This window comes from Cupriavidus consociatus (assembly GCF_017814975.1).
Classification (GTDB): domain Bacteria; phylum Pseudomonadota; class Gammaproteobacteria; order Burkholderiales; family Burkholderiaceae; genus Cupriavidus; species Cupriavidus consociatus.
Genome location: NZ_JAGIQA010000011.1, coordinates 1 through 56,101 on the forward strand (window position 1 = coordinate 1; position 56,101 = coordinate 56,101).

The window sequence follows — 56,101 nt, forward strand, 5'->3', positions numbered from 1 at the left end:
GCCGCGGCCCTTGGGTTTCAGGTCAATCCAGTAGAAGCCGCATGAACACAACCACCTTCACTTCTGTTTCTTGAGAGGATAAGGCGGTCGAGCAGCGCGATCGCGGGCAGCCGGCTTTCTATATGCGGCCGGATGTTGGCATCGAAGGCCGCCGCATCGATGCCGGCCTGCGACAGCACGTTACGCAGTGCGGTGTACGCGAGGTTGGCATAGGTGCCGGCCGCCTTGGCCGCGGCCAGGTCGCTTTCCAGCGCGCTGGCAATGGCCGATCGGAGCGATGACAGCGCGCTGTTGGCCTGCACCAGCGCCCGCGCGATCAGGTCAGCGACGGCCTTGGTGACGTCGATCTGCATGCGCAGCAGCGAGAGCTGGTTGCCCCACAGCTTCCACGTGGTATTGGCGCCGCCCACACGATCCTGCCACCAGGCGCGCTGCGTGTCGCCGAGCATCGATACCGGCGTCAGCGCATTGCCGGCGGCGCTGATCTTCTGCGCCTCGGTGGCGGCGAGCGTCGCGGCGGGAACGAAGTACAGGCTGCCCACGGTGCGCCCGATGGTTTCCTCCGGCATGACGTGGTCGGCGCGGTACAGGCGCTCGTCGGTCATCAGCAGCGTGGCCAGGTTGCCGAAGGTGAAGGCGCGGTAGATCTGGATGTTCTGGAACGACGGGTTGTTGAGGTCGAGGCTGACGTCGGCGGGCAGGTATTCGAACCACGCCTGGCTGGCGGCGCGCCGGCGCGCCGTGCGCGGCGTCTGGTCGTCGTCCGAGTCGTAGACCTGGCGATCCTGCCAGCAGTTGTCCGAGAACTCGTGGTCGTCCCAGATCGCGATCATCGGGAAGGCCGCGTGCAGCGCCTGCAGGCGCGTGTCGCTGCGGTAGCTGCGGTACAGGTAGCGGTAGTCGTCAAGCGTGGTGGCGTAGACGCTGGCATCCGGCAGCACCGTGCCGTTGGGCAGCTGCAGCGCGGCGTGGCGGTCTTCCACCAGGCCGGCGCGCGAGCCGCCGGGCACGGCCTCGTAGATGTAGTCGCCGACGTGGACGATAAAGTCCAGGTCCTGCTGCACCAGTTCTTCCATGCCTGCCCAGTGGTTGGCATTCCAGTCCTGGCAGCTGACAAAGGCAAAGCGCAGCTGCGACAGCGGCGTGCCGGCCGCGGCGGCGGTGCGCGTGCGGCCCACGGTGCTGGCGCGGTTGCCGAGCAGGAAGCGGTAGAAATAGCGCGTGCCGGCGGTGAGTCCCGTGACCTTGTTGCGAATGGTGTAGTCCCATTCCGGACGGGCCATCAGCGGCTCGTTGACCAGCAGCGATTGCGGCGGGAAATCCTGCTGCGTCGAGACTTGCAGGCGCACCACCACGGGCCGCTTGCCGTTGTTGCCTTCGACGCGGGTCCACAGCACCACGCTGTCAGGCTTGGGATCTCCCGAGGCGACCCCGTGTACGAAATTGAAGTTTTCCGGATTGCCCGTATCGGGCTCATCGTCGTCACCGCCCCCGCAGGCAGTCAGGCCGCCGGTGGCGATCGTGACGGTCATGAAACTTCCCCACTTCAAGAACTGGCGTCGATCCATGATCGTTCTCCTTCTCTCGGGTTGCGAAGCGCAGTCGCGCCCCGGACGCCGGAGAGGGCATCAGTTTTTTGTGGGAGGCGTGACTGCTTGATGCATGGATACTAGTGGTCGCCCTCCGTCTTCGCCGTCGGTGAAGCGCCGACATCGATATAGGAAAAGGATGACTGGTGCCACGATTCGTTGTGCACGGCCTTGCCAGTCTTGCATGGCAACGAGACGCACGTGTCTCGCGGCGATGCAATGATTCATCAACGACTGGCTAGGGCACGTCGCGCTGCGGCGCGCCGTCATAGATCCACAGGAACTGGCGCGCCCGACTCCGCAACGGTAGGCACGGCGGACAGCAACGGCAGCCGCTTGGCCGACGTCACTGCCAGCGCGCGGATCTTGCCGGCCTTGATCATCGGCATGGCAGTGCCGAAATGCGGCGAAACTAATTCGGCTAATACCCGTTGATTTCAAAAAATGTGGGACTTGTGTTCTACTAGGCAGAACTTTGGCCGCCTCACACCATGGAAGACAAACAACCCGCACAACCCCCGTCCGGCGCCCCGGAGACCTCCAGCGGCGTCGCCGTGCTGGACCGCGCCTTCGCCATCCTCGGCGCCTTCGAACCGGCCGACGAGCGCCTGTCGCTGACTGAACTGTCACGCCGCACGGGCCTTTACAAGAGCACCGTGCTGCGACTGCTGGCGGCGCTGGAGCATGGCGGCTATATCCGCAAGCTCGACGACGGCCAGTATGCGATCGGACCGGAGCCGTTGCGGCTGGCGGCGATCTACCAGCGCTCGTTCCGCGTCGGTCCGGTGATCGAGCCGCTGCTCGAGCAGGTCAGCCGCGAGCTGGGTGAAACCTCATCGTTCTACGTGCGCCAGGGCGACCAGCGCCTCGTGCTCTATCGCGTCGAACCGGCGCGTGCGGTGCGCGTCTCGATCGGCGTCGGCGATGCCTTCCCGATCGACCGCGGCGCCTCGGGCAAATTGCTGCGAGCCTTCACCGAACCCGGCGACGAGCGCTGGGGCGAGGTGCGGGCGCGGCTATGGGCGGCGTCGTACGGCGAGCGCGACGCCGAGACCGCCTCGGCCTCGGTGCCGGTGTTCGGCGCCACCGGCGCGCTGGTGGGCGCGCTGACCTTGTCGGGCCCGAAGCAGCGGCTTGCCGCGGCGCCGACGATGTACGCGGCAGTGGCGACCTTGCTCAAGGTCGCGCGGCAGGCCACCGCTGTGCTGGGCGGCAATGGCGCCCGCTACGATCAAAGCATCGCGCAGCTGAGCATGGAGCAGGTCATGGCCAGCGGTGCGATCGGCGCCGGGGACGCAGACTAGCGGGCGTAGCGAGGGCCTCGCTCACGCTGGTGCCTGCGCGGCCTTCCGCGCCTCCGTTCCCTCCTCCTTTCACACATCTTCCTCGCCGCAGCATCGTGTCTCACGGCTGCGGCCCGTATGCGTCTCCATGTCTTCATTGTCTCGGCGCAATGGCGATCGCTGACGTGTAGCAAGCGACTGCCGCGCTGCCGGATTTCTAAGGAATAACCCTTGGACGCCGGAAAATATATCACGACATGATGTATTGTTCGGGCTCCAGAAGCCGGCGCCACCCCGTTGGCGCCTTCTGTCGCCCCCCAGCTTCAAGGATCCTGCATGCGCATACGCAAACAAACCGACTTCCTGTCCGGCCTGATGTTCATCGTCGTCGGCCTGAGTTTTTCCTTCGTCGCCCGTGGCTACTCCATGGGCACTGCCGCCCGGATGGGCCCCGGATATTTCCCGTTCTGGCTCGGCATCGTGCTGGCGCTGCTCGGCGCCGTGGTGGCGTTCGGCGCCATGTCGAAAGAAGGCGATGCCGATCGCATGGCCCGCTGGGACATCAAGACGCTGCTGTGGATCCTCGGCTCGGTCGTGCTGTTCGGCCTCGTGCTCAAGCCGCTGGGCATGGTGCTGTCGGTGCTTGCGCTGGTGCTGGTGTCGTCGATGGCCAGCCATGAGTTCACCTGGAAGGGTGCCATCCTGAACGCGGTGGTGCTGGTGGCGATCAGCACGGTTGCCTTCGTCTACGGCATCAACCTGCAGATGCCGGTGTGGCCGGCGATCTTCACCAACTAGGAGACACCCGATGGAACTGCTCAGTCATCTCGCACTCGGATTCTCCACCGCGCTGTCGCTGCAGAACCTGGCCTATGCCTTCCTCGGCTGCGTGCTCGGCACGCTGATCGGCGTGCTGCCGGGCCTGGGGCCGCTGGCCACCATCGCCATGCTGCTGCCGATCACCTACACGCTGCCGCCGGTGGCCGCGCTGATCATGCTGGCCGGCATCTACTACGGCGCCCAGTACGGCGGCTCGACCACTGCCATCCTGGTCAACCTGCCGGGCGAGTCGTCGGCGGTGGTGACCACGCTCGACGGCTACCAGATGGCGCGGCGCGGCCGGGCCGGCGTGGCGCTTGCCACCGCGGGCATCGGCTCGTTCTTCGCCGGCAGCGTGGCCACGCTGATCCTGGCCGCATTCGCCACGCCGCTGTCGGAGCTGGCATTCAAGTTCGGTCCCGCCGAGTATTTCTCGCTGATGGTGCTCGGGCTGATCGGTGCCGTGGTGCTGGCGTCGGGATCGCTGGTCAAGGCGGTGGCGATGATCGTGCTGGGCCTGCTGCTCGGGCTGGTTGGCACCGACGTGAACTCGGGCGCGGCGCGCTTCTCGTTCGACGTGCCGGAGCTGACCGACGGCATCAGCATCACGGCGCTCGCGATGGGTTTGTTCGGCTTCGCCGAGATCATCGCCAACCTGGAGCAGAAGGAGCACCGCGAGACCTTTACCGACCGCGTCACCGGCCTGTTCCCGAACAAGGAGGACTTCAAACGCATGATCCCGGCCGTGCTGCGCGGCACCGTGCTGGGCTCGTCGCTGGGCATCCTGCCGGGCGGCGGCGCGTCGCTGGCATCCTTCGCCGCGTATTCGCTGGAGAAGAAGACGTCGAAGCATCCGCATGAATTCGGCAAGGGCGCGATCGAGGGCGTCGCAGGGCCTGAGTCGGCCAACAATGCCGCGGCGCAGACCTCGTTCATCCCGCTGCTGACGCTGGGCATCCCGCCCAATGCGGTGATGGCGCTGATGGTGGGCGCGATGACCATCCACAACATCCAGCCCGGTCCGCAGGTGATGACCAGCAACCCGGCGCTGTTCTGGGGCCTGATCGCCTCGATGTGGATCGGCAACCTGATGCTGGTGGTGCTGAACCTGCCGCTGATCGGCATCTGGGTCAAGCTGCTGACCGTGCCATACCGCTTCCTCTACCCGGCGATCCTGGTGTTCTGCAGCATCGGTGTCTATTCGGTCAACAACACGGTCTTCGATGTGTTCGCCGCGGCCGCGTGCGGCCTGATCGGCTACATCTTCCACAAGCTGCGCTGCGAACCCGCGCCGCTGCTGCTGGGCTTTGTGCTGGGGCCGATGATGGAGGAGAACTTCCGCCGCACCTTGCTGCTGTCGCGCGGGGATTTTTCGGTGTTCACCACGCGCCCGCTGTCGCTGGGCTTGCTGGTGGCCGCCGCGGCGCTGGTGGCGGTCGTGGCGCTGCCGTCGATCAAGGCGAAGCGGGAGGAGGCTTTTCAGGAGGAGTAGGACAACGGTCCAGCCTTTCCTCACGCCGGCACGCGGGCATTGCGCCTCCGTGCCGGTTTTTTTTGCCTGTTCAGAAGGCTGACGGGAAGCACATACGGCATCCTTGGGTTTGCAGCCAGGCCTTCCATATCGGCAGGCCCGGCAATTGCTGGCAGTTGGATGGCCCTGTTATCGGCGTAAGGCACTCAATAGATATCAACTATCTAGCCGATAGCAAGCCCCATCGCGAAGGTTCCCATTCCTCCCGTCCTCCAACTACCAGCGCAAGGAGATCGATATGGCCGACAAACAGGCAAAGCCCAAGGCAAACAACGCTGCAGGCCAGGCGGCAGCAGGCACGCCAGCGGGCTACGGCGACGCCCGGCGCGGCACCGGCGGTGAACTGCACCAGACCGCCGGCGGCAGCCATTCGCCGCTCACCACCGCGCAAGGTATTCCTGTTCCGGACAACCAGAACTCGCTGCGGGCAAATCCGCGCGGCCCGACCCTGCTCGAAGATTTCATCCTGCGGGAAAAAATTACACACTTCGACCATGAGCGCATCCCGGAGCGGATCGTCCACGCGCGCGGCTCGGCCGCGCATGGCTACTTCGAGCTGACCGAGTCGCTCGCGGCTTACACCACGGCAAGGATGCTGACGGAAGTCGGCGAGAAGACGCCGGTCTTTACGCGCTTCTCCACCGTGGCCGGCGGTGCCGGCTCGGTCGACACGCCGCGCGATGTGCGCGGTTTCGCGGTCAAGTTCTATACCAAGGAAGGCAACTGGGACCTGGTCGGCAACAACATCCCGGTGTTCTTTATCCAGGACGCGATGAAATTTCCCGACGTGGTCCACTCGGTCAAGATGGAGCCGGACCGGGGGTTCCCGCAATCGGCCAGCGCGCACGACACGTTCTGGGATTTCATCTCGCTCACGCCCGAGTCGATGCACATGGTGATGTGGATCATGTCGGACCGCACCATCCCGCGCTCGCTGCGCATGATCGAAGGCTTTGGCGTGCACAGCTTCCGGCTGCTCGACGGGCAGGGCAACTCCACCTTCGTCAAGTTCCACTGGCGGCCCAGGCTGGGGCTGCAGTCGACGGTTTGGGACGAGGCGGTCAAGATTGCCGGCGCCGATCCCGACTTCCATCGCCGCGACCTGTTCAACGCCATCCAGTCAGGCAACTTCCCGGAGTGGGAACTGGGCGTGCAGCTCTTTACCGAGGACGATGCGGCGAAGTTTCCGTTCGACCATCTCGATCCCACCAAGATCATCCCGGAAGAGACGGTGCCGCTGAAGATCATCGGCCGCATGGTGCTCGACCGCTGGCCCGACAACTTCTTTGCGGAGACCGAGCAGGTGGCGTTCTGCCCGGCCAATATCGTGCCGGGTGTGGATTTCTCCAACGACCCGCTGCTGCAGGGACGGCTGTTTTCCTACCTCGACACGCAGCTGCTGCGGCTGGGCTCGCCAAACTTCCACCAGATCCCGGTCAACGCGCCCAAGTGCCCGTTCGCCCACCATCAGCGCGATGGCCATATGCAGATGGAGGTGCCGCGCGGACGCGTGGCCTATGATCCCAGCTCGCTCGACGACGCATCCCCGCGCGAGGCGCCGGACCTTGGCTTCCCGAGCGCGCGCGTGCCCGAGCAGGGCGACAAGGGCCGCATCCGCGCCGAGAGCTTTGCCGACCACTACAGCCAGGCGCGCATGTTCTTCCGCAGCCAGACCCGCGCAGAGCAGGCGCATATCGCCTCGGCGCTGGTGTTCGAGCTGTCCAAGGTCGAGCATGTGCACGTGCGCGCGCGCATGGTGGCGCACCTGCGCAATATCGACGACGGACTGGGCCGTCGCGTCGCCGACGGCCTGGCGCTGGACCAGGTGCCCGATCCGCTGCCCACCGCCGCACCGGTGCAGGACCTGCCGCCGTCGCCGGCGCTGCAGATCATCGGCCGCATGAAAGACACGCTGCAGGGGCGCGAGGTTGGCATCCTGGTTGCCGATGGCTCCGATGGCGCCACCGTCGAGGCAATCCGGCAGGCGGCGACCACCGCGGGCGCCACGGTCAAGATCGTCGCGCCCAGGGTCGGCGGCGCGGTGCTGGCCGATGGCACCAGGCTGGCCGCCGACGGCCAGCTTGCCGGCACCCCGTCCGTGATGTTCGATGCGGTGGCGGTGGTGCTGTCCGCCGACGGCGCGGCGCAGCTGTCGCAGGAAAGCGCGGCGCTGGACTTCGTCTGCTTTGCCTACGCGCACCTGAAGGCCATCGCGGCCGATGACGGTGGCGACGCGCTGCTGGCGCGAGCCAACCTCAAGCCCGATAACGGGGTGGTGCCGGCCAGCGATACCACGCGCTTCATCGCGGCAGCCAGGACGAGGCAGTGGGACCGCGAGCCGCAGGTGCGGATGCTGGCCTGAAGGCGTGCGGGCCAGGAATGCAGCGCCGGCCGTCGCCGGCCGGCGCGGTCCTGGGCGCGTCCTGTGCACACAACGGGCATCAATGAATACGCAGGGCGCGGTAGAATCACGCCATCCCCGTCCTCCGCAGCCTCCGCAGTCCATGCCCGAAGAAAAGAAAAGCCTGTCCGACACCATCCGCGCCGCGATCGAGCAGGAGATTCTTTCGGGGAAACTGCCCAGCGGCACGCAACTGGAAGAACAGCAGCTGCTGGCGCGCTTCGGCGTGTCGCGCACGCCGGTGCGCGAGGCGCTGATCCAGCTGGAGTCGGCCGGCCTGGTCGACCTCGTGCCGCGCCAGGGCGCGATCGTGTCGTCAATCACGCTGCGCGAGTACGTCGCCATGAACGAGATCCTGGTGCAGCTCGAGGCGCTGGCGGCCCGGCTGGCGGCGCGCCGCATCACGCCGGCGCAGCGCAGCGCCATGCAGGAGGCACTCGCGGCCTGTCGCGCCGCGGCCGGGCAGGCCGATTCCCAGCGCTACCGCGAAACCAACGACGCGTTCCACGACGTCATCTACGAGGCCTGCTGCAACGACATCCTGTCGCGGCAGATCCGCACCATGCGCGCACGGATGCGCGGCATGCGGGACCTGCGCTTCGAAAAGCCGGCGCGCATCCTGGCCTCGCTTGAAGAGCACGAGGCTGTGATGGCGGCGATCGAGCGCGGCAGCGAGGAAGAAGCGGCCGCTGCGATGGTGCGCCATATCGCCACCGGCGGCGACGTCTATGCCGACATGATTGCCTCGATGCCCGGCGACGAAGCCGGCAGCAAGCGAGCGCGCCGCTAGGGCCGCTGGCTCAGTCCAGTTTCACGCCGGCCTGGGCGATCCGCTCCAGCGCCGACTTGCCATCCACGCCGGCCCATTTGCCGAATTCCGCCGGCGACGCCGAAGTCGACACCTCGCTGCCGTTCGATGCCAGCTTGGCACGCAGTTGCGGATCGGCCATCACCTTGGACGCTGCCGCGAACAGTTTGTCGCGGATTTCCGCCGGCAGGCCCGCGGGCCCGTACAGCCCGAACCAGAACGTGAACTCGAATCCGGGCAGGCCGGCCTGCGCCAGCGCCGGCAGCCCCGGCGCCACCGCCGAGGGCTGGGAGGTGGTCACGCCGATCATCTTCACGATCCCCTGGGTACCCATCGGCAGCACCGACGACGCGGTGCCGAACGACAGCTCCACCTCGCCCGCAGCTACCGCCTGCAGCGCCGGCGCGCCGCCCTTGTACGGTACGTGCGTCATGTGCACGCCGGTGGCCTTCTCGAACTGCAGTCCCGCGATATGCGGCGAGCCGCCGATGCCGGACGACGAGTAGTTGAATTTGCCAGGCTGCGCCTTCGCCCTGGCCACCAGCCCCTTGACGTCGGCGATGTTCAGGTTCTTGTTGACCGCGAGGATCAGCGGCGACACGGTCAGCCGCGTGATAGGCGTGAAGTCGGTTGCCTTGTAGCGTGCCTTGTACAGCTGCTGGTCAATGCCGTACAGCGTCGCCGTGGCCAGTCCCAGCGTATAGCCGTCCGGTGCGGCCTGCGCCAGCGCGGCCGAAGCCAGCGTGCTGCCGGCGCCGGGTTTGTTGTCGACCAGCACGGTCTGGCCCAGCTCCTTCGACAGGGCTTCGCCGAACATGCGCGCGACATAGTCGGCGGCCCCGGCCGGGGTGTAGCCGACCAGCAGACGGATCGGGCGGCTGGGGTAGTCCTGCGCCGTGGCTATGCCGGGCAAGGCGGCCAGCGCGGCGACTGCTGCGGTCGCGGCAACGCGCCCCGCCTGAGCGAAAAGGTATTTCATCGTTGTCTCCTTTTTATTGTGGGCAGCGGTCTGCCATTCAGGCGGCCACGCTGGCCGCGCGCAGCGCCGCCACCGCGGCGGCGTCGTAGCCCAGGCCGCGCAGGATCTCGTCCGTGTGCTCGCCGGGATCGGGCGCGGCGCGGGCAAAGCGCTCGGGGTGCGGCGCCGCCGACAGGTTGATCGGCGAGCGCAGCAGATCCAGCTGGCCCAGCACCGGGTGCTCGGCCGGGCGGGTCATGCGCAGGTGGCGCACCTGCGCGTCTTCAAAGGCCTGGCCGATATCGAACACCGGGCCGCACGGCACGCCGGCGGCGTTCAGCCGCGTGGTCAGTTCCGCCGCGCTGAAGCCGGCGGTGCAGCGGTTGATGGCTTCGTCCAGCCGGTGCCGCTCGGCGGCACGGCCCGCGGCGGTCTGGAAGGCGGGATCGTCCAGCAGCCAGCCGGCTTCGAGTGCGCGGCAGAAGTTGCTCCACATGCGGTCGGTGCTGGCGGCGATATTGACCACGCCATCGCGGCAGCGGTAGGTGCCCATCGGCACCAGCGTCGGATGCGCGTTGCCTTGCGGCGTGGGCACTTCACCGTCGACGGTGTAGCGCGCGCCCTGGAAATCCAGCTTGTTGAGCATGCCTTCGATCAGCGAGGTGTGGACCCACTGACCCCGGCCGCTGCGCTGGCGCTGCAACAGCGCCAGCAAGATGCCCTGTCCCAGGAACATGCCCGCGGTGGTGTCGGAGATGGCGATGCCCACGCGCAGCGGTCCCTGGCCCGGTACGCCGGTGACCGAACTCAGGCCGGACATGCCCTGCACGATCTGGTCGAGTCCCGGCCGCTCGCAATACGGGCCGTCCTGGCCGAAACCTGAGATGCTCGCCAGGATCACGCGCGGATTGATCGCGCTGAGGCGCTCGTAGGTCAGGCCGAGCCGCTCCTTGACCGCGGCGCGGAAGTTCTCCACCACCACGTCAGCGTGCCGCACCAGCCGCGCCAGCACCTCGGTGCCCTGCGGCGTCTTCAGGTCCAGGCACAGGCTACGCTTGTTGCGGTGCAGGTTCTGCTCGTCCGAGCCGCGGCGGCGCCCGGTGACCGAGCCGCGGTCCTGCGGCGGCGGCGGTTCGACGCGGATCACGTCGGCGCCCCAGTCGGACAGCAGGCGTACCGCCGCCGGGCCGGCGCGGGCGATGGAGAGGTCAAGCACGGTCATGCCGGACAGCGGCAGGTCTGCGGCGGAGCCGGGGGAGGGTGGCGTCATGGCAAGTCCTTGGTGGGATCCGTGTATGAGTATACAAAGATGATAATAAAAAATACGTATACGGAGTTTCCATGATGCGCAGGTGTATGGATTGCGCTAGCCTGCGAAGGCGCTGCACGCCACTAAGTGTATTAAGTAACACTTTTCGTGTAATGATGACGACGCCATGCCATTGGCTCTTACGTGGTGCTACCCCTTTTCTTCCAGGACTTTTGTATGCTGACAGACATCGTTTGTATAAATGAACATGGCGGGCCTGAAGTGCTGGCGTTTTGCCAGATTGGTGTCGCGCCGCCCGGCCCCGGCGAAGTCCAGTTGCGCCAGTCCGCCATCGGTGTGAATTTCGCCGACATCTACCAGCGCAAGGGTGCGCATGGCCCGCATGCGCCGGCGCCGTTTCCAGTGACGCTGGGCTCGGTCGGCGCCGGCAAGGTGACCGCCGTCGGTGCCGGCGTGGAAGGCATCAGCGTGGGCCAGCGCGTGGCGTGCATGCACCCCGGCGCCTACCAGGTGACGCGCAACGTCCCCGCCGGCCGCATCGTGCCGCTGCCGGACGCCATGCCGGAAGACGTCGCCGGCGCCACGCTGCTGCGCGGCCTGACCGCCGAATACCTGCTGCGGCGCCTCTACGCTGTGCAGCCGGGCGATATCGTGCTGGTCCACGCCGCGGCTGGCGGCATGGGCGTGCTGCTGTCGCAATGGGCGCGCGCGCTCGGCGCCACGGTGATCGGCACCGTCGGCAGCGAGGCCAAGCGCGACGTGGCGCTGGCGCATGGTTGCCACCATGTCGTCAATTACCGCGAGACCGACTTCGTTGCGGCCGTGCTGGCGCTGACCGATGGCGCGGGCGTGGCCGTGGTCTACGACGCAGTCGGCAAGGACGTGTTCGTGCCGTCGCTGCAATGCCTGCGCCCCTGCGGCATGGCGATCAACTACGGCACCGCCTCGGGCGATGTCGAGGCCTTTGACCTGCAGTTGCTGCACGCGCGTTCGCTGCTCGTGTCGCGGCCCACGCTGCGCACGTACATCGCCACGCCTCAGGCATTGGCGGGCGCCGCGGCAACGCTGTTCAAGGCGGTCGAAGCCGGGCACCTGCGCCTGTCAGTCGACCGGCGCTACCCGCTCAGCGCGGTCCGCGACGCGCATCGCGACCTGGAAGGCCGCGCCACCACCGGCTCGGCCGTGCTGGTGCCATGACCGGCCCCGCGCGGATGAAGCTGTTCCACGGCTGGCTGTCGAGCGCTTCGCGCCGCGTGCGCCTGTGCCTGGCCGAAAAGGGCATCGACTATGACAGCGTCCCGGTCGACCTCGCGGCGCAGGAGCACCATACGCCCGCGTTCCTGGCGATGAACCCGAACGGCGTGGTGCCAGCACTCGTACTGGAAGACGGTCGTTTCCTGCATGAAAGCAGCACCATCTGCGAATACCTCGACGAAATCCGTCCGCAGCCGCCACTGCGGCCAGTCGACCCCTATCAGCGCGCCGTGATGCGCAACTTCGTGCGCTGGACCGACGAGAAGCTGCTGCCCCATCTGCTGGTGCTGAACTGGAGCCTGGCGCTGCAGCCGGTGGCCGCGCGGTGGAGCGATGCGGCGCTGGCTGAGCGCCTCGCGCGCATTCCCACCGCGGAGCGCCGTGAGGCGTGGCTGCGTATCGCGCGGCGTCCTTATACCGATGAAGAAAAGCGCGCGGCGCTGGACCAGTTGCTCGCGCTGGTGCCGCGCATGGAAGCCATGCTCGCTGACGGCGACTGGCTCCTGGGCGCGCAGTACACGCTCGCCGACATTGCTGCGGTCCCCTTTGCCGCGCGCATTGCCGAGCTGGCCCCGCAGGCCCTCGGCGCGCCCGCGGTGTCGGCATGGTGGCAGCGCGTGCAGGCGCGGCCCGCCTATGCCAGGGCGCGGCTGGAGCGCTTCGATGCCGCGCTGGCCGGCCGCGATGCCGGGCACGGAAACAACCATGGAAACAACCACGGAGCTTGAACGATGCACACCGACGATTCCCTTCCCGCGCTCGACATGGCTGGCCATGTCGCCACTATCACCCTGCGCCGCCCCGACGTGGCCAACCGGCTCGGCCCCGATGACCTCGCCGCGCTGATGCGGCATATCGAGACGGTCAACGGCAGCGAGGCGCGCGTGCTGCGGCTGCGCAGTACCGGCAAGTATTTCTGCAGCGGCTTCGATATCGGCAAGCTCGCCGCGGGCGAGCGCGGCGTCGGCTTCGAGCCGCTGGTCAATGCGCTGGAAGACTGCCGCGCCGTCACCATCGCCGAGATCCACGGCGGCGTCTATGGCGGCGGCACCGACCTGGCCCTGGCGTGCGACTTCCGGCTCGGCACCGAGGCCGCAGACATGTTCATGCCGGCCGCACGGCTTGGCCTGCATTTCTACCAGCGCGGCATGGAGCGCTATGTCAGCCGCCTGGGCCTTAACTACGCCAAGCGCCTGTTCCTGACCGCCGAGCGCCTCAATGCCGACGAGATGCTGCGCTGCGGCTTTCTTACCGAGTTGCTGTCGGCCGAGCGCCTGCGCGAGCGTGCCGAACAGCTGAGCGCCACGGTGGCCGGGCTGGCGCCGCTGGCGGTCCAGGGAATGAAGCGGCACCTGAATGCGATCGGCCGCGGCGCGCTGGATGCTTCGGCACTGGCCGAGGACATCCGCCGCGCTACCCAGTCGCAGGACATTCGAGAGGGCGCGCTGGCGTGGCAGGAGAAGCGCGAGCCTCGCTTTACCGGCACCTGAACACGGCTGTTGCTCCACGGGAAACCCATCGGAAGACCCCTTGATGTTCCCCGGGCGAAGTGCTGCGCGCATGTTGTGAAAACGAACGCACATTGCGGGCAGGGTCAGGGACTTTGCTACCTGTGTCCCCACTCCGGTAGGGATCAGTTCGGCATTAGGCGGCCGTTAGCCACCTGCAACACAGAGCACGGAAACGCGATGACGCCACGGGCAATACACCCGGCGCGCAGCGCGGATGCCGGCCGGACAGCAGGAACGGGTGCGCGCAGCGTTGCATGCGGCATGTGGCATGCAGTGGTGGCTTTCGCCATTTTCAAGTCAAGGTAAGCGCATCGTCTGACCGGACGGCAAAGGGGGAGTGATCATGGGTTTCAGGAATCTGTCTATCCGCACACGAATGCTGGCGGGATTCGGCACGCTGGCGGGCATGGTGCTCGTGGTTTCGGCGTATTCGCTGCATGCGCTGGGCGACGCGACCGAGGGCTTCAATGGCTATCTCAACGGGCTGAACGCGCGTGCCGAGATGGCCGCGCAGGTGCGCAGCGCGGTGGACCGGCGCGCCATCGCGGCACGCAACCTGGTGCTGGTGACAGATCCGGCCGACCTGGAGCGCGAGAAGGCCGAGGCGCTGCGCGCGCACCAGGACGTGCAGGTGCGGCTGGCGCAGCTCAACGATATGGTGCGGCAGGCTGGTGCCAGCGACGAAGCGCGCAAGCTGGTCGAGGACGTGGCCAAGGTTGAAGCGCAGTACGGACCGGTGGCGACCACCATTGTCGGCCTGGCGGTGGAGCGCAAGGTCGAGGAAGCGGTATCGCGCATCGACAAGCAATGCCGGCCGCTGCTGACGGCGCTGATCAAGGCGACCGACGCCTACGCGGACTTCACCAAGGCACGGCAGAAGGAGATGGAGCGCAAGCTGGAGGCCGACTACGAGAGCCAGCGCAACCTGCTGATCCTGATCTCGCTGGTGTCGGCGGCCATTGCCGCGGCGGGCGGAATCCTGATCACGCGTGCGATCACGCGGCCGATCGAACGCGCCGTCGACGTGGCTGACACCGTCGCCGCGGGCAACCTGGGTGCGCGCATCGAGGTGGACCGCAACGACGAAACCGGACGCCTGCTGGCGGCGCTGCGCGACATGAACGAGCGCCTGACCGCCACCGTCACACAGGTGCGCGCCAGCAGTGCCAATATCGCGCTGTCGACCAGCGAGATCGCCACCGGCAATGCCGACCTGAGCAGCCGCACCGAAGAGCAGGCCGCGTCGCTGGAACAGACCGCGGCCAGCATGGAGGAGCTGACCGAGACCGTGCGCCAGAACACCGACAACGCACGCCAGGCCAGCGAGCTGGCGCGCAATGCCGCCGAGGTGGCGCAGCGCGGCAGCGCCACCGTGCAGCGCGTGGTCGGCACCATGCAGGACATCAGCGCCAGTTCGGCCAAGATTGCCGAGATCACCGGCATCATCGAAGGCATTGCTTTCCAGACCAATATCCTGGCGCTCAATGCCGCGGTCGAGGCGGCGCGCGCGGGCGAGCAGGGGCGCGGCTTCGCGGTGGTGGCCAGCGAGGTGCGCGGGCTGGCGCAGCGGTCCTCGAGCGCGGCCAAGGAGATCAAGGAACTGATCGAGGCTTCGGGCCGCCAGGTGCAGGACGGCTCGTCGCTCGCCAGCGAAGCCGGCCAGACCATGGCCGAGGTGACGCAGGCGGTGGGGCGCGTGACCGGCATCGTGGAAGACATCGCCACAGCATCGGCCGAGCAGAGCCGCGGCATCGAGCAGGTCAACCAGGCCATCGTGCAGATCGACCAGGTGACGCAGCAGAATGCGTCGCTGGTGAACGAGGCCGCCATGGCATCGCGCGCGCTGGAAGAGCAGGGCCGCGAGCTGAACGAGGTGGTGGCGTTCTTCCGGCTGCCGGGTGAGGGTGGCGGACGCGCGGTGTCGGGCGGGGCAGTTGCGGCGCGCCGTCAGGCAGGCGCGCTGGCGACGGCATAGCGCTGCGGTGTTTCCTCTCCCGCATGCGGGAGAGGGCAAACGCGGGCGCCGGATGCATCGGGGGAGCGGGAAGCGTAGACTTGCCTGTCCCACTCCTTTCCTCGCCACCACCATGCCCAATCTGCCGATCTCCTTCGAAGACGTCGCCGCCGCCCACGACCGCATCCGCGCCGCAGCCCACCGCACGCCGGTGCTGACTTCCGCGACCGCGGACGCGGCCACGGGCGCGCAGCTGTTCTTCAAGTGCGAGAATTTCCAGCGCATCGGCGCCTTCAAGTTCCGCGGCGCCTATAACGCCATCGCCCAGTTCACGCCGCAGCAGAAGGCCGGCGGAGTGCTGGCGTTCTCCTCCGGCAATCACGCGCAGGCGATCGCGCTGTCGGCCCGGCTGCTTGGCGTACAGGCGGTGATCGTGATGCCGCAGGACGCGCCGGCGATCAAGATCGAGGCCACGCGCGGCTATGGCGCCGAGGTGGTGCTGTACGACCGCTACACCGAGGACCGCGAGGCGCTGGGCCGGCGCATCGCCGCCGAGCGCGGCATGACGCTGATCCCGCCGTACGACCATCCGCACGTGATGGCCGGCCAGGGCACCGCGGCCAAGGAACTGCTGGAGGAAACCGGCCCGCTGGACACGCTGGCGGTGTGCCTGGGCGGCGGCGGGCTGCTGTCGGGCTGTGCCGTGGCGGCGCACGCCATGTCGCCCGGCTGCGCGGTCTACGGCGTCGAGCCCGAAGCCGGCAACGACGGCCAGCGCAGCCTGCGCAGCGGCGAGATCGTCCGCATCGATACGCCGCGCACCATCGCTGACGGTGCCCAGACTCCCTTCCTGGGCCAGTACACCTTTGCCGTGATCCGCGAATTGGTAGCCGATATCGTGACCGTTTCGGACGCCGAACTGGTCGAGACCATGAAGTTCTTCGCCGGCCGCATGAAGATCGTGGTCGAGCCCACCGGCTGCCTGGCCGCCGCCGCCGTGCTGCACGGCAAGCTCGACGTGCGGGGCAAGCGTGTGGGCATCATCGTCTCGGGCGGCAATGTCGACCTGGGCAGCTTTGCCGGCTTCCTGCAGGGGCAGCCGGGCTGAGCCGCGGCTGCCTTGCGTTCTCCGGAATCCGTGCGCGGAATCCGTGCGGCACCCGGCCGTCTAACCTGCAACGCAAACAGAGCAGGACAGACCATGACCGCCAGGCAGCATTATGACGTTCTCGAGACCGGCGCCGGCAAGCCGGTAAAGATGTGGACCCGCGGCGTCCCCGTGGAAGACGCCGCGCGCCAGCAGCTGGTCAATACCGCGCAGATGCCGTTTATCTTCCGCCACCTGGCGGTGATGCCGGACGTGCACCTCGGCAAGGGCTCGACCATCGGCTCGGTGATTCCGACCGTGGGCGCGGTGATACCGGCCGCGGTGGGCGTGGATATCGGCTGCGGCATGATGGCGGTGAAGACCTCGCTGACCGCCTCGGACCTGCCCGACAATCTCGGCCCGCTGCGCAGCGCGATCGAGCACGCCGTGCCGCACGGCCGCACCGCGCAGGGCGGGCGCCGCGACGCGGGCGCCTGGGGCTCGGTGCCCACGCACGTCGACGCCGCCTGGGCGGGCATGGCAGCGGATTTCCGCCGCATTACCGACAAATACCCGCAACTGGCGCGCACCAACCACCGGAACCACCTGGGCACGCTCGGCACCGGCAACCACTTTATCGAGGTCTGCGTGGACGAGTCGCAAGCAGTCTGGTTCATGCTGCACTCCGGCTCGCGCGGGGTGGGCAACGCCATCGGCACCACCTTCATCACGCTGGCGCAGCAGGACATGCAGCGTCACCTGGCCAACCTGCCGGATCGCGACCTGGCCTACCTTGCCGAAGGCTCGCAGCACTACGAGGACTATGTGTTCGCGGTGTCGTGGGCGCAGGCGTTCGCGCGCCGCAACCGCGAGCTGATGATGGAAGCGGTGCTGGCCGCGGCGCAGCGCGTGCTGCGCAAGCCGTTCCAGTCACGGCTTGAAGCCGTCAACTGCCACCACAACTACGTGCAGAAGGAACATCACTTCGGCAAGGAGGTGCTGGTGACACGCAAGGGCGCGGTCAGTGCGCGCGCTGGCGAACTGGGGATCATTCCCGGCTCGATGGGCGCCCGCTCTTTCATCGTGCGCGGCAAGGGCAATCCGGAATCGTTCTGTTCATGCAGCCACGGCGCCGGCCGCACCATGAGCCGCAGCGAAGCCAAGCGCCGCTTCACCGTGGCCGACCAGAAGCACGCCACCGAAGGGGTGGAATGCCGCAAGGACGCCGCGGTGATCGACGAGATCCCGATGGCATACAAGGACATCGACGCGGTCATGGCGGCGCAGTCGGACCTGGTCGAGGTGGTGCATACGCTGCGGCAGGTGGTGTGCGTGAAGGGATAGGCAGGTCTGGCCGCCGTAGCCCGGCCGGTGCCCCGGATCGTCAGTCGACGAGCAGGTTGATCTTCGTCGTGAACTTCTGCCAGCGATCGATATCGGTGCTCACCAGCTTCTGGAACTCGGCAGGGGTGCTGGTGGTTGTGGCAAAGCCGAGCTGCGTCAGCGCAGCCTTGACCTCGGGCTTGGCGATAGCCCTGGCGATTTCCGCGTTCAGCTTCTGCACGATTTCGGGCGGCGTGTGGGCCGGCGCAAGGATCCCGAACCACTGGTCGACGTCGTAGCCGGCCACACCCAGTTCGCTCACGGTCGGCACGTCCGGCAGGAACGGCGAGCGCGCCTTCGACGTGACGGCCAGCGCGCGCAGCTTGTTGCTCTTCAGGTAGGGAATGGTGTTGGTGAGCGTATTGACGCTGACATCGGCCTGGTTGCCCAGCACGTCCGCGATGGCGGGCGCGCAGCCCTTGTACGGCACATGGAGCATGTCAATCTTCGCCGAGACCTTCAGCAGTTCGCCGGCCAGGTGTTGCGGCGTGCCGTTGCCGCATGACGCGTAGCTGGGCGGCGTGCCGCTCTTGCCCGCCGCCAGCAGGTCGTTGAATGTGCGCAGCTTCGAGTGCGAGGGCACGGCGATCACCGACGGCACCGAAGCGAAGGTGATGACTGCGCTGAAATCGGACTTCGGATTGAACTGCAGCTTCTTGAAGACGCTCGGGTTGATGGCGAAGCTGCTGTTGACGATCAGCAGCGTGTAGCCGTCGGCCGGGCTCTTGGCGACGAATTCAGCGCCGATGTTGCCGCTGGCGCCGGGCCGGTTGTCGATCACCACCGGCTGCCCCAGCGATTTGCTGATGTCGGCCCCGATCAGCCGCGCCAGCGAATCGGTCCCTCCTCCGGCCGGGAACGTCACCACCATGCGGATGGGCTTCTGCGGGAAGGTACCTGCAATGTTCGCCTCGGCGCGTCCTGGCAAGGTTGCCAGGCTGCCTGCGACAAAGAGCAGCGATGCCAGACTGCGGACGACGGATAGGGGTCTCATTGATGTGCCTCGTCGGTTAGGGTGAAGGAAGGGGGAAAGCCGGTCAATCGGGATCTATACGCACTGCCTCGCAGCACTCGCCGCCCGCGCGTGCCAGTGCCGCGGCTGCCTCAAGTGCTGCATCGCTGTCCGCGTGGATGCGGTACAGAGGTTGCCCTTGCGCCACCTTTGCACCGATGGTGCACAGAAGGTCGATGCCTGCACCGGCATCGCGGGGTGCTCCGGCGGCGCGCGCGACACCGGAGATCTGCAGTCCATCGATGGCCGCCACGCGGCCCGGCGTGGCAGCGCTCACCACGCGCACATGCCTGCCGGGCGCTACGGGATCGGGGCGGGCGCCCTGCGCCGCGGCAATGCGATCGAATGCTGCCTTTGCCTTGCCTTCGTTCAGCAGGGCGGTTGCAATTCGCATGCCCTGGTCGGACGATCCCACGCGCGGATCGAAGGCGATGATTTCGCCGGCGAAGCGCAATGCCTTCTCCCGCAGATCCGCGGGCGCACCGGGATCGTTGCCAAGCACCAGGCGCACGTCGCGCACTTCCAGGGCGGGCCCGATGCCGCGGCCGATCGGACGGCTGCCGTCCGTCACCAGCGCGCGCACGTGCAGGCCGAGTCCCTTGCCGACGTGCTCGAACATCGCGCCCAGCGCCTGCGCGTCGGCGCGCGTGGCAAGCTTGGTTTGCGGGCCATAAGGCAGGTCGACGATGACGTGGGTGGCGCCGGCGGTGTATTTCTTCGACAGGATCGACGCCACGGACCAGCGGCGCGAATCCAGGCGCAGAGGCCGCGTGATCGCGTTCATCACGTCGTCGACAACGGAGTGGTTCAGGCGGCCGTTCCATGCGATGCAGGCGCGTGCCTGGGCCACGCAGCGGCGCACGTCGTCGTGGGCCAGGTCGACGCGCGCCACGGTCTCCATGGCGTCGGCAGTGCCGGCGGCGGAGGTGATGGCGCGCGACGATGTCTTGGGCATCGCCAGCCCGTACGCCGCGACAATCGGCACCACGACCAGCGTGATGCGGCTGCCGGGCACGCCACCGATGGAATGCTTGTCGACGACGACCGGCTCATCCCAGGCGATGCGCGGCGTGAATGCCGTACGAGCACGCGCCAGGGCCACGACTTCGTCGTCGGTCAGCGTGCGGGTGGCGGCAACCAGGAACTCGGTCAGCTCGGCCTCGGTGTACCGTCCGGCAATGGCGTCCCGCAGCACGGCCACATAGGCGGCTTCGTCGAGCGGCTCGCCGCGCAGCTTGGCCATCAGGTTGGTGCGGCTGGCCGGCGATCCGTTGCCGGATGCCCCGGTGCCGTGCCGCAGCGCTTCGATGAAGCGGGCCATGCCCACCTCGAGCGTGCTGTCATTCGACACCGTGATGCAAGGGACGTCCGGCGGCAGCGCTGCCCCGGCCCGCGCCACGCGCCGGGCAACCTGGTCGCCCGATTCACGCCCGCGCGCTGCAATGCGCCGGGCCAGCACGTCGCGCGGCGCCGTCACCAGGACCACCACGAAACGCGGCAAGCGACCGGCAAGCTCCGCGATGACGGCGCGCGAGCCGTTGGCGACGACATTGCGCCCGCGTTCCAGTTCCGACATCAGCGACCGGGGCAAGCCGTAGCGCAGGTCGTGCGCATCCCAGGTCACCAGGAACTCGCCGCTGTGCTGGCGCCGCGCGAATTCGGTCTCGGAAACACCCTCATGCGCTTCGCCGCCTGAACCATCGGGTCGCGTGATGACGCGCCGCGCGAACACATAGTTGTCGTCGAGCACTGCGCGCGCACCGTCCATCAGCGAATCCTTGCCCGCGCCGCTGGGTCCCACAACAAAGAAGAATGTGCCGGTCGTGTTCATGACAAATACCTTAGATGTCGAAGATATGTGGCAATGCTAGCACCGGGCAGAGGGGTGTCAAGAAAAGTTCGATGTCTAAGGTAATGCAAAGAGCGCGCCACTGCCCGCAAATCCAGTGTGTACGCGGGATTCGTGTTCTCGTAGGGGAAAACACGGGTAAGCGGCGTGCGCGCTCGCGGTGCCTCATGCATCGGTTGCGCGCACGGCGCACTGATGAAGTGAACGCTGAATCCGGGAATGGGCGCCGGGACTCGGCGGCGCCGCACGCAAGGGCAGAGGCGCTATCATGTGCGCTGTTGCGGGCACCGCCTTGTCCGGTGCCGCATGGATGCGTTTCACTTCCCGTCACCACTATGGCCACAAGAAAGCCGGATGCCCCGGTCACCATCACCCCACCGGATGAAGCCGATGAAGAGCGGCTTGCTCACCTGGTAAAGGACGCCGCGCGCGCCTATATCCGGGCGCTGCAACTGCGCCTGGCGGAGCATTCAGTGTCGTACGGCCACTGGACCATCCTGCGCATCCTGTGGCGCCATGACGGCCTGTCGCAACGCGAGCTGAGCGAGCGCGCCGGCGTGACCGAGCCGACCACCTTTGCGGCGGTGAAGGCGCTGGAGGCGCTGGGCTACGTGGAACGCACCCACCTTCCCGGCAACAAGAAGAAGGTGCATGTGTTCCTGAGCAAGACCGGGCGCGCGCTGCGCCGCAAGCTCGAACCGCTGGCCACCGAGGTCAATGAACTCAGCGTGGAAGGGGTGAGCGAAGAAGATGTGCTGACCACGCGCCGCGTACTGATCACCATCGCCAAGCGCCTGGTCGCCGACGAGATCGCGTCGGCCGAGAACGGCCGGCGCGTGCCGTCCACGCAGGAGGTGGGACGGCTGCTGTCGGACCTGTAGCCATACTCGGCTGGCGCCAATGAAAAGGCCCTCGCGGGCCAGGCCGGCGAGGGTGAATGCCTTGGGTAGAAGGCGTGAAACCGCGCTAAGGATGGAGGCGCTTGAGCCGGCAGGCGTCAGGCTTCGTCCAGCCCGATATCCACGGCCGGTGCCGACTGCGTGATCTTGCTCGTCGAGATGTAGTCAACGCCGGTTTCCGCCACCGCCCGGATCGTTTCCAGGCGAATCCCCCCCGAGGCCTCGACCTTGGTCCGGCCATTGACGATCTGTACGGCTTCCTTCATGTCGGGCACCGGCATGTTGTCCAGCATGATCACGTCGACACCGGCAGCCAGTGCCTCATGCACCTGCTCCAGCCGGTCGCATTCCACTTCCAGCTTGGTCAGCACCGGCAGCTTGCGCCGCACGCGTTGCACCGCGGCGGCGATGCTGCCGCACACGGCGATGTGGTTGTCCTTGATCATCACGCCATTGTCCAGGCTTAGCCGGTGGTTCAGGCCGCCGCCGCAGGTCACGGCATGCTTTTCCAGCGCGCGCAGTCCAGGCGTGGTCTTGCGGCTGTCGATCAGGCGCGCCTTGGTATGCGCAATGGCCTGGGCATAGGTGGCCGTGTGATTGGCAATGCCGCACAGCCGCTGCATGATGTTGAGCGCGGTGCGCTCCGCCGTCAGCACGCTGCGCGCGTTGCCGCTCACGTTCAGCAGCACCGCGCCCTTGGCGACCTTGTCGCCATCCGCGACGCGCACATCGATCGACAGCGTGGGATCGTAGCGGGCGAAGATGCGAGCCGCCACGTCGATACCCGCAATGATCATCGGCTCGCGGGCGTTCATGCAGAAGGTGCCGGTCTCACCCGGTTCGATCATGGTCTGGACGGTCAAGTCGCAGATACCGATATCTTCGGTCAACCAGAGGTCGATCAGCTTGTCCGTGGCGTAGAGGTCGTACATGTAAGGGCTCCTGAACGGTGGTTGCGGTACCTCAATAATCTTAGAGATCGAAGTACATGGCGTAATACTAGCGCCTTGCCGCTTCGTGTCAAGAAATATTCGACATCTAAGATAAGATGCGCGGCAGCGTGCCGGCAGGAACCAGGGCTTGTTCGGCGCCGCAGCGCACCGTGGCGGCGCGCTAGCGCCCGAACTGCCCCAGCACCGTCCCGATCGATTCCAACCCTGCCTCGATCATGTGCTGCATGTAGGTGCCCATCTGCGGCATCACCAGCATCAGCACCAGGAAGCCGCCCGACAGCGTCACCGGGAAGCCCACCGCGAAGATCGACAGCTGCGGCGAGGCGCGGTTGAGGATGCCCATGGCGAGGTTCAACGTCAGCAGCGCGGCGATCATCGGCAGCGCCAGCAGCAGGCCCGATGCGAACACCATGCCGCCGGCGCGCGCCACCGCCATGGCGCCGCCCGCCGACAGCGGCGTGCCCCCGATAGGCAGTCCGTTAAAGCTGTCGACCAGCGCGCCCAGCATCATCAGGTGGCCGTCCAGCGCCAGGAACAGCAGCACCGCGACGACGTTGAGGAAGCGCGACAGCACCATGGTCTGGCCGCCGGCTGCACGGTCGAAGAAGGAGGCGAACGACAGGCCCATCTGCAGGCCGATGATTTCGCCGGCCTGCTGCACGGTGGCGAAGACCAGCCGCATGACAAAGCCGGTGGCCAGGCCGATGCCGACCTCGTTGAGGATGATCAGCAGGCCGTCGAAGGAGTACACCGGCGCCGCTGGCAGCTGCGCGATGGTGGGCGACACCACCATCGCGATCATCGCCGACAGCGCGATCTTGGCGCGCCGCGGAATGGTCGATTCACCGAACAGCGGTGCGGTGCCGATCAGCGCCAGGATGCGGAAAAAGGGCCACAGGAATGCCGCGAGCCAGCCGTAGAGCTGGGCAGAAGTGAATTCGACCACGGCAGTCTGTCGGCAGGCGGAATGCGGAAAGGAGGGGGCGTCAGTGGGCCAGCGCGGGAATGCTCTGGAACACCTCGCGCATGTAGTCGACCATGGTGTTGATCATCCACGGACCGGCCAGCACCATGGTGGCAAACAGCGCGATCAGCTTGGGGATGAAGGTCAGCGTCATCTCGTTGATCTGCGTCGCGGCCTGGAACAGGCTCACCACCAGGCCGGCCGCGAGCGCCACCAGCAGCAGCGGCGCGGCCAGCAGCAGCGTCATCTTCATCGCCTGGGTGGCGATGGTCATTACGGTTTCCGGTGTCATGGCTCGGTCCTGGGAAATGCGATGGCTGGGGAATGCGAGGGGGTCGAGGCTGCCGGCCTCAGTTCATGAAGCTCTGCGCCAACGATCCCAGCAGCAGCTGCCAGCCGTCCACCAGCACGAACAGCATCAGCTTGAACGGCAGCGAGATGGTTGCCGGCGGCACCATCATCATGCCCATTGCCATCAGCACGCTGGCGACCACCAGGTCGATGATCAGGAACGGGATAAAGATGGTGAAGCCGATCTGGAACGCGGTCTTGAGCTCGCTGGTGACGAAGGCGGGCACGAGGATGCTCAGCGGCACCTCTTCCGGGCCCTGCATCTCCGGTGCCTTGGCCATCTGCGCAAACATCGCCAGGTCCTTTTCGCGGGTCTGGCGCAGCATGAAGGCCTTGAGCGGCTCGGCGGCCCTGGCGGCAGCCGTTTCCAGGCTGATCTTGTTTTCCGACAGCGGCTTGTAGGCGTCGTTGTAGACGCGGTCGAACACCGGCGCCATCACGAAGAAGGTCAGGAACAGCGACAGCCCCACCAGCACCTGGTTGGGTGGCGAGGTGGCCGTGCCCAGCGCGTTGCGCAGCAGGCCGAGCACGATGACGATGCGGGTGAAGCCGGTCATCATCAGCATCGCCGCCGGCAGGAACGACAGCGAGGTCAGCAGCACCAGCGTCTGGATCGGCAGCGACCAGATCTGGCCGCCGCCCGGGGCGGGCTTGCTGACCACGCCGGGCAGTTGCTGCGCCCAGGCAGACGCGGGCGCCAATGCCAGTACGGCGGCGGCAAGCGCCAGGACCAAGGCAATCGACAACGGGCAACGGCGCGCGGCCACGGCGAGGCGCGCGGGCCGCAGGCGGCGCCGCCATGCGGCACGCAGGGAATTCATGACTTGAACTGGGATTGCAGCGAACGCAGCAGCTTCTCGGCGAAGGTGCCGCCGGTCGGCGGTTGCGGCATGCCGGTGGCGCGTGCCGCCGGGGTAAGGGGGTCAGCGTAGGTACCGCCAGTGGCGTTCGCCGGCATGCTGTGCAGCGGGCGGATTTCGCCGGGGCTGACGCCCAGCACCAGCCAGGTGTCGCCGACTTCCACCAGCACCAGCCGCTGGCGCGCCCCCAGCATGGTGCTGCCGACCACCTTCATCATTCCGCCGGTGGCATGGCGCACCAGCCCGGCACGCCGTGCCAGCCAGGCCATGCCGAGGATCAGCGCGATCACGGCAAACAGCCCCAGCCCGGCCTGGGCCAGGCTGCCCGCGCCGCTGATGGCCGGTGCCGGCTTGCCGTCGGCGGCCAGTGCGAGCGCCGGGGTCAGCGCCGGCATCAGCGTGGCGAGGCTGGCGCCGATGGCCCGGAGGGGGCCGGCACCGAGCGCGGGGTACTTCCGCATGGTCATTTGTTCAGCTTGCGGATGCGTTCGGACGGCGTGATGATGTCCGTCAGGCGGATGCCGAACTTGTCGTTCACCACCACCACCTCGCCCTGCGCGATCAGGTAGCCGTTGACCAGCACGTCCATCGGCTCGCCGGCCAGCCCGTCCAGTTCGACCACCGAGCCCTGTGCCAGCTGCAGCAGGTTCTTGATGGGTACCTTGGTGCGGCCCAGTTCCACGGTCAGCTGCACCGGGATATCGAGGATCATCTCGATATCGTTGTGGAAGCCGCTGGCCGCTTCCTTCGCCAGCGGCTGGAAGACAGTGGCGGCAGCCGGGGTGGCCGCGGTCGCGGAGGAGGACGAAGGGGCCGCGGCGGGCACCTCCGCAGCTGTGGCGCTGGTCTGCTCCGCCAGCGCGCTGGCCCAGTCGTCCATCGGATCGACCGGCTTGTCCTCGAAGCCCTCACTCATAATCGGTGTCCTCGGTGTCCAGGTGGGAATCGCCGTCCTGGTGATTGATCATTCGTTCTACCCGCAGCGCGTACTGGCCATTCATGGTGCCGAAGCCGCACTGCATCACGGGCACGCCGTCCACCTTGCCGAAGATCTTCTCCGGCAGCTCGATCGGCAGCACGTCGCCGGCGCGCAGCGCCAGCACTTCGGCCACCGTGCTCTGCAGGTGCGCGAACTCGGCGACCAGTTCCACTTCGGCCGCGCGCAGCTGCCTTGACAGCTGGTTGACCCAGCCCTTGTCGACTTCCTTCTCGTCCTGCAGCGGATTCATCAGCAGGTCCTTGAGCGGCTCGATCATCGCGTACGGCAGGCATACGTGGAGCTGCCCGCCGACGGCGCCCAGTTCGATATGGAAGGCGGTGGTCACCACGGCTTCGTTCTGCGTGGCGACATTGGCAAACTTGGTGTGCATCTCCGAGCGGATGTACTCGGTCTCGATCGGATGCACGGTGCGCCAGGCGCTGCCATAGCTGGCCAGCGTCAGCTCCAGCATGCGCTGGATGATGCGCTGCTCGGTCTGGGTGAAGTCGCGGCCTTCCACGCGCGTGTGGAAGCGGCCGTCGCCGCCGAACAGGTTGTCCACCACCAGGAACACCAGGTTCGGGTCGTAGACGAACAGCGCCGTGCCGCGCAGCGGCTTCAGGTGGACCAGGTTCAGGTTGGTCGGCATCGGCAGGTTGCGGGCGAAATCGCCGAACTTCTCGATCCTGATGCTGCCGACCGAAATATCCGCGCCGCGGCGGATGAAATTGAACAGTGCCGAGCGCAGCGATCGGGCAAAGCGCTCGTTGATGATTTCCAGCGTATGCAGGCGGCCGCGGATGATGCGTTCCTGCGTCGCCAGGTTGTACGGGCGCACCCCGCTGTCGTCCAGCGCCGGCTCGCTGGCCTTGGGCGTATCGGCCTCGCCGGATACGCCCTTGAGCAGCTCGTCGACCTCGTCTTGCGAGAGGAACTTGTCGTAGGCCATCTGGTGTCCTGCCCCTTGTGCGGCTTTATGCGGCGTTATGGATGAAACCGTTGCGGCATGGCCAGGCGCGCATCACCATGCCCGGCGGCATGCGGGGGCAGGGCGGAGCTTTGTGGCGGCGGACGGTTTCATATCGGTTGGCGGGCGGGGCAGGGCGCAAGCGGGCGCTTACTGCACCACGAAAGAGGTGAACAACACATCCAGCACGCGCTGGGCCGGCAGGCCGGTGGCGAAAGGCTGGGCGATGGTGGTGCGGATATCGTCGGCCAGCTTGCGCTTGCCTTCGACCGTGGCCAGATCCGCGGGCTGGCGTGCCGACAGCAGCAGCAGGATGCGGCTGCGCGCCTCGGGGAGGTACTGCGCCAGGCGCGCCTGCGTCTCGGCATCCGCCACCTTCAGCGACAGGCCGGTATGCAGGAAGCGGTCGCCGTCCTCGCTTTTCAGGTTGACGGTGAACGCATCCAGCGGCATGAAGATCGGCGGCGGAACGACCGGGGCGGCCGGCGCGGCGGGCGCCGCCGGCTGGCGGTTGCTCAGCACGCTGCCCAGCACATAGCCTCCGGCACCCAGTGCCAGGACAAGCACGCCGCCGCCGATCAGCAGCAGCCGACCGCGCTTGCCTGTGTTGCTGCCAGTCCGGGAAGGGGAAGCCGTGTTCGCCATGAGTAGCCTGTATCGGAATGCCTGCCATTCTTCCGGAATCGCAGGCCAGCAAAGGGCCGAAAAAAAGGGGGAAACCCTTTCAGCTTGGCCGTTTGAGCGGAAAGGGGGCAGGCATGGCTACGCTAGCGGGCGCTTTGTGGTGCGCGCCTGCAGGGGGGTTAACGATTGTTGGCGGGGGAACTTGAGGTTTGGAGGGGAGGGGCTATTGGGCCGCAGCAAAGAGGCGCCCAGCCGCAGCAAATCCACCCCAACCCTCATTCCCTACTACGCTACTCAGGTAGCCCCCATGCAACTCCCCACGGTCTTACATCCAAAAACCCATTGATTTACATAGATTTTCCAACTTCAACTCTTATATAAGATATAAGACATTTGACCAGAACCCGGCGAAGGACTACAATCGCGACGTCAACAGAAGATTTTCTAAACCTAATTACTCAGCAGGTTCCCATGCTTGAAAACTATCGCGCACATGTGGCCGAGCGCGCCGCGCTTGGTATCCCTCCTCTGCCCCTGACCGCCAAGCAGACGGCCGAGCTGATCGAACTGCTGAAGAACCCGCCCGCCGGCGAAGAGCAGAACCTGGTCGAGCTGATCACCAACCGCGTCCCCGCCGGCGTGGACGATGCCGCCAAGGTCAAGGCCTCCTATCTGGCCGCTGTCGCCCTGGGCAAGGAAACGTGCGCGCTGATCTCCCGCGCCAAGGCTACCGAGCTGCTCGGCACCATGCTGGGCGGCTACAACATCTCGCCGCTGATCGAGCTGCTGGACGACGCCGAAGTCGGCACCGTCGCCGCCGACGCGCTGAAGAAGACCCTGCTGATGTTCGACGCCTTCCACGACGTGAAGGAAAAGGCCGACAAGGGCAACGCCAACGCCAAGGCCGTGCTGCAGAGCTGGGCCGACGCCGAGTGGTTCACCAGCCGTCCGGAAGTCCCGCAAAGCCTGACCATCACCGTGTTCAAGGTGCCGGGCGAAACCAATACCGACGACCTGTCGCCGGCCCCGGACGCCACCACCCGCCCGGACATCCCGATGCACGCGCTGGCGATGCTGAAGAACAAGCGCGAAGGCGCGGCGTTCCAGCCGGAAGAAGACGGCAAGCGCGGCCCGGTCAAGTTCATCGAATCGCTGAAGGAAAAGGGCCACCTGGTCGCCTACGTCGGCGACGTGGTCGGTACCGGTTCCTCGCGCAAGTCCGCCACCAACTCGGTGCTGTGGTTCACCGGTGAAGACATCCCCTTCATCCCGAACAAGCGCTTCGGCGGCGTGTGCCTGGGCAACAAGATCGCCCCGATCTTCTACAACACCATGGAAGATGCCGGCGCGCTGCCGATCGAGCTGGACGTGTCGCAGATGGAAATGGGCGACGTGGTCGAGCTGCGCCCGTATGAAGGCAAGGCCCTGAAGAACGGCGCCGTGATCGCCGAGTTCAAGGTCAAGTCCGACGTGCTGTTTGATGAAGTCCGCGCCGGTGGCCGTATTCCGCTGATCGTCGGCCGTGGCCTGACCGCCAAGGCGCGCGAGGCGCTGGGCCTGGCCCCGTCGACGCTGTTCCGCCTGCCGCAGAACCCGGCCGACACCGGCAAGGGCTTCACGCTGGCGCAGAAGATGGTCGGCCGCGCCTGCGGCCTGCCGGAAGTGAATGGGCAACAGCGGGGCATCCGCCCGAACACCTACTGCGAACCGAAGATGACCTCGGTGGGCTCGCAGGACACCACCGGCCCGATGACCCGCGACGAGCTGAAGGACCTGGCTTGCCTGGGCTTCTCGGCCGACCTGGTGATGCAGTCGTTCTGCCACACCGCCGCCTATCCGAAGCCGGTTGACGTCAAGACCCACCACACCCTGCCCGAGTTCATCAGCACCCGCGGCGGCATCTCGCTGCGCCCGGGCGACGGCGTGATCCACTCGTGGCTGAACCGCATGCTGCTGCCCGACACCGTCGGCACCGGCGGCGACTCGCACACCCGCTTCCCGATCGGCATCAGCTTCCCCGCAGGCTCGGGCCTGGTGGCCTTTGCCGCCGCCACCGGCGTGATGCCGCTGGACATGCCGGAATCGGTGCTGGTCCGCTTCAAGGGCAAGATGCAGCCGGGCGTGACGCTGCGCGACCTGGTCAACGCGATCCCGCTGTACGCGATCAAGCAAGACCTGCTGACCGTGGCCAAGCAAGGCAAGAAGAACATCTTCTCGGGCCGCATCCTGGAAATCGAAGGCCTGCCCGACCTGAAGGTCGAGCAAGCGTTCGAACTGTCGGATGCTTCCGCCGAGCGTTCGGCCGCCGGTTGCTCGGTGCGCCTGAACAAGGAACCGATCATCGAATACATCAACAGCAACATCACGCTGCTGAAGTGGATGATCGCCCAGGGCTACCAGGACCCGCGCAGCCTGCAGCGCCGTATCAAGGCCATGGAAGCGTGGCTGGCCGATCCGAAGCTGCTGGAGCCGGATGCCGACGCCGAGTACGCCGCCGTGATCGAGATCGACCTGGCCGACGTGCACGAGCCGATCGTGGCCTGCCCGAACGACCCGGACGACGTCAAGACCCTGTCGGACGTGGCCGGCGCCAAGATCGACGAAGTCTTCATCGGTTCGTGCATGACCAACATCGGCCACTTCCGCGCAGCTTCCAAGCTGCTGGAGGGCAAGCGCGACATCCCGGTCAAGCTGTGGGTGGCCCCGCCGACCAAGATGGACCAGAAGCAGCTGACCGAGGAAGGCCACTACGGCGTGTTCGGCACCGCCGGTGCCCGCACCGAAATGCCGGGCTGCTCGCTGTGCATGGGCAACCAGGCACAGGTGCGTGAAGGCGCGACCGTGATGTCGACCTCGACCCGCAACTTCCCGAACCGCCTGGGCAAGAACACCAACGTGTACCTGGGTTCCGCCGAACTGGCGGCGATCTGCTCGCGTCTGGGCCGCATCCCGACCAAGGACGAGTACATGGCCGATATTGGCGTCATCAACCAGAATGGCGACAAGATCTACAAGTACATGAACTTCGACCAGATCGAGGACTTCAAGGAAGTGGCTGACCAGGTGACGGTGTAAGCCGAGTAGCCAGATTGGAATGAAGAAGAAGAAGAAGGGGCCCTGCGGGGCCCCTTTTGTGTCTGGAGCGGGGCGCCGGCACGGATTGCGCCGGCGGGCTATCATCCTCCGTTTCAGCCATCCGTTGCCCGCCGTGCCGCGGGCAGCGCACCACTGGAGCCCACGTGCCAGAGCTTTCCGACTACCCGATCACCCGCAAATGGCCGGCGCAGCATCCCGAGCGCATCCAGCTCTATTCGCTGCCGACGCCCAACGGCGTCAAGGCATCGATCATGCTCGAAGAGACCGGCCTGCCGTATGAACCGCACCTGGTGCGCTTCGACACCGACGACCAGCTCTCGCCGGAATTCCTGTCGCTCAACCCGAACAACAAGATCCCCGCGATCCTCGATCCTGACGGCCCGGGCGGCAAGCCGCTGGCGCTGTTCGAATCGGGCGCGATCCTGCTGTACCTGGCCGACAAGTCGGGCAAGCTGATCCCGGCCGATCCGGCACGGCGCTACGAAACCATCCAGTGGCTGATGTTCCAGATGGGCGGCATCGGGCCGATGTTCGGGCAGGTCGGCTTCTTCCACAAATTCGCCGGCAAGGCCTATGAAGACAAGCGCCCGCGCGACCGCTACGTGGCGGAAAGCCGGCGCCTGCTCAGCGTGCTCGAGCAGCGCCTGGCAGGACGCGCGTGGATCATGGGCGACGAGTACACCATTGCAGACATCGCCACCTTTCCGTGGGTGCGCAACCTGGTGGGCTTCTACGAGGCAGGCGACCTGGTCGGCTTCAAGGACTTCGTCAACGTGGGGCGCGTGCTGGAGGCGTTCGTGCAGCGCCCGGCGGTGGTGAAGGGGCTGGATACGCCGCATCGCGGCTGAGCGCCGGCATGCGGTCGGGCCGGCGTGGGCGTTGTCCTACACCGGGCCTTCCCGGGGGCCTACAGGGGGGCGGCGACACGCAACCTATAGTCCAGAAGCGGGCGCATCCCTGCCTCGCCCGAGGAGTCCGGACCATGCCGCTGCCCAAGCCCTTCCCGTCTTCTTCCCGCTTGTGCGGCGCAGCGCTGCTGGCGGGTGCCGCCGCGGCGCTGGGCGCGTGCGGCGAATCGGCCAAGCTGCCTTCCGAGGCAGGCTTCGGACCCACGCCGCAACTGCCGCCGCCGAACCAGACCGCCATCCCCACCGTCAAGATCGCACCCGCAGTCGGCTGGGCCGAAGGCCAGCGCCCGGTGCCGGCCGAGGGCATGGCGGTGACCGCCTTCGCCGACAAGCTCGATCATCCGCGCTGGGTCTATGTGCTGCCCAACGGCGACGTGCTGGTGGCCGAGAGCAATGCGCCGCCCAAGCCCGACGACGGCAAGGGCATCAAGGGCTGGATCATGAAGAAGGTGATGAAGCGCGCCGGCGCCGGCACGCCCAGCGCCAACCGCATCACGCTGCTGCGCGACAGCAACGGCGACGGCGTGGCCGACCAGCGCTCGATCTTCCTGAAGGACATCAACTCGCCGTTCGGCATGGTGCTGGTCGGCAACGATTTCTATGTGGCTGCCACCGACGCGGTGCTGCGCTTCCCGTACCGGCCCGGGCAGACCCAGATCGCCGCGGCGCCGCAGAAAGTGGTGGACCTGCCCGGCGGGCCGCTCAACCACCACTGGACCAAGAACATCATCGCCAGCCGCGACGGCAGCAAGCTCTACGTGACCGTGGGCTCGAACAGCAACGTGGCCGAGCACGGCATGGACAAGGAAGCGGGCCGCGCCGCCATCTGGGAGGTCGATCCCGGGAACGGCTCGCACCGCATCTTTGCCAGCGGCCTGCGCAATCCCAACGGCATGGCATGGGAGCCGGTCACCGGCGCGCTGTGGACCGCGGTCAACGAGCGCGACGAGATCGGCAGCGACCTGGTGCCGGACTACATCACCACGGTGCGCGACGGCGGCTTCTACGGCTGGCCGTACAGCTACTTCGGCCAGAACGTCGACGAGCGCGTCAAGCCGCCGGCGCCTGACCTGGTGGCGAGGGCGATCGTGCCCGACTACGCGGTCGGCGCGCATACCGCCCCGCTGGGACTCGCGGCTGCCGCCGGCAACAGCCTGCCGGCGCGCTTCAGCGAGGGCATGTTCGTGGGCCAGCACGGGTCCTGGAACCGGCGGCCGCTGGCGGGGTACAAGGTCATCTTCGTGCCGTTCAGCAATGGCCGGCCGAACGGCATGCCCTTTGACGTGCTGACGGGTTTTGTCGACGGCGAGGGCAATGCGCGCGGCCGGCCCGTGGGCGTGGCGATCGACAAGGGCGGCGGGCTGCTGGTGGCGGACGACGTCGGCAATGTCGTCTGGCGTGTGAGCGGGGCGAAATAGCGGCTGTTCCCATGCCGCCGGCGGGCCATCGCCAGGCCATTGAGCTGGCGCCGCGCTGACTATACTTCGCTTGGGGGGCGCGGCGCATCAATCGTGCCTGCTTCGTCCCGCCCAAACCGCAGCCTGGACACCGACGCCTGGGAGGGGGGCATGGATCACACCGGAGATTCGTTTCGCGCCTTTGAGCTGGCTGGCTGGGAAGACCCCGAAGTCGTCAGCCGCTACCAGGAGCACCTGTCGCACGTGACCCGGCAATCGATCGAGGCGCTGCTGGACGAGGCGCGCGCCGGCAGCGGGCTGCGTGTGCTCGATGTCGCCAGCGGCTCGGGCCATATCGCCGCGGCGGCGGCGCGGCGCGGCGCCGAGGCCATCGGCATCGATTTCTCGCTGGCGCAGGTGGAGCTGGCGCGCAAGCTTTATCCCGACATCGACTACCAGCAGGCCGACGCGCAGGCGCTGCCCTTCGGCGACGCCAGCTTCGATGTCGTGGTCAACGGGTTCGGCATGTGCCACCTTTCCGATCCCGATGCCGCGCTGCGCGAAGCGTTCCGCGTGTTGCGCCCCGGCGGTCGCATCGCCTTCACGGTGTGGGATGCCCCCGAACGCGCGGTGGGCTTCGGCGCGGTCTATGCCGCCATCCGCGCCTATGGCTCGATGGAGGTCGACCTGCCGGCGGGGCCCAATTTCTTTCTCTTCAGCGATCCCAACGAGTGCCGCAACGCCTTGCAGCAGGCCGGCTTTGTCGCCCCGACGTGCCGGAACGTGCATCAGGTGTGGCGCTTTTCCACGCCGGACCAGCTGTTCGATGCGCTCGCGCAAGGCACCGTGCGCGCCGCCGCCACGCTGCGCGCGCAGACCCCGCGGGCGCGCGACGAGATCCGGGCGGTGCTGCGCGGCACGGTCGCCGGCTATATGCGCGGCAGCGGCTTCGAGGTGCCGATGCCGGCGGTGCTGGCCGCCGCGGTGAAGCCCTGAACCGGCGGCGCGCGCCGCCGACCGTCACCTCAACGCAGCACGCGCCTGCGGCGCGCCATGAAGTCGCGCGGGGTTTGCCCGAGCGCGCGGCGGAACATGGTCGAGAACGCGCCCGCGTGGGCGTAGCCGGTTTCCGCGGCCACATGCGCCAGCGGCCGGCCGCGGCTCATCAGGTCGATCGCATGGGCCAGGCGCAACTGCTGGCGCCAGCTGCCGAAGCTGGTCTTCAGCTCGCTTTCGAACAGCCGCGCCAGTGTCCGCTCGCTGGCGCCGGTGCGAGCCGCCCATTCGGACAGCGTCAGGCTGGAGCCGGGATCTTCCATCAGCGCGTGGCACAGCGCCTGCAGCCGCCGGTCCGACGGCAGCGCGAGCCCCAGTGACAGCGTGGGCGCGGCCGCCAGCTCCTCCACCAGCAGGCTGGCGCAGAGCTGGCGGCGGCGTTCGCCGAGCGAGTCGTCGTGGGCCAGGGCTTCCATCAGCTCGCGCAATAGCGGCGACACCTCCAGCACCACGCATGAGTCGGCCGACAGCGCGCAGGCCTGCGGCGCGATATAGCAGGCATAGAAGCGCACCGTGCCCAGCACCACCACGTTGTGCTCCACATCGGGCGGGATCCAGACCGCGCGCATCGCCGGCACCAGCCATGCGGTCCCGCCGGCGGTGATGCGCAAGCTGCCGCTGATCGGGAACGACAGCTGGCCCCACGGATGGCGGTGCGGGTGGATCACCGCGTTGGGAGGCGGGCGGCGCAGATGCGCGATGACCGGATCGGAGGCGCTGGGACGTGCGCGCGGCACCGGCGAGTAGACGGGGCGGCGGCGGGCCGGGGCGGCAGGCAATGCAGGAGTGGGGGCGACGGCGCGTGGCATGAAATCGTAAGAAATTGCCCGATTAGTGTAACTCCGCCAAGGAAGGCCGGCCTACGATGCTGGCATGTGGCCGCGATCGGGAACAAGAGCGGCCGATTGACGAACAGGCGCCGGCCCGCCGAAATCGCGCGCGGCATGGGACCGGCCCATCGACGAGATGTTCTTCCATGCCTTCATTCGTTCGCCGCGCCGCGGCGCGTTTCGGCCTGGGTGGCCAGGATGCCACGCTGGCCGCCGCCCTCCCGGTGCCGGACACCATTCCCGACCCTGGCCTGCTTCAATCCGCCAGGGCTGCCTTTGCCATCGGCGCATGCATCGCGCTGGTGCTGAGCGCCGGCCACGCCATTGACGCGCCGCCGGCGCTGGTCTGGGCCGCGGCGCTGGTGTTGTCCACCGTGTGCTGCTGGGCGCTCGGTGCGTTGCCCGAGCCCACCGCCACGCTGCTGTTCTTCCTGTGCGCGGTCGTGTTCCAGATCGCGCCGCCCAAGGTGGTGTTCAGCGGCTTTGCCTCGCCCGCGTGGTGGCTGATGTTCGGCGGCGCCGTCACCGGCGTGGCGCTGCGCAACAGCGGGCTGGCATTGCGGCTGGCCGACGCCATCTTCCAGCGCCGGATGCACGGGTATCCGCAACTGGTCGCGCTGGTCGCGGCCAGCGCGGTGGGCCTCGCGTTCCTGATGCCGTCCACCACCGGCCGCGTGCTGCTGCTGGTCCCGATCGTGCTGGCGCTGGCCGACCGCGTGGGGCTGGCCCCCGGCTCCAACGGCCGCATCGGCCTGGTGCTGACGGTGGCCGCGGCCAGCTATATGGCGCCGACCACCATCCTGCCCGCCAATATCCCTAACAGCGTGCTGCTGGGCGCGGCCAGCTCGCTGTACGGCATCAACCTCAGCTACGGCAGCTATCTGCTGCTGCATTTCCCGGTGCTGGGCCTGCTCAAGACCGTGGTGCTGGTCTGGCTGGTGTGCCGGCTTTTCCCGCACGACGCACCGCTGGCGGCGGCGCCGGCGGCAGCGCGCGCGCCGATGGGCCGGCAGGAGCGGCTGCTGGCGGTCATCCTGGCGATCGCCGTGGCGGGATTTGCCACCGACGCACTGCATGGCATCTCGCCGGCCTGGATTGCGCTGGCCGCAAGCATCGTCTGCCTGCTGCCGGGCGTGGGGCTGGTCTCGTCCAGGGCGCTGGCCGAACAGGTCCACCTGGTGCCGCTGCTCTATGTGGCAGGCTTCCTCGGACTTGGCGCGGTGGTGGAGTCGGCCGGACTGGGCACTGCGGTCAGCCACGCGCTGCTGCACTGGCTGCAGCTGACGCCGGGACACACGATGGTGAACGTCGGCGCGCTCGGGGCCGTGGGCGCCAGCATGGGACTGATGACCACGCTGCCTAGCCTTCCGGCCGTGTTGTCTCCACTGGCGCGGGAGTTTGCCAGCGCCACCGGCTTGCCGACGGAGACGGTACTGATGTTGCAGGTGCCGGTGTTCTCCACGGTGTTTTTCCCCTACCAGTCGCCGCCGATCGTGATTGCGATGCAGCTGGGTGGCGTCGGGCTGCGCCATGGCACGCGGCTGTGCCTGGCATTGGCGGCCATCACGGTGGTGGTGTTGCTGCCGCTGGATTACCTGTGGTGGCGGCTGCTCGGCTACCTGCCGTGAGCCGCAAGCTAGGTGCCAGTGTTGGATGGAGGCCGACAGCTATTGGCTGACCGTCGGTCCGGCACCAACGAAGGAGGGTCGCGAAGGCCCGGGAAAGTGGCCGACACCGCGCTGCAGGCGGCGTAGTGGTGGTGGCACGGTCGTTGCGGAATAGACAGCGAGCGCGGCGCCGATGCTCGTTGTCCCACCCGCCAGCAATGGCTTCCCGGAGAACACCGATGAACCCCCAATCCCCCTGCCAACGCGGGCAGGCCGCATCGCGCCCGCAAAAGAAATTGCTGCACCGCACGCGCCGCGCCGTCGTGCTGCTGCGCGTACTGGGGCTTTGCCTGAACAGCGTCGCCTGCGCACAGGCCGAAGCCCCGCAGCCCGCCGCCCCGACGGCAGCGGCTGTCACTCCTGAACAGAAATTCGCTCCCGGCTATCTCGAGGCCGTGTCCACCGGCTATGACAATGGCGTGGCATGGCAGGAGCCGGAAGGCATCGCGCCGCTGCGGCAGCCGCGCGAGGCGCGCGGCGTGCCGGCGGGGCCGACGGCGGGCACTGTGCCGGTTGCCATGCCAGGCGCGGTGCGGGCACAGTCGTCGCGCTGAGGTGGCGCAAAGCTTCCCGACCAGGCTATCTGCCCGGCGCCGCAACTCAGGGCGCCGCGGTCCAGTCTTCGACGCGCAGGCCCGGATATGCGACAAAGTCGCGGACGTTGCGCGTAACCACAGTCAGGTCTTCGGCAATGGCATGTGCCGCGATCAGCTTGTCCAGTGCGTCTGCCTTGCGCTCGCGCGTAGCGGCACGGACCGGGCCGTACGCCCGCGCCGCCGCCGCATTCAGCGGCAGCACTGGTACGCGCGCGACCAGCGCCTGCAACGCGCGCCGCGCTGCCAGGGGATCGCCCGACACAGTGGCTCCGTATTCCAGTTCGGCCAGGGTGATCGCGGACAGGACCACATCTCCCTCGAAGCATTGAGCAAAGCGCTCGGCCACATGGGGTGGCTGGTTCTTCATCAGGTAGATGCACATGTTGGTGTCGAACATATACCTGGCCATCAGAACCCCTCCCGCTCAGCCTGAGTCTGGTCTTCGCGCGCATGCGCCATGAAGTCGTCCGGGAATGCGGCGAAGACGTCGAGCAGCCCGGTCAGGCGCCGCCGCGCGGGCCGAATGCGCAACTCATCGCCGATACGCTCAATTTCCAGCGGCATGTCAGTGTCGGGATACGCCAGCTCCGCGGGGATACGCACCGCCTGGGAGTTGCCGTTGCGAAATATCCGGGTGAAAGGCATTGTGAGTTCCATGTACATCCTGTATGTACAAAGTATAGCGGCATTGGACCAGAAGTACATCCGCGTGTGTACGAGCCAATTCTCAAATTCGCCAGGCATTGCCTACAATCCGTCACACGGCCCGAACCTCGCCACCATGGACATCGAACTCGCCCGCACCTTCCTGCAAGTCGTGCGTACCGGCAGCCTGCTGGCGGCGGCCGACAAGCTGCACGTCACGCAGACCGCGGTAACGGCCCGTATCAAGAGCCTGGAGTCGCAGCTGAACTGCCGGCTGTTCGAGCGCAACAAGGCCGGCGCGCGCCTGACCGCGGACGGCCAGCGCTTCCTGGGTTATGCCAGCCAGCTGGTGCAGACCTGGGAGGCGGCGTGCCGCGAGTTGCCGCTGCCGACCGGGCTGGAAACCCTGTTCCGCTTCGGCGCGGAGATCAGCCTCGGAAATCCGCTGGTGCTGCTGTGGGCGACGCGCATGCGCCAGCAGATGCCGGCGCTGGCGGTGCGCGCTGAAGTGGGGGAGGGCGAGGCGCTGCAGTCCAGGCTGCAGTCGGGCACGCTCGACGCGGCGCTGGTCTACCAGCCGGACTATGCGCCCGGCATGCATGTCGAGGCGCTGATGGAAGAGAAGCTGATCCAGATCCGCTCGACCCAGCGCGACGGTCCCTATGTCTATATCGACTGGGGACCGGAGTTCCGGCGCCAGCATGACAGCGCGCTGCCCCAGCATGCCCGCGCGTCGCTGTACTTCAACCTGGGACCCCTGGCGTTGCAGTACATCCTGCAGTTCGGGGGCAGCGGCTACTTTCGGACGCGGGTCGTGCAGAGTTACCTGGACACCGGCGTGCTGGAGCGCGTCGACAGTGCATCGGAATTCTCGTATCCGGTGTTCCTGGTCTGCGCCAGGAAGCCAGCCGGCACGACGCAGGAGGCCGTGCGCATCCTGCGCGATATCGTGCGCGAAGAATCTGACTGGTCGCAGCGCTGGGACGTGCCGCTGTAGCGGGCGCCACTGGCATCAGGCGCGTATCGGCAGGGGCCGTGCGGCCAGCCCCGACCAGCCGGGCACGCCTGCAGGCACCAGCCGGTATTGCCGCACGCGCTTGCCGCCGCGCGGGCGGCGGGGCGGCCTCGGTTCCAGGCCGGCGAAACGGCCATGACGCTGCGCGCGCTCGAATACCGGTTCCGGTACCCGCGTGCCGACCAGCCAGGTGAGGGTGCCTCCCAGCGCCACCAGCACCAGCGCCAGCGCAATCCAGAGGATGGCTTCCATGCTTTCCCGCTCCATCGAATAGGTGTCTGAGCTTCCAGTATTGGCACAAAGCATGCCCGCGGGTAAATGAAAGTTATCGATGGTTCATATCAATAAAATTGCATTGAATGGCATGTCCCGGCAATCCCGGCGCCGGCACGGCTTGTAGAAAAATCATCTTTTCCGACGAACCTCAGGCAAGCGGCACGGCAGACACTCAACCGATTCGCACATCAAACCAGAAGGGGACTCCAGCCATGCAACGCCTGATCTTCGAAGCCGAACACGACGCCTTCCGCGAATCCGCCCGCCGCTTCTACCAGCGCGAGGTCGGGCCGCACGGCGAGCGCTGGCGCGAGCAGGGCTGCGTCGACCGCGAGGTGTTCCGCAAGGCAGGCGAGCAGGGCTACCTGCTGATGTGGGCCGACGAAAAATACGGCGGCGCCGGTGTCGATGACTTCCGCTATGAGCAGATCCTGATCGAGGAGAACGCGCGCCATGGCGACTCCGGCTTCTTCGGCACGCTCCATTCGCGCCTGGTGGCGCCGTATGTCGGCCGCATCGGCAATGAAGAGCAGCGCCTGCGCCTGCTGCCGGCCGCGGCGCGCGGCGAGGCCATTTTCGCCATCGCCATGACCGAGCCGCAGACCGGTTCCGACCTGGCCGGCATCCGCACCCGGGCCGAGGACCATGGCGACCACTGGGTGCTGAACGGCGCCAAGACCTATATCTCGAACGGCCAGCTGGCTGATTACGTGGTGGTAGTGGCGCGCACCGACCCGGAGCGCAGCCATGGCCTGACGCTGTTCATCGTCGAGCGTGGCATGCCGGGCTTCGAGCGCGGCCGCAAGCTGCGCAAGATGGGCCTGCATTCGCAGGACACTTCGGAGCTGTTCTTCGACAACGTCAAGGTGCCCAAGGCCAATGTGCTGGGCGAAGCCGGGCAGGCCTTCCGCTACCTGACCCGGCACCTGGCGGAGGAGCGGCTCATCGGCGCCTGCGGCTACATGGCGTCGGCGCAGGTGGCGTTCGACCTGACGCTGGACTATGTCAAGGAGCGCAAGGCCTTTGGCCGGCCGATCGGCACCTTCCAGAACTCGCGCTTCAAGCTGGCCGAGCTGCGCGCCCAGCTCGACGCGATCCAGACCTTTGTCGACCAGTGCGTGCTGCAGCATAACGCCGGCACGCTGATGGTGGAGACGGCGGCGTCGGCCAAGCTCCTGACTTCCGAACTGCAGGGGCGCGTGGTGGACGAGGGCGTGCAACTGCACGGCGGGGCCGGCTATATGGAGGAGTACCGCATCTGCCGGATGTACACCGATGCGCGGATCTCCCGGATCTACGCCGGCAGCAGCGAAATCATGAAAGAGATCATCGGGCGCAGCCTCGGGCTCGACGACCGCGCCAAGGCATAAGCGCCGCCACTGCGGCCAAGGCTGAAATAGCGGCCCGGAAGTTGCCGACACGCGTCGGTGGTTTCCGGGCCGCTTGCCGTTGCTGGTCGAAGTTGCGCAGACATGGGGTTTTCACGCAGTTAAAGGCTTTTGTCAGCACTATGAAAGCCGTTTGTAAAGCAATTAGGTTTGAATGCCGTCGGGAGATCGTGTCCGGGTGGCGTTTGAAGCATCGGGACAGCAGGCGAGGGCGCGGCAAGACAGTCCAGCCGGGCGACCGCGGAGCCGCTGCCACGACGGATGAAAATTCATCGGTCGGTGCACCGCTTGGCGGGCACGGTCGTTTACCGCAGACCGCTGACCGCAAAACCGCTTTCGAACCGAGCCCGACTGACCGTGCCTGTTGTCCTTACCCGTGCCGCCGCGGGAACCCTGCTCCTGCTGGGCGTTCTCGCCACACCCGCGGCCAGCATTGCCGCCGAACCCCCGCCTTCGGCCGCTACCGCCGATACTGCCGATACTGCCGCCGATACCGCTGATTCGGCCGCCCCCTGCACGCCGCCGCCCGCCGGCGCCACGCTGACGCTGGCCCAGGTGCGCCTGGACGCGCTGCGCTGCAACCGCACCATCATTGCCGCGCGGCGCGGCGTGGAAGCCAGCCGGGCCGATGTGCAGATCGCGTCGCAGCGGCCCAACCCGGTCCTGAGCCTGGGTGTGGAGAACATCAACCCGCACGCCGGCGTCGGCGCCGGCAACCTGCGCAGCAAGACGGTGGACTCCAAGCTGCGCGTCGACCAGCTCATCGAAACCGCCAACAAGGGCAACCTGCGCGTCGATGCCGCGCAAAAGGCCAGCGCCGCGGCAGGCGAGGCGGTGCAGGCCGTGGTGGCGCAGCAGACCGCGGCGGTCGAGCAGGCGTTCTTCGAGGCGCTGGTCAGCCAGGAACGCGTGGCGGTGCTCCGGGAAACGCTGGGTTTGTACGAGCGCACCCGCCAGGCCAGCGAAACGCGCCTGAAGGCGGGCGACGTGGCGCGCGCCGACGTGAACAAGCTGCAGCTCGACGTGTTGCGCGCGCAGAACGACATGCGTCAGGCCATGACCGAACACTACAGCGACAAGGCAGCCCTGGCGCAGGCAATGGGGGTTCCCGGCACGCTGTCGGATAACCGGCTGGTCGCCGACTGGCCGGCGTTCGATGCGCCGGCGCCGCAACCCGATCCCTACCTGCTCGAGCGCCGCCCCGACGTGACTGCCGCCGAGGCGCGCCTGGCCGCCGCCGCCGCCTCGCGCGACCTGGCCCGCGCCGGACGCGTGCCCGACGTGACCATTGGCGCGCAGGCCGAGCACTATCCGGTCTCCCCCACCAACTCCTATGGCACTGGCAACAGCTTCGGCGTGTTCCTGTCGATCCCGCTGTTCGTGCGCCACCGCAACGGCGGCGAGGCACGCCGCGCCGAAGTCGACTACTACGCCGCGCTGGACGACCGCAACCGCGTGATGCTGGAGGCCGGCAACGAAATCGACCGGCTGCGCAGCCAGCTTGAAACCGCGCGCCAGTCGCTGCGCCAGATGCGCGACGAGGTGCTGCCCGCCGCGGAAAGCGTCGCCGGCAGCGCCGAGTTCGCCTACAGCAAGGGCGCCACCGGCGTGCTCGACCTGCTCGACGCGCGCCGCGCGCTGCGCCAGACCCGGCTCGATGCCGTCGAAGCGCAGGGCGCATACGCCAAGGCGCTGTCGGCCTACCGCGCCGCGTTGCAGACCACAACCACGGGCGCGCCCGTGGCCTCGCAGGCACGTCCCTGAACCCGCAGTTCCCGCGCATTCTTCATGTCTTACTTGTCACGCATGTTCCGCCGCACGTCCTGCACCCGTCGTTCACTTTTCCCCGCCGATTCCGCACGGCTGTCCTCCGTCTGCGCCGTGGCGCTGTGCGCGCTGGTGCTGGCCGCCTGCGGCAAGGCCGAGCCGCCCAAGCCCGATGACGACCCCAAGGTCAGCGGCAACACCATCCAGTTCCCGGCCAGCGTGAAATCGCTGCCCGGCATTGCCGGCGAACCCGCCAAGTCCGGCGGGGAGCGCATGCTGAGCCTGCCGGGCCGCCTGGTGTGGAACGAGGACAAGACCGTACGCGTGTCCACGCCCTTCGCGGGCCGCGTGACCGAGGTCCTGGTGCAGCCGGGCGCCACCGTCAAGGCCGGCCAGCCGCTGGCCAGCCTGACCTCGCCGGATTTCGGCGTGGCCCAGGCCGACGCGCGCAAGGCCGCCGCCGACAGCGCGGTCGCGGCCAAGGCGCTGGCGCGCCAGCGCGAGCTGTACGGCGCCGGCGTCATCGCGCAGAAGGAGCTGGAACAGTCGCAGGCCGACGCGGCGCGCGCTGCCGCCGACCTGCAGCGCACCCAGGCGGCACTGCGCCAGTACGGCGCTGCCGCAGGCAGCGACGGCGTAAACCAGCGCTTCGCGCTGCGCAGCCCGATCGACGGCCTGGTGGTCGAGCGCAACATCAACCTCGGCATGGAACTGCGGCCCGACCAGCCGCCCTCCGCGCCGCTGTTCCTGGTTACCGACCCGACCACGCTGTGGGCGCAGGTCGATGCAGCGGAATCCGACCTCAGCCTGTTCCGCGACGGCGTCACCGTGCAGGTGGTCACCGCCGCCTACCCCGGCGAAACCTTCACCGGCACCGTGGTCAAGATCGCCGACTATGTCGACCCGACCGCACGCAGCATCAAGGTCCGGCTGAGCGTGCCCAATCCCGGGCGCCGCCTGAAGGCCGAGATGTTCGTCACGGCGCGCATGCCCGCAGCATCGTTTGAAGGCATCGCGGTGCCATCCAAGGCGGTGTTCCTGGCCGACAACCGCAACTATGTCTTCGTGCGCACCGCCGCCAACACCTTCGAGCGCCGCCAGGTGCGCGTGGGCGTGACCATGCCCGGTACCAGCGAATTGCTGGAAGGCGTGAAGGAAGGCGAGACCGTGGTGACCGAGGGCAACCTCTACCTGCAGGACATCCTGCGCGATGCCACCGCCGTCAATGCGGCGCGTGCGGCCGACAAGAAGTGAGGACGGCCGCCACATGATCTCGCGTATTGTCAGTTTTGCCCTGCACCAGAAGCTCTTTGTCTGGCTGGGCCTGCTTATCTTCGTCGGCGGCGGCCTGGCCGCATTCAAGAACCTGCCCATCGAGGCCTTCCCCGACGTCTCCGACATCCAGGTCAACGTCATCACGCTGTACCCGGGCCGCGCCGCGGAAGAAGTGGAGCGGCAGGTCACCATCCCGATCGAGACCGCGCTTGCCGGCACGCCCAACGCGGTGCGCGTCTTCTCGCACACGCAGTTCGGCCTGTCGTTCATGATGGTGACCTTCAACGACCGCGCCACCGACGTGACCGCGCGCCAGCAGATCCTGGAGCGGCTGCGCAGCGTCGACCTGCCCGACGGCGTGCATCCCGACCTGGCGCCGCTGTCGACCGCGATCGGCGAGATCTTCCGCTTCCGGCTGACCGGCAAGGGCTATACGCCGCAGGAGCTGCGCACGCTGCAGGACTGGGTGGTCGAGAAGAACCTGCGCCAGGTGCCGGGCGTGGCCGACCTGGTGACGATCGGCGGCACCATCAAGCAGTATGAAGTCAACCCCAACCTCGCGCGCATGCGCGACGCCAGGATCTCGCTGTCGCAGCTGTTCACCGCGCTGCAGCGCGCCAACGCCAACGCCGGCGGCGGCGCCGTCGCGCACGGGCGCCAGCAGTTCCTGCTGCGCTCGCTGGGCAGCTTCCGCACCTCGGCCGACATCGCCAACGTGGTGGTGGCCGAGAACAACGGCACGCCGATCCTGGTCAAGGACATCGCCGAGGTCAAGGTCGGCAGCGCGCCGCCACAGGGCCTGATGGGCCAGGACAACGAAGAGGACATCGTCTCGGGCATCGTGGTGATGCGCAAGGGCGAGAACCCGTCGCTGGTGCTGGAAGCACTGAAGGCAAAGATCGAACTGCTCGACGACCAGATCCTGCCCAAGGGCGTGAAGATCGTGCCGTACTACGACCGCTCCACGCTGATCGACAAGACGCTGCATACGGTGTTCGGCAATCTCGTCGAAGGCGCGCTGCTGGTGATGGCGGTGCTGTACCTGTTCCTGGCCAACGTGCGCGCCGCGGCGATCGTGGCGCTGGTGATCCCGCTGGCGCTGCTGTCGACCTTCATCGGGCTGACCTGGGTCGGCATTCCGGCCAACCTGCTGTCATTGGGGGCGATGGACTTCGGTATCATCGTCGACGGCGCGGTGATCGTGGTCGAGAACATCTTCAAGCGGCTGGGCGAGCTCAAGGAGCAGCAGATCCGCGACAGCAAGGCGCGGCTGCTCGCGATTTTGCTGGCCACCACCGAAGTCGGCCGCCCGACCGTGTTCTCGATGGTCATCATCATCGCCGCGCACATTCCGATCTTCACGCTGCAGCGGCACGAGGGCAAGATCTTCGCGCCGATGGCCTATACCGTGACGGGCGCGCTGATCGGGTCGCTGATCATCTCGCTGACGCTGGTGCCGCTGCTGTGCCACCTGTTGCTGACGAAGAACATCGCGCACGACGACAATTTCATCGTTCGCCATTGCAAGCGGCTGTACGAGCCCATGCTGCGCTGGGCGCTGGACCACAAGAAGCTGGTGATTGGCGCCGCGCTGGGCCTGTTGCTGGTGACGGTGGGCGTGGGCAAGTTCCTCGGTAGCGAATTCCTGCCCGAACTGGACGAAGGCTCGATGTGGGTCAGCTTCGACCTGCCGGCCTCGGTCTCGATCGACGAGGCGCGCGACCAGGCGCGGCTGCTGCGCAGCGTGATCCGCAAGACGCCGGAGGTCAACACCACCATCTCCAAGGTGGGCCGCCCCGACGACGGCACCGATCCCAAGCTGATCAACACCGTCGAGGTCCTGGTCGACCTCAAGCCCGAGAAGCAGTGGCGCGACGGCTTCAACAAGCGCGCCATCATTGGCGAGATCGACAAGGACCTGCGCCAGTTGCCCGGTATCGAGCCCAATTTCTCGCAGCCGGTGCGCGACAATATCCTGGAGAGCATCTCGCAGATCAAGGGCCAGATCGTGATCAAGGTGCAGAGCGACAGCCTTGAGCAGAACAAGAAGGTGGCCGACCAGATCCTTGCCAACGTGCAGTCGGTCAAGGGCGTGATGCGCGCCTTTATCGACCGCGACGGCGAACTGCCGCAGTACGTGCTGGAGTTCGATCGCGCCCAGGCCGCGCGCTACGGCATCAACGTGGCCGACGTGCAAGACCTGATGGAAACCGCGCTGGCCGGCAAGGCCGCCACCGAGCTGTGGGAAGGCGAGCGCCACTTCAGCGTGGCGGTGCGGCTGAAGCCGTCCGAGCGCGAGCTGCCCAACCTGCCCAATATCTTCATGCAGACCGCCGACGGCGCGCAGGTGCCGCTGTCGCAGCTGGTGACCTTCCGCGCGGCGTCGGGCGCGATGAACATCAGCCGCGAGAACGGCCAGCGCACCACCTCGATCGGCATCTTCATCCGCGACCGCGACATGGGCAGCGTGGTCAAGGACATGCAGGCGCTGGTGAAGAAGAACGTCAAGGCCGACGACGTCAAGATCAGCTGGTCGGGCGAGTTCGAGAACCAGGAGCGCGCCATGGCGCGGCTGGCGATCGTGGTGCCGCTGTCGGTGCTGATGATCTTCCTGCTGCTGTTCAACGCGTTCAAGTCGTTCAAGAGCGCGACGCTGATCATCTCGAACATCCCGTTCGCGCTGATCGGCGGCGTGTTCGCGCTGTTCCTGACCGGCATCCCGCTGTCGGTGTCGGCGGCCATCGGCTTTATCGCGCTGTTCGGCCAGGCGGTGCTTAACGGCGTGGTGATGGTGACCTACTTCAACCAGTTGCGCGACGAAGGCATGCCGGTGCGGCAGGCTGTGCTGACCGGTTCGATGGACCGCCTGCGCACGGTGCTGATGACAGCGCTGCTGGCCATGCTGGGCCTGTTTCCGATGGCGATCTCGCGCGCGATCGGCTCGGAAACGCAGCGCCCGCTGGCTATTGTCATCATCGGTGGCCTGATCACCGCCACGGTGCTGACGCTGATCGTGCTGCCGACGCTGTATGAATGGATGGTCGGCCGCAACTGGCCGGACGAAGAGGGCGAAGCGCCTGACGAGAACAAGCTGACGCCGTCGATCTCGGGCTGAGGCACCTGATCTCGCGCTGGTGTGCTCCCCTCTCCCGCGTGCGGGAGAGGGGAGCCTGCTTCGAACGCTGTTGATTCCTGCCAGCATGCCTGTCTGCTCACACAGACATGGCAGCCTGCACAGCCTTATTCCCACAACCCTGCTGCATCCTCCCACAAGTGCTGGCCCCGGTCCCTGGTGTCGGAATAGTCTGACGCGCCTTTCGGAACCCCACGCCTGCTTTCGCAACCTGCGGACTCCTACTCTGTACTTACGGCGTGGCCAGCAGCATAGCCGCCGGCCTCTCATGCGTACCCTTACGCAAACAACCGGAAAGGAGCCCGACATGATGAAGAAATGGCTGACCGCAGCAGTATGTTCGATGATGGTTGCCGCACCGGCAGGTTTTGCCCTCGCGCAAGCTGCGCCGGCTGGATCAAAGGCTGACTATGACGCGGCCGTGAAGCAGGCAAACGCGGACTACAAGGCTGCCACCACCAAGTGCGACGGCATGAAGGACAACGCCAAGGACGTCTGCAAGGCCGAAGCCAAGCGCGACCGCGACGTTGCCAAGGCCCAGGCCGAAGCCAAGCGCGACGGCACGCAAAAGTCGCTGGCCAAGGCCGAGAAGACCAAGGCTGATCGCGACTATGACGTCGCCAAGGAAATGTGCGACGACAAGAAGGGCAATGACAAGGACGTTTGCAAGAAGGACGCCAAGGCTGCCCATGAACAGGCACTGACCGCCGCCAAGGTCGACAAGGCCGCGGCGACCGGCTCGCGCACCGACGTGGCGGAAGCCCGCGCTGATGCCAAGAAGGACACCATGGACGCCGCTTACAAGGCCGACAAGGAACGTTGCGATGCGATGTCCGGCGATGCCAAGGACAAGTGCCAGGCTGACGTAAAGGCCAAGTACGGCAAGTAAGCCGCAAGCAAGCACATGCCGGCGTAGTCGCCGGCATGGCCCGGCCGGGCCGCCCGCCAGCCGTTGGCGGACTCACCGACGCAAAGACGGACGGGCACCGCGCGCGGCCCGTCCGCCCCGCATGAAGGAGCACACCATGAACTGGGACCAGATTGAAGGCAAGTGGGAGCAGGCCAAGGGCAAGATCAAGGAAAAGTGGGGCAAGCTCACCGACGATGACATCGCGCAGATCAATGGCAAGCGCGACCAGCTCGCCGGCCGTATCCAGGAGCGCTATGGCTACTCCAAGGAGCGCGCCGAGGAAGAGATGAAGGCGTGGGAGAACGACACGCGCTGGTAAGCCGGATTGTCACGGCAGCAAAAGGCGGGACGCCCCAGGGCGTTCCGCCTTTGTTTTTTGAGGGGTAGCGCCTGGATACCCCCATGATGTGGGGAGTGGTCCACGTGGCATTAAGCAGACGTTAGCTCTGTATGCAAAGAAATGAAGCACGCATCACGCGCAGGCGGCATAACATGTCGCCTCGCGGCAGCGTGCGAGGGACAGGCGCCAACCTCCCGCTGCACACCTGCTGGCTTGTCTTGCCTGTCCGGCCTGTACCCGCATTGCGCATGTACGCTGCCCTGCCTGCCTTCGTCTCGTCCACCTTCCTCGGTTACGGCCTCTACGTGCTGGTGACCAAGGGAGTCACGCGCGTGTCGGCATCGTTCTTCCTGCTGTGCGTGACCACCTTTGCCTGGCAGGGAACGTGGGTCTTCCTGTACCAGGCCACGCATCCCGACGTGGCGCTATTGCTGGCCCGCCTGGGTTACCTGTTCATCCTGTTCCTGCCGACGACGTTCTACCACTTCATCGCCGAAGTGACCGAGCGCCGCCAGGAGCGGCCGCTGCTGCTGGCGTCCTATGGGGTCAGCCTGGTGCTGGCGGTGCTGCTGCTGACCACCGGGCAGGTGGTGTCGGGCTACTACACCTATTTCTTCGGCGACTATCCCAAGGCCGGGCCGCTGCATCCGCTGCACCTGGCGCAGACCGCGCTGGTGGCGACGCGCAGCGCCTGGATCCTGGCCGAGACCCGCCGCAACGCCACCGCCGAACGCCGCAAGCGCTACAAGCTGTGCCTGGTGGCGGTGGCGCTGTATTCGCTGGCGGCGGTCGATTACCTGGTCAACTACGGCGTGGCGTTCTACCCGCCGGGCGTGGTGTTCGTGGCGGCGAGCCTGGGCATGCTGGCCGTCAGCGTGGTGCGCTACGACCTGATGCACCCGTATTCGCTGGCGGCCACGGTCGCGCATGAAGTGCGCACGCCGCTGGCCACGATCCGCATGCAGGCGCAGGAGCTGGCGCGCACCTGGCCGCAGGTGCTGCAGGGTTACCAGCTGGCGGTCGAGCAGGGCCTGTGCGAAGACCGCATGCGTCCAGGGCAGCTCGAGCGCGTGTCGAGCCTGGTCGGCGCGATCACGCGCGAGGTCGACGGCACCAGCACGGTGATCGACATGGCGCTGGCCTCGGTCACGCTCGAGCGGCTGGACCGCAGCACCTTCGCACCGCACGGCATTGCCGATTGTGTCCATGCGGCGCTGGAGCGCTACCCGTTCCAGGGCGACGAACGCGGCTGGGTGCATGTGCGCGGCATCGATGCGGGCTGGCGCTTCGTCGGCTCCGATACGCTGCTGGTCTACGTGCTGTACAACCTGCTCAAGAATGCGCTGCATGCGATCCGCGCCACCGGTGGCGGGCGCATCGACATCACCGGCGCCACCGAAGGCCAGCACCACGTGATCCGCTTCCGCGATTCCGGCCCCGGCATCGCGGCCGACGTGCTGCCGCGCATCTTCGAGCCATTCTTCTCGACCAAGGCGCATGGCCTGGGCGCCGGCCTCGGGCTGGCATTCTGCCGGCGCGTGATCGAGACCTTCGGCGGCCGCATCGAGTGCGAGTCGGTGCCCACGGTGCACACCACCTTCACGTTGCGGCTGCCGCGCTTCACCGCCATGGCCGACAGCCGGCTGCGCACCAGCACCGCCGGCTGAAGAGCGCCGGCGGCAGGGGTCTTGCAGCAACGGCTTACTGCGTTTCAGCGCGTATCAGGCGAGGCACTGACGCATGCCGCGCCGCTGCTTCAGCTGGCAAACTCGGGCAACGCCAGCTCATACTCCCTCACCCGTTCGATGATCCCCGCGGGGAAGCGCGAAATGCGCTTCTGCCGGTCGGCAAACACGATCTGCTGGTAACCCAGCGACACCGGCTTGCCGCCCACGCAGAAGCGGAACAACAGGTAGGCCGAGCACTGGCGCACCTGGAAGGTGTTCAGGTAGCAGTCCACGCGCTGGAACGGGAAGGTTTCCTCGACATACTCCTGGTGCGCGCGCTTGGTCACGAAGACGCCGCCGGCGGCCAGCAGGTTGTCATGGACGCATTCATGGAACCACCGCTCGCGGCAGATGCCCTGCCATTCGAAATAGCGGGCGAAGTACGTATTCATGAAGGCATTGGAATCCTTGAGGTAGATGTCGATTGCATGGTGAAAGGTCTTGTGTCCGCCCGCCTCGAGCGAGCCTGGCTCCGGCATCGCCGTCGCGTGGTTCAGGACTTGGGGGATCACGTCTCGCATCAACATGTGCTGACTCCTTGAAAGGGCTGCAGGCGGCAGCCACGCGAGCCCCGGGAAGGTCGGGGCATGATGGCATTCTGGCCGGATGCCGTGCGTGGATGTGCATGGTGTGGCACGCCGCGGGGCTGCCGTGTGGCGTGGGACGTACGCTGATATAGTCGGCGGTGACAACCGCCAACCCGCACACCGAGACATGGACAATCCACAAGCGATGAACGGCGCCGAAAGCCTGGTCAAGACCCTGCTGGCCAACGGCGTGGACACCTGTTTTGCCAACCCCGGCACCAGCGAGATGCATTTCGTCGCGGCGCTGGACCGCATCCCCGGCATGCGCTGCGTGCTGGGCCTGTTCGAAGGCGTGGTCACCGGCGCCGCCGACGGCTATGCGCGCATGGCCGACAAGCCCGCCGCCACGCTGCTGCATTGCGGCCCGGGCCTGGCCAACGGCCTGGCCAACCTGCACAACGCGCGCCGTGCGCAAACGCCGGTGGTCAACATCATCGGCGACCAGGCCACCTATCACCGGCCGCTCGATGCGCCGCTGACCGCCGATACCGAAGGCTGGGCCCGGCCGGTTTCCGTGTGGACGCGTACCGCCACGCGTGCAGGGTCGGTCGGCGCCGATGCCGCGGCCGCGGTGCAGGCCGCACGCGCCGCCCCGGGCGGCGTCGCCAGCCTGATCCTGCCGTCCGACGTCTGCTGGGACGCGGGCGGCGTGGTTGCCGGCGCGCTGCCGCCGCTGCCGGTGCCCCGCGTCGCTCCCGACGCGGTGCAGCAGGCCGCGCGCGTGCTGCGCTCCGGCCAGCCGGTGCTGATCGTGCTGGCAGGCAACGCGCTGCGCGAAGCGCCGCTGGCCGATGCGCACCGCATCGCCGTCGCGACCGGCGCGCGGCTGACCACGCCGATGTCGAATGCGCGCGTGTCGCGCGGCCGCGGCCGCCTGGCGGTCGATCGCGTGCCGTATTCCGGCGACGCCGCGCGCGACAAGCTTGCCGGCATCCGCCACGTGGTCCTGGTCGGCGCGCCGGCGCCGGTGACCTTCTTCGCCTATCCGGGCAAGTCGCCGCGACCCTATCCGGAAGACGCGGCGGTCCACGTGCTGGCACGTCCGGAGGAAGACCTGGCCGATGCGCTGGCAAGACTGGCGGACGAAGTTGGCGCCCGCCAGGCACCGCTGCCGGCAGCGGACACCTTGCCGCCGGCCGAGCCCGCGCGTGGCGCGGTCACCTCCGAAGCCGTCGCCCGCACCCTCAGCGCATTGCTGCCCGAGCAGGCCATCGTGGTTGAGGAAAGCGTCAGCTTCGGCCGCGCCTTCTATCCCGGCACGGTCCACGCGGCCCCGCACGACTGGCTGCAACTGACCGGCGGCGCCATCGGCGACGGCCTGCCGCTGGCGGTCGGCGCGGCGGTGGCGGCCCCGGACCGGCGCGTGGTGTCGCTGCAGGCCGACGGGTCGGCCATGTACACGCTGCAGTCGCTGTGGACCATGGCGCGCGAACGGCTCGATGTCACCGTGGTGCTGCTCGCCAACCGCAAGTACGCCATCCTGTTGGGCGAACTGGCCGGCGTCGGGGCGAGTCCCGGCAAGACCGCGCTCGACATGCTGGACATCGGCAATCCCGACCTGGACTGGGTCAAGCTGGCCAACGGCATGGGCGTGGAAGGGGCGCGGGCGCAGGATATGGAGACGTTCGCCGACCTGTTCCGGGCAGCGAACCGGCGCAAGGGACCGTTCCTGATCGAGCTGGTGATCTGATACCAGGGCGTACCGGGCGACACCCTCCGCTGCGGCAAGCGCCGCAGCCGCTAGCTTTCGCGCTGCGGCGCAGGTGCGTCATACCCCAGCAGGTTCGCCAGCAGCGGCCAGCGCCGCGCCGCCGCCTGCGCGGCGCGAAGTTCCTGGTGGTCGAAATAGCGAGAACGAGGCCACCGTGACCATGCGCGAGGGCAAGGGCTATGTCGTGCGCACCCCGGACGGGGTCTGGATCGAGGGCAAGCCATGAAACCGGCCAACGCACGCGGGCTGCCGCTGGCGCGCAGCGATATCGACGTCCTCGGCACCGGGGTCGACGGCTTCGACCCGCCGTAAAGGCCTGCAGGTTGGTGAACTGCGACACCACGCGCGAGAACGGCGGCAGGTCCGATTCACGGTACATCAGCGCGGGGGCGATGTTTCCGCATTGGATTTGAGGAAAAACACCGGCGCGCTAGCCCGGCGAGCCGCCTCGGCGCCGCTCCGGCATGCCGCTTATCCGCAGGTGTCGTCTGCCCGGCAAACGCCGTGCGCCACCATCTCTCCCATCAGGTCCAGGGCTGGTTGATCGGCGATCGCCTCGCGCATGGCGTCCAGCGCGGCGTCGTGCGGGTCGCCGGGATTGCCGGCTGCGAGCGGCGTGTCATGCCAGCGGCGGGGCACGGCGGCGGGATCGATGTCGATATCAGCACCCTCGGCCAGCGCGTCCAGCACCGCCTGCTCGGCCGCCGCGATGGCGTCGGCGCTCAGGCGCGCCGCATGCGCCGGGCCGAAGCTGTCGAAGGCTCGCGCCGGCGGCCCGTCCAGCAGCTTCCACAGTGCCAGTTCGGTCAGCGGCGTGCAGTTGACGGTGTTCCCCGCCAGCACCAGACCGTGCAGCTGCTGCCGGTTGGCCTCGCCCTGTGCAAGACCGCCTTCGCACCGCACCATGGCCGCGCCGTCCGGCACGCCGGCCAGGCGGAAGGCGCCGCTGGCATCGGTGGTGGCCTGTCGCACCTGGCCTTTCGTGTCGCGCAGCTGGACCGATGCGCCGGCCAAGGCCGCGCCGACCGCGGCGGTGCCGCTGATGTCGCGCGATTCATCATCCCCGCATGCCGCCAGGGCGGCCACCGCGCATGCGAGCACGAGGTGGCGCCAGTTTCCGGATTGCTTGCCCATGATGTCGTCCTCAGGGCGCCAGCGCGGCCAGGTCGCGATGCGAGCGGTTGAACAGGCCGCGCGCAAGTGGTGTCGGGCGGAAATCCACGTCGAGCGGCGAGATGGTGATGAACTTGGCCAGGAAGGCCGGGGTCTCCGCGGTGCGGGCGAGCGCCTTCAACTCGGCATCCGCCGCGCCGGCTTCGATCGACACGGTGTTGTCGGCATTGCGCTTGTATGCGGTGGTGAACGAATCCACCGTGCCCGGCACGGTCAGGCGTACGCCGGCGGGAGCCTGTCCGCCGGCAGTGATCGGGTAGTTGATGCTGAGCGGATGGGCCACGGGCAGCAGCGGCTGGCCCGCGCGGCGCGTGGCTTCCAGGCTGGCGATCACGCGCGCCAGGAAGGCCCCGGCCTTGGGGAAGGCGGCCAGCGTCGCGGGAAAGCCGCTGCGGGCTTCGGCAAAGTCGACGCCGACGCTCAGCGCGATGGCCGGCACGCCGCGCCGCGCGGCGAACAGGACGTTCATCACCGTCCCCGAATGCGGGATCGAGTCCGACAGGTTCTCGCCGAAGTTGGCGCCGGAGACGACGAGCTCGGGCGTGAAGCCGCTTTCGGGGCCGACGATCTTCAGGCCCATGGCGGTGGCATCGACCGGCGAGCCGCTGCCGATGTAGTCGGCGTTGGTGGCATCGAGAGCGCCGCCGGCCACGTAGGTGGGCTTGACCCGGTGCACGCAGTACGTGTCGGCGCCGCCGGCCAGCGGTTCCACCACCAGGCGGGTGCGTCCGTCGGGCACGGCGTAGGCGGCACCGGAGCCGCTCTGGTTGCTGGCCGGGCCAACCGTGATGACGCGGTGCCCCGCATCCTGCAAGGCCTTGCGCACTGCGGTGATACCGGGCGCGGCGCAGCCATCGTCATTGGTCAGCAGCACGTTGAGCGCGTGGGCGGGGGTGACTGCCGCGGCCAGGGCCGCGGCAGCGAGGCTCAGCCGCAAGGGGGCCGGAAGTCTGAGCATGGAACCTGTCTCCTTTTTCTGATGGGTATGGAAAGCGCTGCATGGCCGCGGCGCCGGGGGTGAAGCAGCAAGCCGGCGTCCTATGCCGCGAGCAGTCCCCGTGCGCGCGCCAGCGTGATCGCCGTGTCCTCGATCATGCCTTCCTGTCCGCCCACCAGGCGCTGCCGGCCCAGTTCGACCAGGATCTCGCGCGCGGGGATGCGGTACTTGGCCTCGGCACGCTTGGCGAACAGCAGGAACGACGAATACACGCCGGCATAGCCCAGCGTGAGCGCGTCGCGGTCGATGCGAATGGGGTGGTCCATGATGGGCACGACCAGGTCTTCGGCCACGTCGGCGATGCGGAACACATCGATGCCGGTCTCGATGCCCATGCGCTCGCACACCGCCACCAGCACCTCCATCGGCGTGTTGCCGGCGCCGGCACCCAGGCCCGCGGCGGCGGCGTCGATGCGCGTGGCACCCGCGGCGATCGCGGCGAGCGAGTTGGCGACACCCATGGCGAGGTTGTGATGGCCGTGAAAGCCCAGTTCGGTCTCGGGACGCAGCGCCTGGCGCACGGCGGTCAGCTTCTCCGTGACGTCCTGCGGCAGCATGTGGCCGGCCGAATCGGTGATGTACAGGCAGTTGGCGCCATAGCTTTCCATCAGCAGCGCCTGCTGCACCAGCGTCTGCGCCGGCGCCATGTGCGCCATCATCAGGAAGCCCACGGTATCCATGCCGAGCTTGCGCGCCATGCCGATATGCTGCTCGGACACGTCGGCCTCGGTGCAATGCGTGGCGACGCGGATGGTCTGCACGCCGATGTCGTGCGCCATGCGCAGGTGGTCGACGGTGCCGATGCCGGGCAGCAGCAGCGCGGACACCCGTGCATGCTTCAGTTCGCCCAGCACCGCGCGCAGGTATTCCTCGTCGCTATGCGCCGGAAAGCCATAGTTGACCGAGGCGCCGCCCAGGCCATCGCCGTGGGTCACTTCGATCAGCGGCACGCCGGCGGCGTCCAGGCCGCGGGCAATGCCCTTCATCTGCTCCAGCGAGATCTGGTGGCGCTTCGGGTGCATGCCGTCGCGCAGGGTCATGTCGTGCAGGGTGATGCGTTGGCCCATGGCGTGGCTCCTCAGGCAGTGGTGGTGGCGGGGATGGCGGCGGTGGCGGGGCTGGAGGACAGCATCGCGGCGGCAATGCATTCCGCGGTGCGGGCGGCGGAGGCGGTCATGATGTCGAGGTTGCCGGCGTACTTCGGCAGGTAGTCGCCCAGGCCCTCGACCTCGAGGAAGATTGATACGCGCTTGCCGTCGAACACCGGGCCGTTCTTCAGCGTGTAGCCCGGCACGTACTTGCGCACCTCGGCGATCATGTCGTGCACCGACGCGGTAATCGCCGCGACGTCGGGCGCCTCGTCGGTCAGGCAATGGATGGTGTCGCGCATGATCAGCGGCGGCTCGGCCGGGTTGATCACGATGATGGCCTTGCCCTGGCGCGCGCCGCCCACGGCTTCGATCGCGCCCGCCGTGGTGCGCGTGAATTCGTCGATATTGCGGCGCGTGCCGGGTCCGACCGAGCGCGACGACACCGTCGCCACGATCTCGCCATAGGCCACCGGCTGCACGCGCGACACCGCATACACCATCGGAATGGTGGCCTGGCCGCCGCACGTGACCATGTTCACGTTCATCTCGTTGCTGCCGATGTGGGCCTCGAGGTTGACGGGCGGCACGCAGAACGGCCCGATCGCCGCCGGCGTCAGGTCGATCACGCGCACGCCGCGCGCGGTCAGTTTCGCCGAGTGCTCGAGGTGGACGTAGGCCGACGTGGCATCGAAGGCGATGCGGATATCGTCGGCCTCCAGGTGCGGCAGCAGGCCGTCGATGCCGTCGCTGGTGGTCTTCAGGCCGAGTTCGCGGGCGCGCGCCAGGCCCTCGGATGACGGCTCCACGCCGACCATCCAGACCGGTTCCAGGATGTCGCTGCGGCGCAGCTTGTAGAGCAGGTCGGTGCCGATATTGCCGGGCCCGATCAGGGCGCATCGGATCTTGTTCATGGTGTCTCGCGTGGCAGGTGGAAGGAATCAGGAAGTCAGCAAGGAATTCAGCAAAACGCGGCGCTGCAGCCGCCGATGCCCGTGATGTGCATGGACAGCCGGTCACCGGCCTGCACCGGGATCAGCGCCGCGAGCGATCCCGACAGGATGGCCTCGCCGGCCAGCAGCGGGATGCCGAAGCTGCCCAGCGTGTTGGCCAGCCAGGCCACCGCATCGGCGGGATGCCCGAGCGCGGCGCTGCCCAGGCCCGTGGCCACGCATTCGCCGTTCTTCTCCAGCGTCATCGCGCAGGCGGCCAG

The 56,101-nt window shown here is 67.4% G+C and carries 50 protein-coding genes and 2 pseudogenes (1 of these 52 cut by a window edge); 28 read left to right on the forward strand and 24 right to left on the reverse strand.

Features of this window, described 5'->3' with window-relative positions; all coding sequences use genetic code 11:
• Positions 1-53: 53 nt before the first annotated feature.
• Positions 54-1,568, reverse strand: a pseudogene (locus tag J8I82_RS16260) (alkaline phosphatase D family protein); the annotation flags it as partial.
• Between the two features lie 311 nt (positions 1,569-1,879).
• Positions 1,880-1,984, reverse strand: a pseudogene (locus J8I82_RS16265) (tripartite tricarboxylate transporter substrate-binding protein); the annotation flags it as partial.
• 96 nt (positions 1,985-2,080) lie between these two features.
• On the opposite strand from J8I82_RS16265, the gene J8I82_RS16270 reads away from it, so the two are divergent.
• The 5 genes from J8I82_RS16270 to J8I82_RS16290 all read left to right on the forward strand — a co-directional run bounded on the left by J8I82_RS16270 (position 2,081) and on the right by J8I82_RS16290 (position 8,413).
• Entirely contained in the window at positions 2,081-2,893 is an 813-nt protein-coding gene (locus J8I82_RS16270; protein WP_209759218.1) for an IclR family transcriptional regulator, read from the forward strand.
• A gap of 315 nt (positions 2,894-3,208) precedes the next feature.
• The gene (locus J8I82_RS16275) at positions 3,209-3,670 is read left to right on the forward strand and encodes a tripartite tricarboxylate transporter TctB family protein (RefSeq protein ID WP_209759227.1); all 462 of its coding nucleotides are present in this window, start codon (positions 3,209-3,211) and stop codon (positions 3,668-3,670) included.
• A 10-nt stretch (positions 3,671-3,680) separates the two neighbouring features.
• Positions 3,681-5,183 (forward strand): tripartite tricarboxylate transporter permease, encoded by a 1,503-nt coding sequence (locus tag J8I82_RS16280; protein WP_209759229.1) that lies wholly within the window; start codon positions 3,681-3,683, stop codon positions 5,181-5,183.
• A 277-nt stretch (positions 5,184-5,460) separates the two neighbouring features.
• Positions 5,461-7,584: a catalase gene (locus J8I82_RS16285; RefSeq protein WP_209759231.1), complete on the forward strand. Its 2,124-nt coding sequence runs from the start codon at positions 5,461-5,463 to the stop codon at positions 7,582-7,584.
• A 142-nt stretch (positions 7,585-7,726) separates the two neighbouring features.
• On the forward strand, positions 7,727-8,413 hold the full coding sequence (locus tag J8I82_RS16290) for a GntR family transcriptional regulator (RefSeq protein ID WP_209759233.1): 687 nt from the start codon (positions 7,727-7,729) through the stop codon (positions 8,411-8,413).
• 10 nt (positions 8,414-8,423) lie between these two features.
• Here J8I82_RS16290 and J8I82_RS16295 read toward each other — a convergent pair whose 3' ends face one another.
• Complete coding sequence (locus J8I82_RS16295) at positions 8,424-9,410, reverse strand: Bug family tripartite tricarboxylate transporter substrate binding protein (RefSeq protein WP_209759235.1); 987 nt, start codon at positions 9,408-9,410, stop codon at positions 8,424-8,426.
• 37 nt (positions 9,411-9,447) lie between these two features.
• Positions 9,448-10,659, reverse strand: a complete 1,212-nt coding sequence (locus J8I82_RS16300; protein ID WP_209759237.1) for a CaiB/BaiF CoA transferase family protein — start codon at positions 10,657-10,659, stop codon at positions 9,448-9,450.
• A 216-nt stretch (positions 10,660-10,875) separates the two neighbouring features.
• Here J8I82_RS16300 and J8I82_RS16305 point away from each other — a divergent pair, with 216 nt between their 5' ends.
• The 6 genes from J8I82_RS16305 (at position 10,876) to J8I82_RS16330 (ending at position 17,809) form a co-directional block, all read left to right on the forward strand.
• Complete coding sequence (locus tag J8I82_RS16305) at positions 10,876-11,856, forward strand: quinone oxidoreductase family protein (RefSeq protein ID WP_209759239.1); 981 nt, start codon at positions 10,876-10,878, stop codon at positions 11,854-11,856.
• Positions 11,853-12,641, forward strand: a complete 789-nt coding sequence (locus J8I82_RS16310; RefSeq protein WP_245179826.1) for a glutathione S-transferase family protein — start codon at positions 11,853-11,855, stop codon at positions 12,639-12,641. Before J8I82_RS16305 ends, J8I82_RS16310 begins: the two co-directional genes overlap by 4 nt.
• Positions 12,642-12,644: 3 nt before the next feature.
• Positions 12,645-13,403, forward strand: coding sequence for an enoyl-CoA hydratase/isomerase family protein (locus J8I82_RS16315; protein ID WP_209759241.1), 759 nt, complete (start codon positions 12,645-12,647; stop codon positions 13,401-13,403).
• Between the two features lie 364 nt (positions 13,404-13,767).
• On the forward strand, positions 13,768-15,399 hold the full coding sequence (locus tag J8I82_RS16320; protein ID WP_209759242.1) for a methyl-accepting chemotaxis protein: 1,632 nt from the start codon (positions 13,768-13,770) through the stop codon (positions 15,397-15,399).
• 112 nt (positions 15,400-15,511) lie between these two features.
• Positions 15,512-16,486, forward strand: coding sequence for a threo-3-hydroxy-L-aspartate ammonia-lyase (locus J8I82_RS16325; RefSeq protein ID WP_209759244.1), 975 nt, complete (start codon positions 15,512-15,514; stop codon positions 16,484-16,486).
• A gap of 93 nt (positions 16,487-16,579) precedes the next feature.
• Entirely contained in the window at positions 16,580-17,809 is a 1,230-nt protein-coding gene (locus tag J8I82_RS16330) for an RtcB family protein (RefSeq protein ID WP_209759246.1), read from the forward strand.
• Between the two features lie 40 nt (positions 17,810-17,849).
• Here the strand turns inward: J8I82_RS16330 and J8I82_RS16335 are convergent, their stop codons facing one another.
• Positions 17,850-18,842, reverse strand: a complete 993-nt coding sequence (locus J8I82_RS16335; protein WP_209759248.1) for a tripartite tricarboxylate transporter substrate binding protein — start codon at positions 18,840-18,842, stop codon at positions 17,850-17,852.
• Between the two features lie 43 nt (positions 18,843-18,885).
• On the reverse strand, positions 18,886-20,691 hold the full coding sequence (gene phnN / locus J8I82_RS16340; RefSeq protein WP_209759250.1) for a phosphonate metabolism protein/1,5-bisphosphokinase (PRPP-forming) PhnN: 1,806 nt from the start codon (positions 20,689-20,691) through the stop codon (positions 18,886-18,888).
• 353 nt (positions 20,692-21,044) lie between these two features.
• On the opposite strand from phnN, the gene J8I82_RS16345 reads away from it, so the two are divergent.
• Positions 21,045-21,590, forward strand: a complete 546-nt coding sequence (locus J8I82_RS16345; RefSeq protein ID WP_209759252.1) for a MarR family winged helix-turn-helix transcriptional regulator — start codon at positions 21,045-21,047, stop codon at positions 21,588-21,590.
• A 116-nt stretch (positions 21,591-21,706) separates the two neighbouring features.
• On the opposite strand, the gene nadC is transcribed toward J8I82_RS16345, so the two are convergent.
• The 8 genes from nadC to fliL all read right to left on the reverse strand — a co-directional run bounded on the left by nadC (position 21,707) and on the right by fliL (position 27,327).
• Positions 21,707-22,540 carry a carboxylating nicotinate-nucleotide diphosphorylase gene (gene nadC, locus J8I82_RS16350; RefSeq protein ID WP_209759253.1) on the reverse strand — a complete coding sequence of 278 codons (834 nt, stop codon included), beginning with the start codon at positions 22,538-22,540 and terminating at the stop codon, positions 21,707-21,709.
• A gap of 181 nt (positions 22,541-22,721) precedes the next feature.
• Positions 22,722-23,507: a flagellar biosynthetic protein FliR gene (gene fliR, locus J8I82_RS16355; protein ID WP_209759256.1), complete on the reverse strand. Its 786-nt coding sequence runs from the start codon at positions 23,505-23,507 to the stop codon at positions 22,722-22,724.
• Between the two features lie 40 nt (positions 23,508-23,547).
• On the reverse strand, positions 23,548-23,817 hold the full coding sequence (gene fliQ, locus J8I82_RS16360; RefSeq protein WP_029047088.1) for a flagellar biosynthesis protein FliQ: 270 nt from the start codon (positions 23,815-23,817) through the stop codon (positions 23,548-23,550).
• Between the two features lie 58 nt (positions 23,818-23,875).
• Positions 23,876-24,697 carry a flagellar type III secretion system pore protein FliP gene (gene fliP / locus J8I82_RS16365; RefSeq protein WP_280907206.1) on the reverse strand — a complete coding sequence of 274 codons (822 nt, stop codon included), beginning with the start codon at positions 24,695-24,697 and terminating at the stop codon, positions 23,876-23,878.
• Positions 24,694-25,131: a flagellar biosynthetic protein FliO gene (fliO, locus tag J8I82_RS16370; protein WP_245179844.1), complete on the reverse strand. Its 438-nt coding sequence runs from the start codon at positions 25,129-25,131 to the stop codon at positions 24,694-24,696. The genes fliP and fliO overlap by 4 nt, the downstream gene beginning before the upstream one ends.
• Before the next feature lie 68 nt (positions 25,132-25,199).
• Positions 25,200-25,652 carry a flagellar motor switch protein FliN gene (gene fliN / locus J8I82_RS16375; RefSeq protein WP_209759258.1) on the reverse strand — a complete coding sequence of 151 codons (453 nt, stop codon included), beginning with the start codon at positions 25,650-25,652 and terminating at the stop codon, positions 25,200-25,202.
• Complete coding sequence (gene fliM, locus J8I82_RS16380) at positions 25,645-26,664, reverse strand: flagellar motor switch protein FliM (RefSeq protein ID WP_029047092.1); 1,020 nt, start codon at positions 26,662-26,664, stop codon at positions 25,645-25,647. Before fliM ends, fliN begins: the two co-directional genes overlap by 8 nt.
• 168 nt (positions 26,665-26,832) lie before the next feature.
• Entirely contained in the window at positions 26,833-27,327 is a 495-nt protein-coding gene (gene fliL, locus J8I82_RS16385) for a flagellar basal body-associated protein FliL (RefSeq protein ID WP_209759260.1), read from the reverse strand.
• 450 nt (positions 27,328-27,777) lie between these two features.
• On the opposite strand from fliL, the gene acnB reads away from it, so the two are divergent.
• From acnB to J8I82_RS16405, 4 genes are all read left to right on the forward strand, one after another.
• Entirely contained in the window at positions 27,778-30,381 is a 2,604-nt protein-coding gene (gene acnB, locus J8I82_RS16390; protein WP_209759262.1) for a bifunctional aconitate hydratase 2/2-methylisocitrate dehydratase, read from the forward strand.
• 164 nt (positions 30,382-30,545) lie between these two features.
• Positions 30,546-31,250, forward strand: coding sequence for a glutathione S-transferase N-terminal domain-containing protein (locus J8I82_RS16395; protein WP_209759264.1), 705 nt, complete (start codon positions 30,546-30,548; stop codon positions 31,248-31,250).
• A 134-nt stretch (positions 31,251-31,384) separates the two neighbouring features.
• The gene (locus J8I82_RS16400) at positions 31,385-32,728 is read left to right on the forward strand and encodes a PQQ-dependent sugar dehydrogenase (RefSeq protein WP_209759266.1); all 1,344 of its coding nucleotides are present in this window, start codon (positions 31,385-31,387) and stop codon (positions 32,726-32,728) included.
• A 150-nt stretch (positions 32,729-32,878) separates the two neighbouring features.
• A complete protein-coding gene (locus tag J8I82_RS16405) occupies positions 32,879-33,703 on the forward strand; it encodes a class I SAM-dependent methyltransferase (RefSeq protein WP_209759268.1) in 825 nt (274 codons plus the stop codon).
• A 29-nt stretch (positions 33,704-33,732) separates the two neighbouring features.
• Here J8I82_RS16405 and J8I82_RS16410 read toward each other — a convergent pair whose 3' ends face one another.
• The gene (locus tag J8I82_RS16410; RefSeq protein WP_209759269.1) at positions 33,733-34,572 is read right to left on the reverse strand and encodes an AraC family transcriptional regulator; all 840 of its coding nucleotides are present in this window, start codon (positions 34,570-34,572) and stop codon (positions 33,733-33,735) included.
• Positions 34,573-34,739: 167 nt separating this feature from the next.
• Here J8I82_RS16410 and J8I82_RS16415 point away from each other — a divergent pair, with 167 nt between their 5' ends.
• Entirely contained in the window at positions 34,740-36,221 is a 1,482-nt protein-coding gene (locus J8I82_RS16415; protein WP_209759271.1) for an SLC13 family permease, read from the forward strand.
• A gap of 218 nt (positions 36,222-36,439) precedes the next feature.
• The gene (locus J8I82_RS16420) at positions 36,440-36,814 is read left to right on the forward strand and encodes a hypothetical protein (protein ID WP_209759273.1); all 375 of its coding nucleotides are present in this window, start codon (positions 36,440-36,442) and stop codon (positions 36,812-36,814) included.
• A 46-nt stretch (positions 36,815-36,860) separates the two neighbouring features.
• Here J8I82_RS16420 and J8I82_RS16425 read toward each other — a convergent pair whose 3' ends face one another.
• Positions 36,861-37,265: a type II toxin-antitoxin system VapC family toxin gene (locus J8I82_RS16425; protein ID WP_209759275.1), complete on the reverse strand. Its 405-nt coding sequence runs from the start codon at positions 37,263-37,265 to the stop codon at positions 36,861-36,863.
• Positions 37,265-37,501, reverse strand: a complete 237-nt coding sequence (gene vapB, locus J8I82_RS16430; protein WP_209759277.1) for a type II toxin-antitoxin system VapB family antitoxin — start codon at positions 37,499-37,501, stop codon at positions 37,265-37,267. Before vapB ends, J8I82_RS16425 begins: the two co-directional genes overlap by 1 nt.
• Before the next feature lie 136 nt (positions 37,502-37,637).
• On the opposite strand from vapB, the gene J8I82_RS16435 reads away from it, so the two are divergent.
• Positions 37,638-38,498: a LysR family transcriptional regulator gene (locus tag J8I82_RS16435; protein ID WP_209759278.1), complete on the forward strand. Its 861-nt coding sequence runs from the start codon at positions 37,638-37,640 to the stop codon at positions 38,496-38,498.
• Between the two features lie 15 nt (positions 38,499-38,513).
• Here the strand turns inward: J8I82_RS16435 and J8I82_RS16440 are convergent, their stop codons facing one another.
• Positions 38,514-38,768, reverse strand: a complete 255-nt coding sequence (locus J8I82_RS16440) for a hypothetical protein (RefSeq protein ID WP_209759280.1) — start codon at positions 38,766-38,768, stop codon at positions 38,514-38,516.
• A gap of 236 nt (positions 38,769-39,004) precedes the next feature.
• On the opposite strand from J8I82_RS16440, the gene J8I82_RS16445 reads away from it, so the two are divergent.
• From J8I82_RS16445 to J8I82_RS16475, 7 genes are all read left to right on the forward strand, one after another.
• A complete protein-coding gene (locus tag J8I82_RS16445; protein ID WP_209759282.1) occupies positions 39,005-40,162 on the forward strand; it encodes an acyl-CoA dehydrogenase family protein in 1,158 nt (385 codons plus the stop codon).
• Positions 40,163-40,537: 375 nt separating this feature from the next.
• On the forward strand, positions 40,538-41,944 hold the full coding sequence (locus tag J8I82_RS16450; protein ID WP_209759285.1) for a TolC family protein: 1,407 nt from the start codon (positions 40,538-40,540) through the stop codon (positions 41,942-41,944).
• A gap of 24 nt (positions 41,945-41,968) precedes the next feature.
• Entirely contained in the window at positions 41,969-43,201 is a 1,233-nt protein-coding gene (locus tag J8I82_RS16455) for an efflux RND transporter periplasmic adaptor subunit (RefSeq protein WP_245179827.1), read from the forward strand.
• Positions 43,202-43,214: 13 nt separating this feature from the next.
• The gene (locus tag J8I82_RS16460) at positions 43,215-46,337 is read left to right on the forward strand and encodes an efflux RND transporter permease subunit (protein WP_209759287.1); all 3,123 of its coding nucleotides are present in this window, start codon (positions 43,215-43,217) and stop codon (positions 46,335-46,337) included.
• A 325-nt stretch (positions 46,338-46,662) separates the two neighbouring features.
• Complete coding sequence (locus J8I82_RS16465; protein ID WP_209759289.1) at positions 46,663-47,244, forward strand: hypothetical protein; 582 nt, start codon at positions 46,663-46,665, stop codon at positions 47,242-47,244.
• Positions 47,245-47,380: 136 nt separating this feature from the next.
• Positions 47,381-47,584: a CsbD family protein gene (locus tag J8I82_RS16470; RefSeq protein ID WP_029047107.1), complete on the forward strand. Its 204-nt coding sequence runs from the start codon at positions 47,381-47,383 to the stop codon at positions 47,582-47,584.
• A gap of 269 nt (positions 47,585-47,853) precedes the next feature.
• Positions 47,854-49,272: a sensor histidine kinase gene (locus J8I82_RS16475; protein WP_209759291.1), complete on the forward strand. Its 1,419-nt coding sequence runs from the start codon at positions 47,854-47,856 to the stop codon at positions 49,270-49,272.
• 89 nt (positions 49,273-49,361) lie between these two features.
• On the opposite strand, the gene J8I82_RS16480 is transcribed toward J8I82_RS16475, so the two are convergent.
• Positions 49,362-49,859, reverse strand: coding sequence for an acyl-CoA thioesterase (locus J8I82_RS16480; RefSeq protein WP_209759293.1), 498 nt, complete (start codon positions 49,857-49,859; stop codon positions 49,362-49,364).
• Positions 49,860-50,064: 205 nt separating this feature from the next.
• Between J8I82_RS16480 and J8I82_RS16485 the strand changes: the two genes are divergently transcribed.
• Together J8I82_RS16485 and J8I82_RS16490 are read left to right on the forward strand one after the other, a co-directional pair.
• The gene (locus J8I82_RS16485; RefSeq protein WP_209759639.1) at positions 50,065-51,609 is read left to right on the forward strand and encodes an acetolactate synthase large subunit; all 1,545 of its coding nucleotides are present in this window, start codon (positions 50,065-50,067) and stop codon (positions 51,607-51,609) included.
• 73 nt (positions 51,610-51,682) lie between these two features.
• Positions 51,683-51,856 carry a hypothetical protein gene (locus J8I82_RS16490; RefSeq protein ID WP_209759294.1) on the forward strand — a complete coding sequence of 58 codons (174 nt, stop codon included), beginning with the start codon at positions 51,683-51,685 and terminating at the stop codon, positions 51,854-51,856.
• Positions 51,857-52,101: 245 nt separating this feature from the next.
• Here the strand turns inward: J8I82_RS16490 and J8I82_RS16495 are convergent, their stop codons facing one another.
• The 5 genes from J8I82_RS16495 to dmpE form a co-directional block, all read right to left on the reverse strand.
• Positions 52,102-52,764 carry a carboxypeptidase-like regulatory domain-containing protein gene (locus tag J8I82_RS16495; RefSeq protein WP_209759296.1) on the reverse strand — a complete coding sequence of 221 codons (663 nt, stop codon included), beginning with the start codon at positions 52,762-52,764 and terminating at the stop codon, positions 52,102-52,104.
• A gap of 10 nt (positions 52,765-52,774) precedes the next feature.
• Positions 52,775-53,761: a 5'/3'-nucleotidase SurE gene (gene surE, locus J8I82_RS16500; protein WP_209759298.1), complete on the reverse strand. Its 987-nt coding sequence runs from the start codon at positions 53,759-53,761 to the stop codon at positions 52,775-52,777.
• 80 nt (positions 53,762-53,841) lie between these two features.
• On the reverse strand, positions 53,842-54,867 hold the full coding sequence (gene dmpG / locus J8I82_RS16505) for a 4-hydroxy-2-oxovalerate aldolase (RefSeq protein WP_209759300.1): 1,026 nt from the start codon (positions 54,865-54,867) through the stop codon (positions 53,842-53,844).
• Positions 54,868-54,878: 11 nt separating this feature from the next.
• The gene (locus J8I82_RS16510; protein WP_209759302.1) at positions 54,879-55,802 is read right to left on the reverse strand and encodes an acetaldehyde dehydrogenase (acetylating); all 924 of its coding nucleotides are present in this window, start codon (positions 55,800-55,802) and stop codon (positions 54,879-54,881) included.
• A 47-nt stretch (positions 55,803-55,849) separates the two neighbouring features.
• Positions 55,850-56,101, reverse strand: the final stretch of a protein-coding gene (dmpE, locus tag J8I82_RS16515; RefSeq protein WP_209759304.1) for a 2-oxopent-4-enoate hydratase. The gene runs 531 nt beyond the window's last position; 252 of the gene's 783 nt are visible here — the last part of the coding sequence; its start codon lies beyond the right edge, outside the window; the stop codon is at positions 55,850-55,852.

Excerpts from the sequence above, each read along its gene's own strand:
- J8I82_RS16270 (WP_209759218.1), top strand. The coding sequence starts at position 2,081 with ATGGAAGACAAACAACCCGCACAACCCCCGTCCGGCGCCCCGGAGACC.
- J8I82_RS16275 (WP_209759227.1), top strand. The coding sequence starts at position 3,209 with ATGCGCATACGCAAACAAACCGACTTCCTGTCCGGCCTGATGTTCATC.
- J8I82_RS16280 (WP_209759229.1), top strand. The coding sequence starts at position 3,681 with ATGGAACTGCTCAGTCATCTCGCACTCGGATTCTCCACCGCGCTGTCG.
- J8I82_RS16285 (WP_209759231.1), top strand. The coding sequence starts at position 5,461 with ATGGCCGACAAACAGGCAAAGCCCAAGGCAAACAACGCTGCAGGCCAG.
- J8I82_RS16290 (WP_209759233.1), top strand. The coding sequence starts at position 7,727 with ATGCCCGAAGAAAAGAAAAGCCTGTCCGACACCATCCGCGCCGCGATC.
- J8I82_RS16295 (WP_209759235.1), bottom strand. The coding sequence starts at position 9,410 with ATGAAATACCTTTTCGCTCAGGCGGGGCGCGTTGCCGCGACCGCAGCA.
- J8I82_RS16300 (WP_209759237.1), bottom strand. The coding sequence starts at position 10,659 with ATGACGCCACCCTCCCCCGGCTCCGCCGCAGACCTGCCGCTGTCCGGC.
- J8I82_RS16305 (WP_209759239.1), top strand. The coding sequence starts at position 10,876 with ATGCTGACAGACATCGTTTGTATAAATGAACATGGCGGGCCTGAAGTG.
- J8I82_RS16310 (WP_245179826.1), top strand. The coding sequence starts at position 11,853 with ATGACCGGCCCCGCGCGGATGAAGCTGTTCCACGGCTGGCTGTCGAGC.
- J8I82_RS16315 (WP_209759241.1), top strand. The coding sequence starts at position 12,645 with ATGCACACCGACGATTCCCTTCCCGCGCTCGACATGGCTGGCCATGTC.
- J8I82_RS16320 (WP_209759242.1), top strand. The coding sequence starts at position 13,768 with ATGGGTTTCAGGAATCTGTCTATCCGCACACGAATGCTGGCGGGATTC.
- J8I82_RS16325 (WP_209759244.1), top strand. The coding sequence starts at position 15,512 with ATGCCCAATCTGCCGATCTCCTTCGAAGACGTCGCCGCCGCCCACGAC.
- J8I82_RS16330 (WP_209759246.1), top strand. The coding sequence starts at position 16,580 with ATGACCGCCAGGCAGCATTATGACGTTCTCGAGACCGGCGCCGGCAAG.
- J8I82_RS16335 (WP_209759248.1), bottom strand. The coding sequence starts at position 18,842 with ATGAGACCCCTATCCGTCGTCCGCAGTCTGGCATCGCTGCTCTTTGTC.
- phnN (WP_209759250.1), bottom strand. The coding sequence starts at position 20,691 with ATGAACACGACCGGCACATTCTTCTTTGTTGTGGGACCCAGCGGCGCG.
- J8I82_RS16345 (WP_209759252.1), top strand. The coding sequence starts at position 21,045 with ATGGCCACAAGAAAGCCGGATGCCCCGGTCACCATCACCCCACCGGAT.
- nadC (WP_209759253.1), bottom strand. The coding sequence starts at position 22,540 with ATGTACGACCTCTACGCCACGGACAAGCTGATCGACCTCTGGTTGACC.
- fliQ (WP_029047088.1), bottom strand. The coding sequence starts at position 23,817 with ATGACACCGGAAACCGTAATGACCATCGCCACCCAGGCGATGAAGATG.
- fliP (WP_280907206.1), bottom strand. The coding sequence starts at position 24,697 with ATGAATTCCCTGCGTGCCGCATGGCGGCGCCGCCTGCGGCCCGCGCGC.
- fliO (WP_245179844.1), bottom strand. The coding sequence starts at position 25,131 with ATGCCGGCGCTGACCCCGGCGCTCGCACTGGCCGCCGACGGCAAGCCG.
- fliN (WP_209759258.1), bottom strand. The coding sequence starts at position 25,652 with ATGAGTGAGGGCTTCGAGGACAAGCCGGTCGATCCGATGGACGACTGG.
- fliM (WP_029047092.1), bottom strand. The coding sequence starts at position 26,664 with ATGGCCTACGACAAGTTCCTCTCGCAAGACGAGGTCGACGAGCTGCTC.
- fliL (WP_209759260.1), bottom strand. The coding sequence starts at position 27,327 with ATGGCGAACACGGCTTCCCCTTCCCGGACTGGCAGCAACACAGGCAAG.
- acnB (WP_209759262.1), top strand. The coding sequence starts at position 27,778 with ATGCTTGAAAACTATCGCGCACATGTGGCCGAGCGCGCCGCGCTTGGT.
- J8I82_RS16400 (WP_209759266.1), top strand. The coding sequence starts at position 31,385 with ATGCCGCTGCCCAAGCCCTTCCCGTCTTCTTCCCGCTTGTGCGGCGCA.
- J8I82_RS16405 (WP_209759268.1), top strand. The coding sequence starts at position 32,879 with ATGGATCACACCGGAGATTCGTTTCGCGCCTTTGAGCTGGCTGGCTGG.
- J8I82_RS16410 (WP_209759269.1), bottom strand. The coding sequence starts at position 34,572 with ATGCCACGCGCCGTCGCCCCCACTCCTGCATTGCCTGCCGCCCCGGCC.
- J8I82_RS16415 (WP_209759271.1), top strand. The coding sequence starts at position 34,740 with ATGCCTTCATTCGTTCGCCGCGCCGCGGCGCGTTTCGGCCTGGGTGGC.
- J8I82_RS16420 (WP_209759273.1), top strand. The coding sequence starts at position 36,440 with ATGAACCCCCAATCCCCCTGCCAACGCGGGCAGGCCGCATCGCGCCCG.
- J8I82_RS16425 (WP_209759275.1), bottom strand. The coding sequence starts at position 37,265 with ATGGCCAGGTATATGTTCGACACCAACATGTGCATCTACCTGATGAAG.
- vapB (WP_209759277.1), bottom strand. The coding sequence starts at position 37,501 with ATGCCTTTCACCCGGATATTTCGCAACGGCAACTCCCAGGCGGTGCGT.
- J8I82_RS16435 (WP_209759278.1), top strand. The coding sequence starts at position 37,638 with ATGGACATCGAACTCGCCCGCACCTTCCTGCAAGTCGTGCGTACCGGC.
- J8I82_RS16440 (WP_209759280.1), bottom strand. The coding sequence starts at position 38,768 with ATGGAAGCCATCCTCTGGATTGCGCTGGCGCTGGTGCTGGTGGCGCTG.
- J8I82_RS16445 (WP_209759282.1), top strand. The coding sequence starts at position 39,005 with ATGCAACGCCTGATCTTCGAAGCCGAACACGACGCCTTCCGCGAATCC.
- J8I82_RS16455 (WP_245179827.1), top strand. The coding sequence starts at position 41,969 with ATGTCTTACTTGTCACGCATGTTCCGCCGCACGTCCTGCACCCGTCGT.
- J8I82_RS16460 (WP_209759287.1), top strand. The coding sequence starts at position 43,215 with ATGATCTCGCGTATTGTCAGTTTTGCCCTGCACCAGAAGCTCTTTGTC.
- J8I82_RS16465 (WP_209759289.1), top strand. The coding sequence starts at position 46,663 with ATGATGAAGAAATGGCTGACCGCAGCAGTATGTTCGATGATGGTTGCC.
- J8I82_RS16470 (WP_029047107.1), top strand. The coding sequence starts at position 47,381 with ATGAACTGGGACCAGATTGAAGGCAAGTGGGAGCAGGCCAAGGGCAAG.
- J8I82_RS16475 (WP_209759291.1), top strand. The coding sequence starts at position 47,854 with ATGTACGCTGCCCTGCCTGCCTTCGTCTCGTCCACCTTCCTCGGTTAC.
- J8I82_RS16480 (WP_209759293.1), bottom strand. The coding sequence starts at position 49,859 with ATGTTGATGCGAGACGTGATCCCCCAAGTCCTGAACCACGCGACGGCG.
- J8I82_RS16485 (WP_209759639.1), top strand. The coding sequence starts at position 50,065 with ATGAACGGCGCCGAAAGCCTGGTCAAGACCCTGCTGGCCAACGGCGTG.
- J8I82_RS16495 (WP_209759296.1), bottom strand. The coding sequence starts at position 52,764 with ATGGGCAAGCAATCCGGAAACTGGCGCCACCTCGTGCTCGCATGCGCG.
- surE (WP_209759298.1), bottom strand. The coding sequence starts at position 53,761 with ATGCTCAGACTTCCGGCCCCCTTGCGGCTGAGCCTCGCTGCCGCGGCC.
- dmpG (WP_209759300.1), bottom strand. The coding sequence starts at position 54,867 with ATGGGCCAACGCATCACCCTGCACGACATGACCCTGCGCGACGGCATG.
- J8I82_RS16510 (WP_209759302.1), bottom strand. The coding sequence starts at position 55,802 with ATGAACAAGATCCGATGCGCCCTGATCGGGCCCGGCAATATCGGCACC.